This is a genomic window from Klebsiella sp. GL120222-02, assembly GCF_003097195.1.
Lineage (GTDB): Bacteria > Pseudomonadota > Gammaproteobacteria > Enterobacterales > Enterobacteriaceae > Klebsiella > Klebsiella variicola.
Genome location: NZ_QEQO01000002.1, coordinates 315,639 through 372,938, shown reverse-complemented (window position 1 = coordinate 372,938; position 57,300 = coordinate 315,639). Strand labels below are relative to the sequence as shown.

General features: G+C 57.8%; 55 protein-coding genes (1 of these 55 cut by a window edge). 28 read left to right on the top strand and 27 right to left on the bottom strand.

The window, feature by feature from the left end:
* The 3 genes from cydC to infA form a co-directional block, all read left to right on the top strand.
* On the top strand, nt 1-1,159 hold the 3' portion of the coding sequence (gene cydC / locus N438_RS07090) for a cysteine/glutathione ABC transporter ATP-binding protein/permease CydC (RefSeq protein WP_116696197.1). 563 nt of this gene lie to the left of the window's left edge; only the last 1,159 of its 1,722 coding nucleotides appear in the window; the start codon falls outside the window, past its left edge; it ends in the stop codon at nt 1,157-1,159.
* Between the two features lie 39 nt (nt 1,160-1,198).
* A complete protein-coding gene (gene aat, locus N438_RS07085) occupies nt 1,199-1,903 on the top strand; it encodes a leucyl/phenylalanyl-tRNA--protein transferase (RefSeq protein ID WP_008805841.1) in 705 nt (234 codons plus the stop codon).
* Between the two features lie 351 nt (nt 1,904-2,254).
* A complete protein-coding gene (gene infA / locus N438_RS07080) occupies nt 2,255-2,473 on the top strand; it encodes a translation initiation factor IF-1 (protein WP_001040187.1) in 219 nt (72 codons plus the stop codon).
* A 118-nt stretch (nt 2,474-2,591) separates the two neighbouring features.
* Here infA and clpA read toward each other — a convergent pair whose 3' ends face one another.
* Both clpA and clpS read right to left on the bottom strand, forming a co-directional pair.
* On the bottom strand, nt 2,592-4,871 hold the full coding sequence (gene clpA / locus N438_RS07075; RefSeq protein WP_012542332.1) for an ATP-dependent Clp protease ATP-binding subunit ClpA: 2,280 nt from the start codon (nt 4,869-4,871) through the stop codon (nt 2,592-2,594).
* Between the two features lie 30 nt (nt 4,872-4,901).
* Nucleotides 4,902-5,219 carry an ATP-dependent Clp protease adapter ClpS gene (gene clpS / locus N438_RS07070; protein WP_002896520.1) on the bottom strand — a complete coding sequence of 106 codons (318 nt, stop codon included), beginning with the start codon at nt 5,217-5,219 and terminating at the stop codon, nt 4,902-4,904.
* Nucleotides 5,220-5,544: 325 nt separating this feature from the next.
* Between clpS and cspD the strand changes: the two genes are divergently transcribed.
* A complete protein-coding gene (gene cspD / locus N438_RS07065; RefSeq protein WP_002896516.1) occupies nt 5,545-5,766 on the top strand; it encodes a cold shock-like protein CspD in 222 nt (73 codons plus the stop codon).
* Nucleotides 5,767-5,832: 66 nt separating this feature from the next.
* Here the strand turns inward: cspD and macB are convergent, their stop codons facing one another.
* From macB to N438_RS07050, 3 genes are all read right to left on the bottom strand, one after another.
* Nucleotides 5,833-7,773, bottom strand: coding sequence for a macrolide ABC transporter ATP-binding protein/permease MacB (gene macB, locus N438_RS07060; RefSeq protein ID WP_008805839.1), 1,941 nt, complete (start codon nt 7,771-7,773; stop codon nt 5,833-5,835).
* Nucleotides 7,770-8,885 (bottom strand): macrolide transporter subunit MacA, encoded by a 1,116-nt coding sequence (gene macA, locus N438_RS07055; protein ID WP_008805838.1) that lies wholly within the window; start codon nt 8,883-8,885, stop codon nt 7,770-7,772. Before macA ends, macB begins: the two co-directional genes overlap by 4 nt.
* Before the next feature lie 137 nt (nt 8,886-9,022).
* Entirely contained in the window at nt 9,023-10,681 is a 1,659-nt protein-coding gene (locus tag N438_RS07050; RefSeq protein WP_008805837.1) for an ATP-dependent endonuclease, read from the bottom strand.
* A gap of 420 nt (nt 10,682-11,101) precedes the next feature.
* Here N438_RS07050 and aqpZ point away from each other — a divergent pair, with 420 nt between their 5' ends.
* The 4 genes from aqpZ (at nt 11,102) to hcr (ending at nt 15,587) form a co-directional block, all read left to right on the top strand.
* Nucleotides 11,102-11,797 carry an aquaporin Z gene (aqpZ, locus tag N438_RS07045; protein ID WP_002896434.1) on the top strand — a complete coding sequence of 232 codons (696 nt, stop codon included), beginning with the start codon at nt 11,102-11,104 and terminating at the stop codon, nt 11,795-11,797.
* 115 nt (nt 11,798-11,912) lie between these two features.
* A complete protein-coding gene (locus N438_RS07040; RefSeq protein WP_064180408.1) occupies nt 11,913-12,812 on the top strand; it encodes a lysine exporter LysO family protein in 900 nt (299 codons plus the stop codon).
* A 143-nt stretch (nt 12,813-12,955) separates the two neighbouring features.
* Entirely contained in the window at nt 12,956-14,608 is a 1,653-nt protein-coding gene (gene hcp, locus N438_RS07035; protein WP_012542336.1) for a hydroxylamine reductase, read from the top strand.
* 10 nt (nt 14,609-14,618) lie between these two features.
* Nucleotides 14,619-15,587: an NADH oxidoreductase gene (gene hcr / locus N438_RS07030; RefSeq protein WP_032739415.1), complete on the top strand. Its 969-nt coding sequence runs from the start codon at nt 14,619-14,621 to the stop codon at nt 15,585-15,587.
* 207 nt (nt 15,588-15,794) lie between these two features.
* Here the strand turns inward: hcr and N438_RS07020 are convergent, their stop codons facing one another.
* A complete protein-coding gene (locus N438_RS07020; protein ID WP_008805832.1) occupies nt 15,795-16,229 on the bottom strand; it encodes a DoxX family protein in 435 nt (144 codons plus the stop codon).
* Nucleotides 16,230-16,380: 151 nt separating this feature from the next.
* Between N438_RS07020 and poxB the strand changes: the two genes are divergently transcribed.
* The 4 genes from poxB (at nt 16,381) to N438_RS07000 (ending at nt 21,693) form a co-directional block, all read left to right on the top strand.
* Complete coding sequence (gene poxB, locus N438_RS07015; RefSeq protein WP_008805831.1) at nt 16,381-18,099, top strand: ubiquinone-dependent pyruvate dehydrogenase; 1,719 nt, start codon at nt 16,381-16,383, stop codon at nt 18,097-18,099.
* Between the two features lie 38 nt (nt 18,100-18,137).
* On the top strand, nt 18,138-19,139 hold the full coding sequence (gene ltaE, locus N438_RS07010; RefSeq protein ID WP_012542339.1) for a low-specificity L-threonine aldolase: 1,002 nt from the start codon (nt 18,138-18,140) through the stop codon (nt 19,137-19,139).
* Between the two features lie 10 nt (nt 19,140-19,149).
* On the top strand, nt 19,150-20,592 hold the full coding sequence (locus tag N438_RS07005) for an SDR family oxidoreductase (protein ID WP_043875572.1): 1,443 nt from the start codon (nt 19,150-19,152) through the stop codon (nt 20,590-20,592).
* A gap of 87 nt (nt 20,593-20,679) precedes the next feature.
* Complete coding sequence (locus N438_RS07000; protein WP_060619924.1) at nt 20,680-21,693, top strand: NAD(P)-dependent oxidoreductase; 1,014 nt, start codon at nt 20,680-20,682, stop codon at nt 21,691-21,693.
* Here N438_RS07000 and N438_RS06995 read toward each other — a convergent pair.
* Together N438_RS06995 and N438_RS06990 are read right to left on the bottom strand one after the other, a co-directional pair.
* Entirely contained in the window at nt 21,690-22,520 is an 831-nt protein-coding gene (locus N438_RS06995; RefSeq protein WP_008805827.1) for an N-acetylmuramoyl-L-alanine amidase, read from the bottom strand. The two genes, N438_RS07000 and N438_RS06995, sit on opposite strands and share 4 nt — an antisense overlap.
* Nucleotides 22,521-22,551: 31 nt before the next feature.
* Entirely contained in the window at nt 22,552-23,691 is a 1,140-nt protein-coding gene (locus tag N438_RS06990) for a GGDEF domain-containing protein (protein ID WP_012968628.1), read from the bottom strand.
* 361 nt (nt 23,692-24,052) lie between these two features.
* Here N438_RS06990 and yahO point away from each other — a divergent pair, with 361 nt between their 5' ends.
* From yahO to artJ, 7 genes are all read left to right on the top strand, one after another.
* Entirely contained in the window at nt 24,053-24,325 is a 273-nt protein-coding gene (gene yahO / locus N438_RS06985; RefSeq protein WP_008805825.1) for a DUF1471 family periplasmic protein YahO, read from the top strand.
* Nucleotides 24,326-24,579: 254 nt separating this feature from the next.
* Nucleotides 24,580-25,095, top strand: coding sequence for a lipoprotein (locus N438_RS06980; RefSeq protein ID WP_012968629.1), 516 nt, complete (start codon nt 24,580-24,582; stop codon nt 25,093-25,095).
* 226 nt (nt 25,096-25,321) lie between these two features.
* Nucleotides 25,322-26,050 (top strand): arginine ABC transporter ATP-binding protein ArtP, encoded by a 729-nt coding sequence (artP, locus tag N438_RS06975; protein WP_012968630.1) that lies wholly within the window; start codon nt 25,322-25,324, stop codon nt 26,048-26,050.
* Between the two features lie 20 nt (nt 26,051-26,070).
* Nucleotides 26,071-26,802 carry an arginine ABC transporter substrate-binding protein ArtI gene (gene artI, locus N438_RS06970; protein WP_002896390.1) on the top strand — a complete coding sequence of 244 codons (732 nt, stop codon included), beginning with the start codon at nt 26,071-26,073 and terminating at the stop codon, nt 26,800-26,802.
* A gap of 6 nt (nt 26,803-26,808) precedes the next feature.
* Nucleotides 26,809-27,525 (top strand): arginine ABC transporter permease ArtQ, encoded by a 717-nt coding sequence (gene artQ, locus N438_RS06965; protein ID WP_002896386.1) that lies wholly within the window; start codon nt 26,809-26,811, stop codon nt 27,523-27,525.
* Nucleotides 27,525-28,193 (top strand): arginine ABC transporter permease ArtM, encoded by a 669-nt coding sequence (gene artM / locus N438_RS06960; RefSeq protein WP_008805822.1) that lies wholly within the window; start codon nt 27,525-27,527, stop codon nt 28,191-28,193. The genes artQ and artM overlap by 1 nt, the downstream gene beginning before the upstream one ends.
* A 184-nt stretch (nt 28,194-28,377) precedes the next feature.
* Complete coding sequence (gene artJ, locus N438_RS06955; RefSeq protein ID WP_008805821.1) at nt 28,378-29,109, top strand: arginine ABC transporter substrate-binding protein ArtJ; 732 nt, start codon at nt 28,378-28,380, stop codon at nt 29,107-29,109.
* Nucleotides 29,110-29,192: 83 nt separating this feature from the next.
* On the opposite strand, the gene N438_RS06950 is transcribed toward artJ, so the two are convergent.
* From N438_RS06950 to N438_RS06895, 12 genes are all read right to left on the bottom strand, one after another.
* The gene (locus tag N438_RS06950) at nt 29,193-30,665 is read right to left on the bottom strand and encodes an ATP-binding protein (RefSeq protein ID WP_023339837.1); all 1,473 of its coding nucleotides are present in this window, start codon (nt 30,663-30,665) and stop codon (nt 29,193-29,195) included.
* Nucleotides 30,662-31,378: a response regulator transcription factor gene (locus N438_RS06945; protein ID WP_012542345.1), complete on the bottom strand. Its 717-nt coding sequence runs from the start codon at nt 31,376-31,378 to the stop codon at nt 30,662-30,664. The genes N438_RS06950 and N438_RS06945 overlap by 4 nt, the downstream gene beginning before the upstream one ends.
* 78 nt (nt 31,379-31,456) lie before the next feature.
* On the bottom strand, nt 31,457-32,584 hold the full coding sequence (gene rlmC / locus N438_RS06940; protein ID WP_016160549.1) for a 23S rRNA (uracil(747)-C(5))-methyltransferase RlmC: 1,128 nt from the start codon (nt 32,582-32,584) through the stop codon (nt 31,457-31,459).
* A gap of 41 nt (nt 32,585-32,625) precedes the next feature.
* The gene (locus N438_RS06935; protein ID WP_008805817.1) at nt 32,626-33,114 is read right to left on the bottom strand and encodes a YbjO family protein; all 489 of its coding nucleotides are present in this window, start codon (nt 33,112-33,114) and stop codon (nt 32,626-32,628) included.
* 57 nt (nt 33,115-33,171) lie between these two features.
* Nucleotides 33,172-34,017 (bottom strand): putrescine ABC transporter permease PotI, encoded by an 846-nt coding sequence (gene potI / locus N438_RS06930; protein WP_002896372.1) that lies wholly within the window; start codon nt 34,015-34,017, stop codon nt 33,172-33,174.
* Nucleotides 34,014-34,967 carry a putrescine ABC transporter permease PotH gene (potH, locus tag N438_RS06925; protein ID WP_008805816.1) on the bottom strand — a complete coding sequence of 318 codons (954 nt, stop codon included), beginning with the start codon at nt 34,965-34,967 and terminating at the stop codon, nt 34,014-34,016. Before potH ends, potI begins: the two co-directional genes overlap by 4 nt.
* A gap of 10 nt (nt 34,968-34,977) precedes the next feature.
* Nucleotides 34,978-36,111, bottom strand: a complete 1,134-nt coding sequence (gene potG / locus N438_RS06920) for a putrescine ABC transporter ATP-binding subunit PotG (RefSeq protein ID WP_012542348.1) — start codon at nt 36,109-36,111, stop codon at nt 34,978-34,980.
* Nucleotides 36,112-36,274: 163 nt separating this feature from the next.
* Nucleotides 36,275-37,387: a spermidine/putrescine ABC transporter substrate-binding protein PotF gene (gene potF, locus N438_RS06915; protein ID WP_002896368.1), complete on the bottom strand. Its 1,113-nt coding sequence runs from the start codon at nt 37,385-37,387 to the stop codon at nt 36,275-36,277.
* Nucleotides 37,388-37,735: 348 nt separating this feature from the next.
* Nucleotides 37,736-38,215, bottom strand: a complete 480-nt coding sequence (locus tag N438_RS06910) for a YbjN domain-containing protein (protein WP_002896365.1) — start codon at nt 38,213-38,215, stop codon at nt 37,736-37,738.
* An 88-nt stretch (nt 38,216-38,303) separates the two neighbouring features.
* Complete coding sequence (gene rimK, locus N438_RS06905; RefSeq protein WP_012542349.1) at nt 38,304-39,206, bottom strand: 30S ribosomal protein S6--L-glutamate ligase; 903 nt, start codon at nt 39,204-39,206, stop codon at nt 38,304-38,306.
* Between the two features lie 114 nt (nt 39,207-39,320).
* Entirely contained in the window at nt 39,321-40,043 is a 723-nt protein-coding gene (gene nfsA, locus N438_RS06900) for a nitroreductase NfsA (RefSeq protein WP_016160548.1), read from the bottom strand.
* Nucleotides 40,027-40,314, bottom strand: a complete 288-nt coding sequence (locus N438_RS06895; protein ID WP_008805812.1) for a YbjC family protein — start codon at nt 40,312-40,314, stop codon at nt 40,027-40,029. The genes nfsA and N438_RS06895 overlap by 17 nt, the downstream gene beginning before the upstream one ends.
* A gap of 202 nt (nt 40,315-40,516) precedes the next feature.
* Here N438_RS06895 and N438_RS06890 point away from each other — a divergent pair, with 202 nt between their 5' ends.
* Entirely contained in the window at nt 40,517-40,780 is a 264-nt protein-coding gene (locus N438_RS06890; protein WP_002896352.1) for a GrxA family glutaredoxin, read from the top strand.
* A gap of 6 nt (nt 40,781-40,786) precedes the next feature.
* On the opposite strand, the gene ybjM is transcribed toward N438_RS06890, so the two are convergent.
* A complete protein-coding gene (gene ybjM / locus N438_RS06885; RefSeq protein ID WP_008805811.1) occupies nt 40,787-41,170 on the bottom strand; it encodes an inner membrane protein YbjM in 384 nt (127 codons plus the stop codon).
* 267 nt (nt 41,171-41,437) lie between these two features.
* Here ybjM and N438_RS06880 point away from each other — a divergent pair, with 267 nt between their 5' ends.
* Nucleotides 41,438-43,123 (top strand): aspartate:alanine antiporter, encoded by a 1,686-nt coding sequence (locus N438_RS06880; protein ID WP_008805810.1) that lies wholly within the window; start codon nt 41,438-41,440, stop codon nt 43,121-43,123.
* Between the two features lie 179 nt (nt 43,124-43,302).
* Here the strand turns inward: N438_RS06880 and N438_RS06875 are convergent, their stop codons facing one another.
* Nucleotides 43,303-43,866 carry a TetR family transcriptional regulator gene (locus tag N438_RS06875; RefSeq protein ID WP_012542353.1) on the bottom strand — a complete coding sequence of 188 codons (564 nt, stop codon included), beginning with the start codon at nt 43,864-43,866 and terminating at the stop codon, nt 43,303-43,305.
* 82 nt (nt 43,867-43,948) lie between these two features.
* Here N438_RS06875 and N438_RS06870 point away from each other — a divergent pair, with 82 nt between their 5' ends.
* A complete protein-coding gene (locus tag N438_RS06870; protein WP_116696196.1) occupies nt 43,949-45,151 on the top strand; it encodes an MFS transporter in 1,203 nt (400 codons plus the stop codon).
* Nucleotides 45,151-45,963, top strand: a complete 813-nt coding sequence (locus N438_RS06865) for a Cof-type HAD-IIB family hydrolase (RefSeq protein ID WP_012968637.1) — start codon at nt 45,151-45,153, stop codon at nt 45,961-45,963. Before N438_RS06870 ends, N438_RS06865 begins: the two co-directional genes overlap by 1 nt.
* 41 nt (nt 45,964-46,004) lie before the next feature.
* On the opposite strand, the gene kdeA is transcribed toward N438_RS06865, so the two are convergent.
* Nucleotides 46,005-47,237, bottom strand: a complete 1,233-nt coding sequence (kdeA, locus tag N438_RS06860; RefSeq protein WP_032732730.1) for a multidrug efflux MFS transporter KdeA — start codon at nt 47,235-47,237, stop codon at nt 46,005-46,007.
* A gap of 326 nt (nt 47,238-47,563) precedes the next feature.
* Here kdeA and ybjG point away from each other — a divergent pair, with 326 nt between their 5' ends.
* Both ybjG and deoR read left to right on the top strand, forming a co-directional pair.
* On the top strand, nt 47,564-48,157 hold the full coding sequence (gene ybjG / locus N438_RS06850) for an undecaprenyl-diphosphate phosphatase (RefSeq protein ID WP_012542354.1): 594 nt from the start codon (nt 47,564-47,566) through the stop codon (nt 48,155-48,157).
* Nucleotides 48,158-48,259: 102 nt separating this feature from the next.
* Entirely contained in the window at nt 48,260-49,018 is a 759-nt protein-coding gene (deoR, locus tag N438_RS06845) for a DNA-binding transcriptional repressor DeoR (RefSeq protein WP_004151717.1), read from the top strand.
* A gap of 39 nt (nt 49,019-49,057) precedes the next feature.
* On the opposite strand, the gene dacC is transcribed toward deoR, so the two are convergent.
* Nucleotides 49,058-50,260, bottom strand: a complete 1,203-nt coding sequence (dacC, locus tag N438_RS06840; RefSeq protein ID WP_004201290.1) for a serine-type D-Ala-D-Ala carboxypeptidase — start codon at nt 50,258-50,260, stop codon at nt 49,058-49,060.
* A 255-nt stretch (nt 50,261-50,515) separates the two neighbouring features.
* On the opposite strand from dacC, the gene N438_RS06835 reads away from it, so the two are divergent.
* Nucleotides 50,516-51,142, top strand: coding sequence for a glutathione S-transferase family protein (locus N438_RS06835; RefSeq protein ID WP_008805804.1), 627 nt, complete (start codon nt 50,516-50,518; stop codon nt 51,140-51,142).
* 2 nt (nt 51,143-51,144) lie between these two features.
* Here N438_RS06835 and N438_RS06830 read toward each other — a convergent pair whose 3' ends face one another.
* Together N438_RS06830 and bssR are read right to left on the bottom strand one after the other, a co-directional pair.
* Entirely contained in the window at nt 51,145-52,254 is a 1,110-nt protein-coding gene (locus N438_RS06830; RefSeq protein ID WP_012542355.1) for a PQQ-dependent sugar dehydrogenase, read from the bottom strand.
* A gap of 115 nt (nt 52,255-52,369) precedes the next feature.
* Nucleotides 52,370-52,753 carry a biofilm formation regulator BssR gene (gene bssR, locus N438_RS06825; protein ID WP_012968643.1) on the bottom strand — a complete coding sequence of 128 codons (384 nt, stop codon included), beginning with the start codon at nt 52,751-52,753 and terminating at the stop codon, nt 52,370-52,372.
* Nucleotides 52,754-53,131: 378 nt separating this feature from the next.
* On the opposite strand from bssR, the gene N438_RS06820 reads away from it, so the two are divergent.
* Nucleotides 53,132-54,373, top strand: coding sequence for an oligosaccharide MFS transporter (locus N438_RS06820; RefSeq protein WP_012968644.1), 1,242 nt, complete (start codon nt 53,132-53,134; stop codon nt 54,371-54,373).
* 27 nt (nt 54,374-54,400) lie between these two features.
* Here N438_RS06820 and N438_RS06815 read toward each other — a convergent pair whose 3' ends face one another.
* Nucleotides 54,401-55,303, bottom strand: a complete 903-nt coding sequence (locus tag N438_RS06815) for a Kdo hydroxylase family protein (protein ID WP_116696195.1) — start codon at nt 55,301-55,303, stop codon at nt 54,401-54,403.
* 245 nt (nt 55,304-55,548) lie between these two features.
* Here N438_RS06815 and rimO point away from each other — a divergent pair, with 245 nt between their 5' ends.
* Entirely contained in the window at nt 55,549-56,874 is a 1,326-nt protein-coding gene (gene rimO, locus N438_RS06810) for a 30S ribosomal protein S12 methylthiotransferase RimO (RefSeq protein WP_008805799.1), read from the top strand.
* Nucleotides 56,875-57,300: the final 426 nt, after the last annotated feature.

Genomic DNA, 57,300 nt, shown 5'->3' with positions numbered 1-57,300 from the left:
CGGCGAAAGTATGACGCAGTTGCGCGGCCAGTATCGCCAACAGCTCACTGCCTGGCTGCAGGGCCAGGCAGAGCTGATGGTGTTTAACGCCAGCGACCGCTACCGCGCGCAAATGGAAAAGACCGAGCTCAGCTGGCAGGACGCACAGCGCCGTCAGGCCGAGCTGACCGCGCTTTCGCAGGCAGTAATGCTATTAATCGGCGGCATCGCCGTGGTGGCCATGCTCTGGCTGGCGTCCGCCGGCATCGGGGGTAACAGCCAGCCAGGGGCGCTGATCGCGCTGTTTGTTTTCTGCGCCCTGGCGGCCTTCGAAGCCCTGGCGCCAGTCACTGGCGCTTTCCAGCATTTAGGTCAGGTGATCGCCTCCGCACGGCGGATCTCGCAGATCACCGACCAGCAGCCGGGGGTCACTTTCGTCGAGGGTGAAGCCAGCGTGCCTGCGCAGGTGGCCTTAACCTTCACCCAGGTTACCTTCCGCTACCCGCACCAACCCTCCCCCGCCCTGGAGAATATCTCCCTGCAGATTGCCGCCGGAGAGCACATCGCCATTCTTGGCCGGACCGGCTGCGGAAAGTCGACGCTGTTGCAACTCCTCACCCGGGCCTGGGATCCAACGCAGGGAGAGATTTTGCTCAACGACCAGCCGCTGTCCCAGCTCAGCGAAGCCACCCTGCGTCAGGCGATGAGCGTGGTGCCGCAGCGCGTGCACCTGTTCAGCGCTACGCTGCGCGACAACCTGCTGCTGGCGGCGCCAGACGCTGACGATACCGCGCTCTGCGCGACCCTCGAGAAAGTGGGGCTGGAAAAACTGCTGGAAGATGGCGGACTGAACAGCTGGCTGGGGGAAGGCGGGCGCCAGCTATCCGGCGGCGAACTGCGCCGGCTGGCGATTGCCCGCGCACTGCTCCACGATGCGCCGCTGATGCTGCTCGATGAGCCGACAGAAGGCCTGGATGCGGCCACCGAAAGCCAGATCCTGCATCTTCTGGCGGAAGTGATGCGCGAGAAAACCGTGCTGATGGTGACTCACCGCCTGCGGGGCCTGGCGCGTTTTAATCAGATAATAGTCATGGACAACGGCCAGATAATTGAGCAAGGTAGTCACGCGGATCTGCTCGCTAAACAGGGCCGGTACTTCCAGTTTAAACAGCGTCTGTAGGCTATTATCTAATTTTTGCTGATGCGTATTGAGGTTAAAATGCGTCTGGTTCAGCTCTCCCGGCATTCTATCGCCTTCCCTTCCCCGGAAGGCGCCCTGCGTGAACCTAACGGCCTGCTGGCGCTCGGCGGCGATCTGAGCCCGGCACGTCTGCTGATGGCCTATCAGCGCGGTATTTTTCCATGGTTTTCTCCTGGCGACCCGATCCTCTGGTGGTCGCCCGATCCCCGGGCGGTGCTCTGGCCGGAACAGTTTCATCTCAGCCGCAGCATGAAGCGTTTTCATCAGCGTTCGCCTTATCGCGTCACGCTGAATCATGCCTTTGGTGAGGTCATTGAAGGCTGCGCCAGCGATCGTGACGAAGGCACCTGGATAACCAGCAGTATCGTTCGCGCCTATCACCAACTCCATGAGCTGGGCCATGCCCATTCCATTGAAGTCTGGCAAGAGAATACGCTGGTAGGTGGAATGTACGGCGTGGCGCAGGGGGCGCTGTTTTGCGGCGAATCGATGTTCAGCCGGGCAGAAAATGCCTCCAAAACCGCGCTGCTGGTATTCTGTCAGGCTTTTACGCAGAGTGGTGGTAAATTAATCGACTGCCAGGTACTGAACAACCATACCGCCTCATTAGGCGCGGTGGATATTCCCCGCCGCGATTATCTTGACTACCTGTCAGTATTACGCGGCTACCGCCTGCCCGAGCTATTTTGGGTGCCGCGGGTGCTATTTCCGGGCGCGCAATAAAAATGTTTTCAGCACATTTTGCGTCAGGATGGTATAATTGCGCGGTAGAGTAGCTTCTGCCTGTTGCCCCGCCGCCGTTTGGGAATAATAAGAGTCAGATAACGCCCATCGTTCTGTCACTCCCCTTTACGTTTGCGCCTGTCACGCGGCATAGCCGTGTGTGTTCCGGGCAATGCGCCAAAACTACTTCGGCGATTCATACCCGTCATATATCCGTTGCCGGTGTGCTGACTGCGCACCTTGCGGCAAGGCGAATGATTCAGGGTAGATACGTAAAACTTTACTTACATGATGAACTTCGGCATTATCTTGCCGGTTCAAAACTACGGTAGTGATACCCCAGAGGACTAGATGGCCAAAGAAGACAATATTGAAATGCAGGGCACCGTACTTGAAACGTTGCCTAACACTATGTTCCGCGTAGAACTGGAAAACGGTCACGTGGTAACTGCGCATATTTCCGGTAAAATGCGTAAAAACTACATCCGCATTCTGACGGGCGACAAAGTGACTGTTGAGCTGACCCCGTACGACCTGAGCAAAGGCCGCATTGTCTTCCGTAGTCGCTGATTGTTTTCGCCCTTAAGGCGTCAGATGCTGAAGGCCGGGATAATTCCCGGTCTTTTCATATCTGCCGCCGGCAAAAAAAAACCGGCCCAGGGCCGGTTTTTACGTTGAAGACATCGCTTTAGTGGGCGGCTTCCGGTTTGTGCTTCTGCGCGCTCTGGAAATCGTAGGTCAGCGCATTCTTCGCGCTGTCCAGAGACACTGTCACCTGGCCACCATCGACCAGCGAGCCGAACAGCAGCTCGTTCGCCAGCGGCTTTTTCAGGTTGTCCTGAATGACGCGTCCCATTGGACGTGCCCCCATCGCCCGGTCGTAACCTTTCTCCGCCAGCCAGTCGCGCGCTTCCTGACTGACTTCCAGGGAGACGCCTTTCTGGTCCAGCTGGACCTGCAGCTCGACGATAAACTTGTCGACAACCTGATGGATCACCGTGGTAGAGAGATGATCGAACCAGATAATGTTGTCGAGGCGGTTACGGAACTCCGGCGTAAAGATCTTCTTAATCTCATCCATTGCATCCGGACTGTTGTCCTGCTGAATAAGGCCAATCGATTTACGCTCAGTTTCCCGCACCCCGGCGTTAGTGGTCATCACCAGCACCACGTTGCGGAAGTCCGCTTTACGCCCGTTGTTATCGGTCAGCGTACCGTTATCCATCACCTGCAGCAGCAGGTTAAACACATCTGGATGCGCTTTTTCGATCTCATCAAGCAGCAGCACTGCGTGCGGATGTTTAATCACCGCATCGGTCAGCAGCCCGCCCTGATCGAAGCCAACGTAGCCCGGAGGCGCCCCGATTAAACGGCTGACGGTATGACGTTCCATATATTCGGACATGTCAAAACGCAGCAGCTCAATACCCAGCGCCTTCGCCAGTTGCACGGTCACTTCGGTTTTCCCGACCCCGGTAGGCCCGGCGAACAGGAATGACCCAACCGGCTTGTGCTCATGGCCCAGCCCGGCGCGCGCCATTTTGATGGCTTCGGTCAGCGCCTCAATGGCTTTATCCTGACCGAAGACCAGCATTTTCAGACGGTCGCCAAGGTTTTTCAGCGTATCGCGATCGCTCTGGGAGACGCTCTTCTCAGGGATCCGCGCAATGCGCGCCACCACTGACTCGATATCCGCCACATTGACCGTTTTCTTACGCTTGCTGACCGGCATTAAGCGCGCCCGCGCGCCCGCTTCGTCAATGACGTCAATTGCCTTATCCGGCAGATGACGATCGTTAATGTATTTTACCGCCAGCTCAACCGCCGCACGCACCGCCTTAGCGGTATAACGCACGTCATGGTGCGCTTCGTACTTCGGCTTCAGGCCGTTGATAATCTGCACCGTCTCTTCCACCGACGGTTCGGTGATATCGATCTTCTGGAAACGACGGGCCAGCGCACGATCTTTCTCAAAGATGTTGCTGAACTCCTGGTAGGTGGTAGAGCCGATCACCCGGATCTTGCCGCTGGAAAGCAGCGGTTTAATCAGGTTAGCCGCATCGACCTGGCCGCCAGAAGCCGCCCCCGCACCGATAATGGTGTGGATTTCATCAATAAACAGGATGCTGTTGGTATCCTGCTCCAGCTGTTTGAGCAACGCTTTGAAGCGTTTTTCAAAATCGCCACGATATTTGGTCCCTGCCAGCAAAGAGCCAATGTCGAGCGAGTAGATGGTGCAGTCGGCCATCACTTCCGGCACATCGCCCTGCACAATGCGCCAGGCAAGGCCTTCGGCGATCGCAGTTTTACCGACGCCGGATTCACCCACCAGCAATGGGTTATTTTTACGGCGACGGCACAGGACCTGAATCGCACGCTCCAGCTCTTTTTCACGGCCGATCAGGGGATCAATGCCGCCGACGCGAGCAAGCTGATTGAGGTTGGTGGTGAAGTTTTCCATACGTTCCTCCCCGCCGGCTTGCTCTTCATTGCCAGGCTGGCTTCCGCTGTTATCGGAAGACTGGCTCGGCTCGTCTTTGCGTGTACCATGAGAAATGAAGTTCACCACATCGAGTCGGCTGACTTCATGTTTACGCAGCAGGTAAGCGGCCTGCGACTCCTGCTCGCTGAAAATGGCCACCAGTACGTTGGCGCCGGTCACTTCGCTGCGGCCAGAAGATTGCACGTGGAAGACGGCGCGCTGCAGCACACGCTGGAAGCTCAGCGTCGGCTGGGTGTCGCGCTCTTCTTCCGTGGCTGGCAGGACGGGTGTGGTTTGTTCGATGAAGGCTTCAAGTTCCTGACGCAATGCCACCAGGTCCACTGAACACGCTTCCAGGGCCTCACGGGCCGAGGGGTTGCTTAGCAGAGCCAGCAGCAAGTGCTCGACGGTCATAAACTCATGACGGTGCTCGCGCGCTCTGGCGAAAGCCATATTTAAACTGAGTTCCAGTTCTTGATTGAGCATAGGCACCTCCCCCAATTTTCATGCCTGTATTCAGGCTTTTTCCAGCGTACACAGCAATGGATGCTCGTTCTCCCTCGCGTACTGATTCACCATAGCGACTTTGGTCTCCGCCACTTCCGCGGTAAACACGCCACAAATCGCCTTACCTTCATAGTGAACCGTGAGCATCAGTTGCGTTGCACGTTCAACATCATAAGAAAAGAATTTTTGTAACACGTCAATAACAAACTCCATTGGAGTGTAGTCATCATTGACCAATATCACTTTATACATAGATGGCGGTTTAATCGCATCACGAACTTCGTCGTCAACCAGGTGCTCGAAGTCCAGCCAATCTCTCTTACTCATCGTCAGTGTTCATCATCGGTTGCTGTTGCCAACAGGCGGAGGCCTGTCGATGACCAGAGGTTATGCTCATCACAAATCTACAACAGATCATAGATAACTATCATCTATCGCTTCTATCCGCGACGGCTGTCACATTCCCCGGCAATAGCGTTAACTGCTTCAAATTTTGACGCATTTTTCGCCGTTCCCCCTCCTCAATCGCTTGACGCGTTTTCGTATTTCTCTAAATTGTAGTGGCGAGAGTTGGCGAGCAATTGAACAACTCGTCACTCCACCACCGGTTCATTCCATCTTACTTATAAAGATTTACGAAGGATGTCGAAGTATGGAAATGGGTACTGTTAAGTGGTTCAACAATGCCAAAGGGTTCGGTTTTATCTGCCCTGAGGGCGGCGGCGAAGACATTTTCGCCCATTACTCCACCATCCAGATGGATGGTTACAGAACGCTAAAAGCCGGACAAGCCGTTCGGTTTGATGTTCACCAGGGGCCAAAAGGCAACCACGCCAGCGTGATCGTCCCTGTGGAAGCGGAAACGGCTGCATAACTCTTTTGCTTCATTGTGTACATCCTGCTAATAAAATGCCAGTCCTTCTGACTGGCATTTTTATTTCTATTCGCGTGCCAGCGCATCCACCGGATCGAGCCGTGCCGCGTTGCGCGCTGGCAGCCAACCAAACAGCACCCCGGTCAACGTCGAACAGAGAAAAGCCGTTAGCAGAGCCAGCGGGGAAAAACCGATCTCCCAGCCGGGCAGAAACAGCTGCAGAATAAATGCGATCATCAGCGATAACGTGACCCCCAGCGCGCCACCGACCAGGCAAACCAGCACCGCTTCGATGAGAAACTGCTGCAGTACATCGCTGGCCCGCGCGCCAACCGCCATGCGGATGCCGATTTCGCGCGTCCGTTCGGTCACCGACACCAGCATAATATTCATTACACCAATACCGCCAACCACCAGGGCAATCACCGCCACCAATGTCAGGAACAGCTGTAAGGTATGTGTGGTCCTTTCTGCGGTTTTCAAGATGCTGTCCATATTCCAGGTGAATACATCTTTTTTACCATGCCGCAGCTCCAGTAGACGCAGCAGCTGTTTCTCCGCGGTTTCACTGTCATAACCTTCATGAACGCGTACCGTAATGGAGTTCAGCCACGACTGGCCCATCACTCTTCCCGCCATGGTGGTGTAAGGCAACCAGACGCGGAGAATTTTACTGCTGCCAAACATTGACTGTTTTTCATCCGCGACGCCGATCACCGTGGCCGGCATATTGCCCACCAGAATCACCTCGCCCACCACTTTCGCTTTATTGGGAAACAGCTGGCGACGGGTATTGCTGTCGAGCACTACCACCTGCGCCCGACTGTTGAGCTGCAGTTCATTAAAGGTATTGCCTTCGCTGAAGGTCATGCCGTAAACATTAAAGTACTGCGGCCCGACCCCCTCCGCGCTGGCGGCAACGTCAATATTGTTGGCGCGCAGGCGCAGGCTTTTCGATACCGCCGGCGTGGCGGAACGCACCCATGGCTGTTTCTGGATCGCCAGCAAATCGTCATACTTCAGCGCCTGCTGATAACGCGGGTCGTCATCGCCAAAATCCTTTCCGGGATAGACATCGATGGTATTGGTGCCGATGGCGCGAATATCCGCCAGCACCATCTGTTTGGCGGCATCACCGACCACCACGATCGATACCACCGACGCAATGCCGATAATAATGCCGAGCATAGTCAGCAGGGTACGCATTTTATTCGCCGCCATCGCCCGCCACGCCATAACCAGCGCTTCGCGAAAGCCACTGGTAAACTGACGCCACGCCGAGGGTTCCGGCTGCTGACGGGCGCGCAGCCCACCGCCCTGGCGGCTGCCGGGCGGATTGCGGACGATCTCGCCATCGCGGATCTCAATGATCCGTTCCGCCTGGGCCGCGACCTGCGGATCGTGGGTGACAATGATGACCGTATGGCCCTGAGCTTTGAGCTGATGCAGGATCGCCATCACCTCTTCGCCGGAATGGCTGTCCAGCGCGCCGGTCGGTTCATCCGCCAGAATCACTTCCCCGCCGTTCATCAGCGCACGGGCGATACTCACCCGCTGCTGCTGGCCGCCGGACAGTTGCGACGGCTGATAGTCAGCCCGATCGCCAAGCCCCAGACGCACCAGCAGATCATGGGCGCGCGCCAGGCGTGCCCGTCGCTCGCTGCCGGCATACACCGCAGGCACTTCAACGTTCTGCGCGGCGGTAAGATGTGACAGCAAGTGGTAGCGTTGAAAGATAAAACCAAAGTGTTCCCGCCGCAGCCGAGCCAGCGCATCGCCATTCAACTGCGCGATATCGGTTCCCGCCACCCGGTAGGTGCCGCTGGTCGGTTTGTCGAGACAGCCGAGAATATTCATCAGCGTCGATTTGCCCGAGCCGGAGGCACCCACGATCGCCACCATCTCCCCCGCATTGATGCTGAGGGTGATCCCCTTCAGTACCTCAACGCTGCCGTCGCCGGAAGGGTAGCTGCGACGAATATCACGCAGCTCAAGCAGCGCCGTCATTTTGCCGCCCCGCTCGCGCTCTCGCCGACGATCACTTCATCTCCCTCATCCAGCCCCTGCACCACCGCGACGTCGGTATCGTTGCGGGCGCCAATGGCAACCTCACGCTCTTTTACCTCGCCGGTGCGCAACAACCGGACGTGATAGCGGTTATCACCCACCGCGTCACCCAGGGCGCTCAGCGGGATGGTAATCACGTTTTTCACCTCGGCCAGCTGGATATGCACCTGCGCGGTCATGTCGAGACGCAGGATGCCCTGCGGATTCGGCACCTCGAAGCGGGCATAGTAGAAGATGGCGTCATTGACTTTTTCCGGCGTCGGCAAAATGTCTTTCAGCGTGCCTTCATAGCGAGTCAGCGGATCCCCCAGCACGGTAAACCACGCCTTTTGCCCCGGTCTGAGGTGGATGACATCCGCTTCAGAGACCTGCGCTTTGACCAGCATAGTGCTGAGATCCGCCAGCGTCAGAATGTTCGGCGCCTGCTGGGCGGCGATCACCGTCTGTCCCTGCAGGGTGGTAATTTGCGTCACTTCGCCAGCCATCGGCGCCAGGATCCGCGTGTAGTCGAGGTTGGTCTTCGCGGTGTCGAGCGTCGCCTGGTTACGCTTAATTTGCGCTTCAATAGTGCCGATCTGCGCTTGTTTCACCGCCAGATCGGTGGCCGCGGTATCAAGGTCCTGTCGCGAGACCAGCTGGCGCTGCGCCAGCTGCTGCTGACGGGCCAGAGTCACCTGCGCCAGTTTGCTCTCCGCGCGCGCCTGATTGAGCTGGGCACGCAGTTCCATCAGCGTCGCTTCAACCTCTTTAATTTGGTTTTGCGCCTGCTCCGGATCGATAACCCCCAGCAACTGGTCCTTTTTGACCTTATCGCCGATATTGACGTGCAGCGTTTTCAGCTGTCCGCTGACCTGGGCGCCGACGTCAACTTTCCGCAGGGCATCCAGCTTACCGGTGGCCAGCACGCTCTGCTGGAGGTCACCTTTGCGCACCACCAGCGTCTGGTAGTTCGGCAGCGGCGCATTCAGGATCCGCCATCCCCAGACGGCCAGACCCAGCACAACGATCGCTAACAACCACCAGATTGTCCTGCGTTTTCCCTTCACTTTCATTATCCGATTCCTGCTGTTTCCCTGCCGCTCCAGACGGTGATTCTATCCAAACCCGTCGACAACAGAACACCCATTTTTAACGTTGCTTACGTTTTGTTTAGCTACCGGAGAGCTTTGCGCCAGCCCTACGGCGCAGGTTAATCTGCACGACCACGAGCCAGCCACAGTACCCGCGAGAACATTTTCTTTAACAGCGTCGGCACCGCGTCCACCCCGCGTCGGCCGGCCTCCATCGCCACCTCAATCGCCAGGTCGGGCTTGGATGAACGATGGATGGCCTTGGTGATCACCCGCCGCATATTCATAGGGACATTATCCGGGATCTGCGCCACCCGGTGATAAACGTCATCAAATCCCTGGCGATACATAAAGTGCTCCATATCCATCGCGGGCAGGCTCGTCAAATGGTCACGCTCCAGCTCGCGATCGTTATTCAGCAGGCCGAGCACGGTGGCGGCATATTTTTTCCCCGCCTCATCGCCATCCACCAGCACGTGCCACTGGATCCCCATCCGGCGGGCAAATTTGATCAGTGGTTTAAGGCCTGACTGGGCGAACTCGATCACCTTCACGCCCTCGGCATCAAAATGATGGCCACACTGGCGGGCCAGTTCGTTGATAACCCAGGTCTCCGTCTCCCCTTCCACCAGCAGCCAACAGCGGGCGAAGAGCGATGAGGCGCGATTGAAGCGAATATGGAAGGCGATACGCCGGCTGTCTTCGGCATTCATTCCGCCGGGTCCCAGCCGCCATGCCGACACCCTCGACGACTCACGAACCAGTCGACAGACCTGCTCCACCGGCGTCAGGGACAACAGCTCCCCGGAGTTGGTGGTGGTCACGCGCTGCAGCGGCAATAAATTCAGCAGGTGCCAGGCGACAGAGAGCATAATCGGATGCAAACGCGTCTCCGGATCTTCAATCAGCAACAGCGGCCGCGCGTCGCGATCGAGGCGCACCGTCCCTTTTGCCTGCAGGAGGGTGGAAAACAGCCCCAGCAGAATCACCCGATGGCTGCGCCCGCCGGGTTTATCGATCATCCGGTTGATAATATCCAGATAGCGCCAGCTGCGCTGCTCATCATGGGAGCGCCGCCGCATCAGACGATGCCGCGTCTGGGCGCTGCTTTGCTCGGCAAAGTAATGCTCCAGCAGCTGCACCATGGCCGACAACCCCTCGCGGATCTGACCGTCCGATAAATTTTGCGGATGGCTGACCAGCTCCCGGGAGAGAAAATCGAGCTGGCGGGCGGTGATCTCTATCTGCGGCGAATGCGGTACCGTCCCGTTATGGATACGCCGCATAAAGCGCGCGTCGCGCAGGCGCAGCACCGGCATCAGACGCACCAGGTGTCTGGCCAGATCATCAATATCCTCAACCGCCAGCGCTTCGCCTTCGCCATCGATAAAGCTCCGCAGGGTCATCACGCTGTCGTCATCGGCGAGCTCGCCTTCCAGACGGTAGAACACCCGATGATAACCATCGTCACAAGGTACCCAGCAGCGCTGAAGCGGACGAAAACGCCGGACCCGATGGCGGCCCGGTTCGGTTTCGCGGAAGGTCAGGATAATATGCAAATGGTGCTCGCGCCCCTGGATGTCGCCCGGGGGAAACCAGAAGTCATCGCGTACAAAGTGATAAAGATCGAACTCAGGGGACAAAAGCAGGGTCAGCGCATCAAGCAGACTGGACTTCCCCCACGCGTTCTCCCCGATCAGGACGTTATTTTGCTCCAGCATCAACGACAAACGATTGATACCGCGAAAACCGACGATTTCTACGCGCTCAAGAAGCATATCCCCTCCGCTAAACCACCACTCTCCTTCAGTAATCAACAGTATAGCGAGGGCAGCGGCAAGATGACACTCTGCTTAATCGCATCGGCGCATCATATTCAGCAGATTAAATATATTCATAAAATTACTCACTTATCGCCTATTACCGGCTGTTGATTATTCATCAAACAAAATAGTTTTATTTCAGGCGTTATGATCTACACTATTGATAATCTTCCACGGATATAAGGAAAGACTACACTGGCAAACGGAATCCCTTCACCTTGCCCTAAATCAAATAATATCAATATATTTAACTGGCTCTGGGATGGCGATTATCTCTAGAATAACGCCGCTTTATTTTTATCGTCATCCCTTATCACGATAAATAAAGACCGGCACGGTCCGCTCGTGCGCGTATACATTTTAATTGAGGTGGTTATGTTCAGAAAATTAGCAGCAGAATGCTTCGGCACTTTCTGGCTTGTATTTGGTGGCTGCGGTAGCGCCGTGCTTGCCGCAGCCTTCCCTGAGCTCGGTATTGGTTTTGCCGGCGTCGCGCTGGCATTTGGCTTAACGGTATTAACCATGGCATTTGCGGTCGGCCATATTTCCGGGGGGCATTTCAACCCGGCGGTGACCTTGGGCCTGTGGGCCGGCGGCCGTTTCCCGGCGAAAGAAGTCATTGGCTATATTATCGCTCAGGTGGTCGGCGGCATTATTGCCGCGGCGGTGCTGTACGTGGTGGCCAGCGGTAAAGCCGGCTTTGATGCCGCCGCCAGCGGATTTGCCTCCAATGGCTATGGCGAACACTCCCCGGGCGGCTTCTCCATGCTGTCGGCTATCGTCATTGAAATTGTCCTGACCTGTGGCTTCCTGCTGGTTATCCATGGCGCGACCGATAAACACGCACCGGCGGGCTTTGCGCCGATCGCTATCGGCCTGGCGCTGACCCTCATCCATTTGATCAGCATTCCGGTTACCAACACCTCGGTCAACCCGGCGCGCAGCACCGCGGTAGCGATTTTCCAGGGCGGCTGGGCTCTGCAGCAGCTGTGGCTGTTCTGGGTCATGCCGATCGTCGGCGGGATCCTCGGCGGCGTGCTGTATCGCACCCTGCTGGAAAAACGCGATTAATCCTTTGTAAAGCCCGGGTTTCCGGGCTTTTTCTTTCTGGTGGCAGCTTTACTCGGCCCGGTGATTTGGGTAGTGTCATGGGCGCTATTCTCATTATGCAAGGGCTGCATCGTTCATGTTATCGGGACTCTTCATCATTCTGTTGCCGCTGGTTGTCGGCTATCTGGTGCCACTTCGTCAACCCTCCGCGCTAAAACTGATTAACCGGATGCTCAGCTGGATTGTCTATGTCATCCTTTTTTTTATGGGGATCAGCCTGGCATTCCTCGACAATCTGGCCATCAACCTGCTGGCCATATTGCATTACGCTGCAGTGAGCGTGGTCATCATTTTACTGTGTAATATTGCCGCCCTGTTGTGGCTGGAAAGTAAAATGCCATGGCGCAGTCAGCATCGGCAGGAGAAATTACCTTCGCGCCTGGCCATGGCCCTGGAATCGCTGCAGCTGTGCGGCGTGGTGGTGCTCGGTTTTCTGCTCGGCCTGACCGGCCTGTCTTTTTTACAGCACGCGACCGAAGCCAGCGAATATACGCTGATCTTTCTCCTGTTCCTCGTCGGTATTCAATTACGCAATAATGGAATGAGTCTGCGACAAATAGTCCTTAACCGTCGGGGAATGATCGTCGCCATGGTGGTTATGGCCAGTTCATTACTTGGCGGGATACTTAACGCCTTTATTCTCGGTCTGCCGTTAAAGACCGGTCTGGCGATGGCGAGCGGTTTCGGCTGGTATTCGCTCTCCGGTATTTTACTCACTGAATCCTTTGGCCCGGTGATCGGCAGTGCGGCGTTCTTTAACGATCTGTGTCGCGAGCTGCTGGCTATCATGTTAATTCCGGGCCTTGTTCGCCGCAGCCGCTCCACAGCGCTGGGGCTGTGCGGCGCCACTTCGATGGACTTCACCTTACCGGTACTCCAGCGTTCCGGCGGCGTCGAGATTGTTCCTGCCGCTATCGTGCACGGTTTTCTGCTTAGCCTGCTGGTCCCGATCCTGATCGCCTTTTTTACCGCCTGAATACCCGCTGGCGGCAGACTTACTGCCGCCAAATTTGCGCTAAATCAATCTCCCTTTAAGTTGTATCAGAAATGCCTTTTCACCTTGTGCCATGCGGCATAACCTTAAACATGTATATTAAATATAACTTTAAAGGTGTGACCATGTTTTGTGTGCAATGTGAACAAACCATTCGTACCCCAGCCGGCAACGGCTGCTCTTACGCGCAGGGGATGTGCGGTAAAACAGCGGAAACCTCCGATCTGCAGGATCTGCTGATTGCATCACTGCAAGGCCTGTCCGCCTGGGCGCTCAAGGCCCGCGAATATGGCATTATCGATCATGAGGTCGACAGCTTTGCCCCCCGCGCCTTCTTCTCCACCCTGACCAACGTCAACTTCGATTCTCCGCGTATCGTCGGCTACGCCCGCCAGGCGATTGCCCTGCGTGAAGCGCTGAAAGCGCAGTGCCAGAACCTCGACGCCAGCGCCGCGGTTGATAACCCGGTAGCCGATTTACACTTGGTCAGCGACGATCTGGGTGACCTGCAGCGTCAGGCGGCAGACTATGCCCCAAATAAAGATAAAGCCGCCATCGGCGAGAATATTCTCGGTCTGCGTCTGCTGTGCCTGTACGGCCTGAAAGGCGCGGCGGCCTATATGGAGCACGCCCACGTACTCGGCCAGTACGACAACGCGATTTATGCCCAGTACCATAAAATCATGGCATGGCTGGGAACCTGGCCGGCGGATATGAACGCGCTGCTGGAATGTTCGATGGAAATCGGCCAGATGAACTTCCAGGTGATGAGCATCCTTGACGCTGGTGAAACCACTAAATATGGCCACCCGACGCCGACTCAGGTGAACGTTAAAGCCACCGAAGGGAAGTGCATCCTGATCTCCGGCCATGATCTGAAAGATCTGTATAACCTGCTTGAGCAGACGGAAGGCACCGGCGTTAACGTCTATACCCACGGCGAAATGCTGCCGGCGCACGGCTATCCGGAGCTGCGTAAATTCAAACATCTGATCGGCAACTACGGCAGCGGCTGGCAAAACCAGCAAGTGGAATTCGCCCGCTTCCCGGGCCCTATCGTGATGACCTCGAACTGCATCATCGACCCCACCGTCGGCGCCTACGACGACCGCATCTGGACCCGCAGCATCGTCGGCTGGCCGGGCGTGAACCATCTGGAAGGTGAAGACTTCGCCCCGGTTATCACCCAGGCGCAGCAGATGGCGGGCTTCCCGTACAGCGAAATCCCGCATCTGATCACCGTCGGCTTTGGCCGTCAGACCCTGCTTGGCGCGGCGGATACGCTGATCGATCTGGTCAGCCGTGAAAAACTGCGCCATATCTTCCTCGTCGGCGGCTGCGACGGCGCCCGCGGGGAGCGTAACTACTTCACCGATTTCGCCACCAGCGTGCCGGATGACTGTCTGATCCTGACCCTGGCCTGCGGTAAATACCGCTTCAACAAGCTGGACTTCGGCGATATCGAAGGTCTGCCGCGTCTGGTCGACGCCGGGCAGTGCAACGATGCCTACTCGGCAATTATTCTCGCGGTTACGCTGGCGGAAAAACTGGGCTGCGGTGTTAACGACCTACCGCTGTCGCTGGTGCTCTCCTGGTTCGAACAGAAAGCGATCGTCATTCTGCTGACGCTGCTGTCGCTGGGGGTGAAAAACATCGTCACCGGCCCGACGGCGCCTGGCTTCTTCACCCCGGATCTGCTGGCGGTCCTCAATGAGAAGTTTGGTCTGCGGTCCGTGACCACCGTGGAACAAGATATGCAGCAGCTGCTGAGCGCTTAAGGAGTCCCTGATGACCATGCCAACCTCCCAGTGCCCGTGGCGGATGCAGGTTCACCACATTCACCAGGAAACCCCGGACGTGTGGACCCTTTCGCTGCTGTGCCACGATTACTATCCGTACCGCGCCGGCCAGTATGCCCTGGTCAGCGTGCGTCACTCGGCGGAAACGCTGCGCGCCTATACCCTTTCCTCCACGCCGGGGGTCAGCGAGTACATTACGCTGACCGTTCGCCGTATTGACGAGGGCGCGGGTTCGCAGTGGTTGACCCGCGAGGTCAAACGCGGCGATTACCTTTGGCTGTCCGATGCGATGGGCGAGTTTACCTGCGACGATAAAGCGGAAGATAAATTCCTGCTGCTGGCCGCCGGCTGCGGCGTAACGCCGATAATGTCGATGCGTCGCTGGCTGGCGAAGTATCGACCGCAGGCCGACGTGCAGGTGATCTATAGCGTGCGTTCGCCGGAGGATGTGATCTTTGCCGAGGAGTGGCGCCAGTATCCGGTCACCCTGGTGGCAGAGCACCATGCCACTCATGGCTTTGTCGCCGGCCGTCTGACCCGGGAGCTGCTGCAGAGCGTGCCGGATTTAGCCAGCCGCACCGTGATGACCTGCGGCCCGGCGCCTTATATGGAGAAGGTCGAGCAGGATGTTGCCGCCCTGGGCGTCACCCGCTTCTTTAAGGAGAAGTTCTTCACCCCGGTGGCGGAAGCCGCGACCAGTGGACTGAAATTTACCAAACTGCAGCCGGCGCGCGAGTTTTACGCGCCGGTGGGCACCACACTGCTTGATGCGCTAGAGAGCAATAAAGTGCCGGTGACCGTCGCCTGCCGCGCCGGCGTCTGCGGCTGCTGTAAAACAAAAGTGGTTTCCGGGAAGTACAGCGTCACCAGCACCATGACGTTAACCGACGCCGAAATCGCCGACGGCTATGTGCTGGCCTGCTCCTGCCATCCGCAGAGCGATCTGGTTCTCGCCTGAGGTCAAAATCCCCGGTGGCGCTACCGCTTACCGGGGCTACAGCGCTGTGCGATTGGGTAGCCCGGAGAAGGCGCAATGCGCCGACTCCGGGAAAATCCCGGGCGACAATAAACGCTCAGGCGACATGAGATAAACATTTTCTCAGACTGAAAAAGTTGCAAACCGGCAACAGTATCGACTTTACGCCCCAGGACAAATGAGGCATTTTTACCGCCAGGCCGACTGGCCGGCCAGCGAATAACGCCCTGCGCCGAGTAGCGCAATCGCCAGCGCGCCAACAAAGAAATAGACCAGGTTCTCAATGGCCCACGCCCCCACTGCATCAAGCGCAAACGTCTTGCCGAGACCGACCATCAGCCACGCCACCACCATGGTGAACGCCAGCACCAGCGCCGCCGGGCGGGTCAGGACGCCGAGAATTAACAAGCAGGGAGCGACCACTTCCCCCACCAGCACACCGTAGGCTATAAACCCCGGCAACCCCTTCGCCACCAGCATGCCGCTGATCCCGCCCACGCCGTCCAGCAGCTTGTGCAGACCGTGAAACAGCATTAACCCGCCGACGGCGAGTCGTAACAAGAGTTTACCGGCGTCGTCATGCGACAGCGTTTTATTTACTACGTTTAACATTCCCTTAACCATCTGATGTGCTTCCTGTTTTACATCCTGTGAGGTCCCAGAGTATGCACAATTTTTCAGCAATAAAACCAGCAAAAAATAAGGGACAATCAGCAACGTAACCTGCAGTTTCATCTAAGCTTGAAGGCGTTATCACAAAAAGGAGATGGAGATCATGAAACAAACCGTGGCCGCATACATTGCCAAAACGCTGGAACAGGCCGGCGTGAAACGTATCTGGGGCGTCACCGGAGATTCCCTCAATGGATTGAGCGATAGTCTGAACCGCATGGGCACCATCGACTGGATGCCCACCCGGCACGAAGAGGTGGCTGCTTTCGCCGCTGGCGCCGAGGCGCAGCTGACCGGCGAACTGGCGGTCTGCGCCGGCTCCTGCGGGCCGGGCAACCTGCATCTGATTAACGGTCTGTTTGACTGTCATCGTAACCATGTGCCGGTGCTGGCCATTGCCGCCCACATCCCCTCCAGCGAAATCGGCAGCGGCTATTTTCAGGAGACCCATCCCCAGGAGCTGTTCCGCGAATGCAGCCACTACTGCGAGCTGGTCTCCACCCCGGAACAGATTCCGCAGGTGCTGGCCATCGCCATGCGTAAAGCGGTGATTAACCGCGGCGTCTCGGTAGTGGTGCTGCCCGGCGACGTGGCGCTGAAGGCTGCCCCGGAGAGCGCCAGCAGCCACTGGTATCATGCGCCGTTGCCGACGGTCACTCCGGCGGAAGAAGAACTGCGCAAGCTGGCGCAGCTTATTCGCTACTCCAGCAATATCGCGCTCATGTGCGGCAGCGGCTGCGCCGGCGCTCATCAGGAGCTGGTGGAGTTCGCGGCCAAAATTAAAGCCCCCATCGTCCACGCCCTGCGCGGCAAAGAGCACGTGGAGTACGACAATCCGTACGATGTCGGCATGACCGGGCTGATTGGCTTCTCCTCTGGCTTCCACACCATGATGAACGCCGATACCCTGATCCTGCTGGGCACCCAGTTCCCCTATCGCGCCTTCTATCCAACCGACGCCAAAATTATTCAGATCGACATTAACCCCGGCAGCATCGGCGCCCACAGTAAGGTTGATATGGCGCTGGTGGGCGATATTAAATCGACGCTAAAAGCGCTGCTGCCGCTCCTGGAAGAGAAAACCGATCGCCACTTCCTCGATAAGGCGCTGGAGCACTATCGCGACGCGCGAAAAGGGCTCGACGATCTGGCAAAACCCAGCGATAAGGCAATCCACCCGCAATATCTGGCACAGCAGATCAGTCATTTTGCCGATGAAGACGCCATTTTCACCTGCGATGTCGGCACCCCCACCGTCTGGGCGGCACGCTATCTCAAAATGAACGGCAAACGCCGCCTGCTGGGCTCGTTCAACCACGGCTCAATGGCCAACGCCATGCCGCAGGCCATCGGCGCCCAGGCCACCGCTCCGGAACGGCAGGTAGTGGCCATGTGCGGCGACGGCGGGTTCAGCATGCTGATGGGCGATTTTCTGTCGCTGGCGCAGATGAAGCTGCCGGTGAAAATTGTCATCTTTAACAACAGCGTGCTGGGCTTCGTGGCGATGGAGATGAAGGCCGGGGGCTATCTCACCGACGGTACGGAGCTCCACGATACCAACTTCGCCCGCATCGCCGAGGCCTGCGGTATCAAAGGTATACGCGTTGAAAAAGCCTCCGAGGTGGATGAAGCGCTGCAGACCGCCTTCCGCACCGACGGTCCGGTGCTGGTCGACGTCGTGGTCGCCAAAGAGGAGCTGGCTATCCCGCCGCAGATTAAGCTGGAGCAGGCCAAAGGCTTTAGCCTGTATATGCTGCGGGCGATCATCAGCGGGCGCGGCGATGAGGTCATCGAACTGGCGAAAACCAACTGGCTCAGGTAAAACAGAAGCAATACGTTGAACCAGACCAAGGAAAAGCCGTGATCGATTTACGCAGTGATACCGTTACCCGTCCCGGGCGCGCCATGCTGGAGGCCATGATGGCCGCCCCGGTCGGGGACGATGTGTATGGCGACGACCCTACCGTCAATGAACTGCAGCGCTATGCCGCCGACCTCGCCGGCAAAGAGGCGGCGCTATTTCTGCCCACCGGCACCCAGGCCAACCTCGTTGGCCTGCTCAGCCACTGCCAGCGCGGCGAAGAGTATATCGTCGGCCAGGGGGCGCATAACTATCTGTACGAAGCCGGCGGTGCGGCAGTACTCGGCAGTATTCAGCCACAGCCGATTGACGCCGCGGCGGATGGTTCGCTGCCGCTGGATAAAGTGGCGGCGAAAATCAAACCCGACGATATCCATTTTGCCCCGACTCGCCTGCTGAGCCTGGAAAACACCCACAACGGTAAGGTGCTGCCGCGCGACTATCTGCAGGAAGCCTGGGCGTTTACCCGCCAGCGCGACCTGGCGCTGCACGTCGACGGCGCGCGTATCTTTAACGCCGTAGTGGCCTACGGCTGCGAACTGCGTGATATTGCCCAATACTGCGACTCCTTCACCATCTGCCTGTCAAAGGGGCTTGGCGCCCCGGTAGGCTCGCTATTGCTGGGCAGCGAGGCATACATTCGCCGTGCTATCCGCTGGCGGAAAATGGTTGGCGGCGGCATGCGCCAGGCGGGCATACTGGCCGCTGCCGGGCTGTACGCGCTGAAAAATAACGTACAGCGCCTGCAGGAGGATCATGACAACGCCGCGTGGATGGCGGAGCAGCTTCGCGCCATCGGCGCCGACGTCACCCGCCATGATACCAACATGCTGTTTGTGCGCGTTGGCGAAGCGCAGGCCCCGGCGCTCGGCGAGTTTATGCAGGCGCGCGGCGTGTTGATTAACGCCTCGCCTGTTGTCCGTCTGGTCACTCACCTGGATGTCAACCGTCAGCAGCTGAGCGAGGTGGTCGCTCACTGGCAGGCTTTTTTACAGCGCTAAGGAGTCAGGCGTGTCGCAATCGGTTCTGGTGCTCGGCGCCAGCGGCTATATTGGCCAGCATTTGGTGCGCGAGTTAAGCGCGCGGGGTTATCCAGTGCTGGCGGCGGCACGCCACATCGACCGACTGCAAAAGCTCGATTTGCCCGGCGTCACCTGCCGGTCAGTCGATCTTAATCAGCCGCAGGCTCTGCCTGCACTGCTCGCCGGCATCGATACCCTTTATTATCTGGTCCACGGCATGGGCGAAGGCGGCGATTTTATCGCCCATGAGCGCCGGGTAGCCACGCATGTGCGCGATGCTCTGCGTCAGTCGTCAGTGCGCCAGGTGATATTTCTCAGTTCGCTACAGGCCCCGGCGCAGGAGCAATCTGACCATTTGCGCGCCCGCCAGGTGACCGGTGAGGTCCTGCGTGAGTCGGGCGTGCCGGTGACCGAACTGCGGGCCGGGATTATCGTCGGCGCCGGTTCCGCCGCCTTCGAGGTGATGCGCGATATGGTTTATAACCTGCCAGTGCTCACTCCCCCGCGCTGGGTTCGCTCGCGTACCACCCCTGTCGCCCTGGAAAATCTGCTCGTTGACCTGGTTGAGCTGCTGAATCATCCGTCCAACGCGCATCGCGTCTTCGAAGCCGCCGGTCCGGAGGTGTTAAGCTATCAGCAGCAGTTTATCCACTTTATGGCCGTCAGCGGTAAACATCGCCCGCTCATTCCCATTCCCCTGCCGACGCGCTGGATCTCAGTGTGGTTTCTTAACGTTATCACCTCGGTGCCGCCTACCATCGCCAGGGCGCTGATTCAGGGGCTGAAGCACGATCTGATCGCCAACGACCGGGCGCTGCGAGCGCTGATCCCGCAAACGCTGATCCCCTTCGATCAGGCGGTTCGCCGCACGCTGAAAGAAGAAGAGCAGCTGGTAAACTCCAGCGACTGGGGCTACGACGCCCAGGCTTTCGCCCGCTGGCGACCGGAGTACGGCTACTTTCCGAAACAGGCTGGCTGCACCGTCACCACCCAGGCGAGCCGCCAGGCCCTGTGGCAGGTCGTTAACCAAATCGGTGGTAAAGAGGGGTATTTTTTCGGCAATCTGCTGTGGAAAACCCGTGGTGCGATGGACCTGCTGGTCGGCCATCGGTTAGCCAAAGGACGGCCGCAGCGCGACTATCTGCAAACCGGCGATACGGTCGACAGCTGGAAGGTAATTATCGTGGAGGAAGAAAAACAGCTCACCCTGCTGTTCGGTATGAAAGCGCCGGGGCTGGGCCGGTTAAGCTTTACGATAAACGATAAAGGCGACCATCGCGAACTGGACGTGCGCGCCTGGTGGCACCCGCACGGTATGCCCGGACTGATCTACTGGCTGCTGATGATCCCGGCGCACCTGTTTATTTTCCGCGGTATGGCGCAACGCATCGCCCGGCTGGCCGAACAAATCTCAGGCAGAGACCAAGGATAAGCATTATTCTTTCATGATTCTCATTGCATAGTCGGGAGAATCACGGAAAAATGCGCACGAAATTCTTTTCTGGGACAGTAGAGTGATATGAAGGTACTGGTTACCGGTGCGACCAGCGGATTAGGCCGCAACGCAGTGGAATATCTGCGCAATAAGGGCATCAGCGTGAGAGCCACCGGGCGCAACGAAGCGATGGGTAAGCTTCTGAGCAAAATGGGGGCAGAATTCATCCCGGCCGATTTAACCGAGCTGGTCTCTTCGCAGGCTAAAGTGATGCTCGCCGGTATCGATACCCTGTGGCACTGCTCCAGCTTTACCTCGCCCTGGGGCACCCAGCAGGCTTTCGATCTCGCTAACGTCCGCGCCACCCGCCGTCTGGGCGAATGGTCTGTGGCATGGGGGGTGCGCAATTTCGTCCATATCTCTTCGCCATCGCTCTATTTCGATTATCACCACCATCGCGATATCCAGGAAGATTTCCGCCCGCACCGCTTCGCCAACGAGTTTGCCCACAGCAAGGCGGCCAGCGAGGAGGTGATCAACCTGCTGGCGCAGGCCAACCCGCACACCCGTTTTACCATTCTGCGTCCGCAGAGCTTGTTCGGGCCGCACGATAAAGTCTTTATTCCCCGGCTGGCGCAAATGATGCAGCATTATGGCAGCGTCCTGTTGCCGCGGGGCGGCAGCGCGCTGGTCGACATGACCTATTATGAAAACGCCGTGCATGCGATGTGGCTGGCGAGCCAGTCGGCCTGCGATCATCTTCCTTCCGCCCGCGCGTGGAATATCAGCAACGGCGAACCGCGCACCTTGCGAAGCATCGTGCAGAAACTGATCGACGAGCTGGGCATCAAGTGCCGAATCCGCTCAGTTCCCTACCCGATGCTGGATATTATTGCCCGCAGCATGGAACGTTTTGGCGATAAAACAGCCAAAGAGCCCGCCTTTACCCACTACGGCGTTTCCAAACTTAACTTTGATTTTACGCTCGACATCACCCGCGCGCAGGATGAACTGGGCTATCAGCCGGTGGTGACGCTTGACGACGGCATTGTGCGTACCGCCGCCTGGCTACGCGACCACGGCAAACTTCACCGCTAACCCTGGCCATATTTTTCTAACAGCGCCTCGGCTATCGCTTCAGTTTGCGCATCCGCTACGCCATCCCAGCGCTGCGGACGGAAGTGCATCTGGAAGGCGATAATCACCCGCTTCTTCTGCGCGGGGGTCATCTCCGGCGTCACCTGATAGCCGTAGCGCGCCAGTAAATCCAGCACCACCTCTGGGTCAACGGGATCGCTGGCCGGCCGTCCGTTCAGATAAAAGGCCACTCGCTGCTCGTCAGGCCAGGCGCCAATCCCCTGCTGCGCCAGCTGTTGCCAGGGAAACAGCGGCCCCGGATCGTCTTTACGCTGCGGCGCGATATCGGCATGGGCCACCACGTTCTGCGGCGCGATGTGGTAGCGGGTGATAATATCGCGCGCCAGCGGGATCAGGGCCGCTATCTGTTCCGGATGGAAGGGGGTAAAGCTTTTGACGCCCGCCGTCTTCTGCCAGCCGCGGTTCTCCAGCTCAATGCCGATGGACGTATCATTGATACGCGTACTGCCGCGCCAGTAGCTCACCCCGGCGTGCCAGGCTAAATCCTCTTCCGGCACCAGCTGCCAGATCCGCGGTTTATGCTGATAACGCGGCGGCTGCTCGGGGATTAAATAGTGGGAGCTGACCTCTTTATCGGTCAACGTCGCCAGAGAAACATCAAAATTGTCTGCCGTATAGTGGATCACCAGCACTTTTATTCGCGGATAGGCCGCCTGCGCCGGATGGCGAGTGTCCAGCTGGTATCCATCGCGATCGATAATTCCCTTTTCCCCGGCACAGCCGGTTAACAGCAGCGCCAGCAGGGCGACCTGCGCAATCCGTTTCATCCCCTTTCCCTCGCCCGGCAGTGGAGCCGGGTTAATAAGACCATTGATTACGTCCTTTATTTTTAGCCTGGTACAACGCACTGTCCGCCCGGGCGATCAGCGTCTCCATCGGGACCGTGCCGTCGGAAGCCACCACGCCCATGCTGACGGTCACTACCGCCGCCACCGCAGAGGCTTCATGCGGCAAGGCCGCGTCGTGGATTTTCTGCTGAATGCGCTCGGCAATGACGGTGGCGTGCGCTAAGGAAACCCCCGGCAGCGACACGACAAACTCCTCGCCGCCGTAGCGGGCCACCAAATCGTCCTCAGCCCGCACCGCCATTTTAAGCACCTGCGCGACAGACGATAAGCAGTCATCGCCGGCCTGATGGCCGTAATGGTCGTTATAACGCTTAAAGTAATCGACATCGATCATGATCAGCGCTAACGGCGCTTTTTGCTCCCAGAGCTGCGCCAGAAAAGCATTCAGTGCCCGGCGATTGGCCGTTCCGGTTAAGGCATCCCGGTTAGCGATACTTTCCAGCCGCTGGATAAGCTGCATATTTTCCTGATGCGTATCCCAGGCTTCATCATACCAGCGCTGCAGAATACGCCGTCCATAAAGCAAAATCGCGGTGAAAATAGCCCATAAGGTCAAAAAACGAAATTCACCGTCATAGTGAATCTGCACCCCTGCCAGCAAGGCGGTCACCCACATTGGGAGCATAAAGGCGATAATGCCGGGCCAGTGGTGATAGAGCGCGGTGAGGCCGGTGGTCATTAAAATCACCAGCAGCGGCCAGGCGAAGGGCAAGGTCCAGAAAAAGATAAAACAGTAATTACTCAGGGACCAGCACAGGCTGAGCGCCAGCAGCAGCCCGGTGATGATATTCAGCGTATATCGCCCCTGCGCCAGCCGCGGCGTGACGGCAATAATCACTAAAATGGCCGAAATAATAATAACCGCGATCAGCGCCACTTCGATATAAGGAATAACCGCCCGGTGCGTCAGTAACTTCTTATCAAAATAGGTAAAGATAAAATTGCGGAAGAAAATCATTAACGCAAAAGCGATATTGACAAAGGCCAGCCAGGGCATACTCATGGACAGCGCATGGCGCTGAACATTATCTTTAGTGGCCCACAACGCGGCTCGCTGCTGCCGGGCCCGCTCTCGCTTATTTGTTAACATCTTATCTCCCTGGTGACCTGCATGACCATGGGTGCAGCCCCTGCTGTTCTATATGATAAACCATGTTACCGGGAATGTCTGTCAGCGTCCCGGTCCCTTCTCCTGCGTGCGCCTCAGCTAATTTTCAGCTAACCACAGTAAAAAAAGGTCTTGCGTCGCCTCAATGTTCATCCCGCAAAAAAAAGCAAGCATTATCAATGAGAACCTCGTCATCTTTTCTTTAAAAAAGCGTTAACTAATCGTCATAAAATTGCAGTATTTTGCTTGAAAAAAAAGCGGCGTTAGTACAATCTGAAATCGCTCATTGGTGAGTTAAAACAAGAGCATGATGATAGCAAAATAAACAATGGAGTCTAAAAATATGAAATATGCAGCTTTAGTGGCAGGTGCAGCATTGTTTTTAACGGCGAACGCCTTCTCCGCTGAGATTTTAACGAAAGAAGCCTTTAATAAGGTCCATACGCAATATACCAAAATCGGCACCATTTCCTCTACCGGCCAGACTGCGCCGAGCGATGCCCGTGAAGAGCTGATTAAAAAGGCCGATGAAAAAGGCGCGGACGTTATCGTGCTCTCTTCCGGTAATACCGATAAAAAACTGCACGTCTCCGCTAACATCTATAAGAAGAAGTAATTAATCTTATATCTCAAGAAACATTATCCTATTGTCCGGGTAATGTTTCTTGTTTGCCCAAAAAGTCTGTTTATTTTTAAACGGCGCCTGGTTTTTCCTGCCTGAATATCATTCGGTGATGCGCATTGTCGACTTCCTGCCTTAAGGCCGTTGTCACATCAAGGTCTTAGCTCTTTGCGTCAAGTACAATCCGCACGCTATACGCTATGCTTTAACGGAAACTGAAAACGTAGTTCGCTTATAAGGAAATCATCATGCGCTACAAACTTCTTGCTGTACTTCTCCCTTGCGCGCTGGCGCTCAGCGCCTGTACGACCGTCACCCCGGCCTATAAAGATAATGGTACCCGCAGCGGCCCCTGTGTCGAAGGCGGCCCTGACGACGTAGCGCAAAAATTCTATGACACTCAGATCCAGAACCGCACTCAGGATCCGGCGGCGCTGCGCCCCTATCTGAGCGACGGGCTGGCGCAGTTACTCAATGACGCCCGCCAGGATCCGGCCAACAGCAAACTGCTGCAGGCTAACCCGTTCTCCAGCAGCAGCACCCCAGCAGACAGCGCCGTGGTCGCCAGCGCCTCCACCATCCCGAACCGTGATGCGCGCAATATTCCGCTGCGCGTCGAACTAAAACAGGGCACCCAGAGCTGGAAAGATGAAGTGCTGATGATCCAGGAAGGCCAGTGCTGGGCTGTCGATGACGTCCGCTATCTCGGCAACAACAGCCATGCGCCAGCCGGGACGCTGCGACAGAGTCTGGAGAAACGCTGATTCCGGAGTTGAAGCCACCCCGCTGAAACGATAACCCCGGTAAAATGTCGGTATTCGCCCCAGGAATGCCGACATTTGCGCCCCCCTCACCCACCAGGCCATATTTTGTGCTAACTTTAAAGCTAAACGTGGTTTAGATTTAACTTTTAACGCATAAATATTGCATAACTATTCTGCCAAAGGTAGTATTTGCGGCCTCAATAGCTATTCGTATCAGACTGCCCAGATGAGTATTAAACTAAACGGCATTAATTGCTTCTACGGCGCACACCAGGCGCTGTTCGACATCACGCTGGATTGCCCGCAGGGGGAAACGCTGGTGCTGCTCGGCCCCAGCGGTGCCGGGAAGAGCTCGCTGCTGCGCGTACTCAACCTGCTGGAGATGCCGCGGTCCGGTTCGTTATCCATCGCCGGCAACCAATTCGACTTCACCAAAGCGCCGTCCGATAAAGCGATTCGCGAGCTGCGTCAGAACGTCGGCATGGTCTTCCAGCAATACAACCTGTGGCCGCACCTGACGGTACAGCAGAACCTGATCGAAGCCCCCTGCCGCGTACTGGGGTTAAGCAAGGATCAGGCGCTGGCTCGCGCAGAGAAACTGCTGGAGCGTCTGCGTCTGAAGCCTTACAGCGATCGCTACCCGCTGCATTTATCCGGCGGCCAGCAGCAGCGTGTGGCTATCGCCCGCGCGCTGATGATGGAGCCGCAGGTCCTGCTGTTCGATGAGCCTACCGCGGCGCTTGACCCGGAAATCACGGCTCAGATCGTCAGCATCATTCGCGAGCTGGCTGAAACCGGCATCACCCAGGTTATCGTCACCCACGAAGTTGAAGTGGCGCGCAAGACGGCCAGCCGGGTGGTGTATATGGAAAATGGCCATATCGTCGAGCAAGGGGATGCCTCCTGCTTCACGCATCCGCAAACTGACGCGTTTAAAAACTATCTTTCACATTGATGTTCTTCGGGGAAATGACGATGAAAAAAGTACTGATAGCCGCCCTGCTCGCAGGCATGAGCCTCTCCGCTTCCGCCGCGCAGACCATTCGTTTCGCCACCGAGGCCTCCTACCCTCCGTTTGAGCTGGTGGACGCCAACAACCAGATCGTCGGTTTCGATGTCGATCTGGCGAACGCGCTGTGTAAAGAGATCGATGCCACTTGTACCTTTACCAACCAGGCCTTTGACAGCCTGATCCCGGGACTGAAATTCCGCCGTTTCGACGCGGTCATGGCCGGGATGGACATCACGCCGGAGCGTGAAAAGCAGGTGCTGTTCTCTACCCCGTATTATGACAACTCGGCGCTGTTCGTCGGTCAGCAGGGTAAGTTCACCAGCATTGACCAGCTGAAGGGCAAAAAAGTGGGCGTGCAGAATGGCACCACCCACCAGAAATTCATCACCGATAAACATCCGGAAATTACTACCGTTCCTTACGACAGCTACCAGAATGCGAAGCTGGACCTGCAGAACGGTCGTATTGACGCGGTCTTTGGCGATACCGCCGTGGTCACCGAATGGCTGAAGAGCAATCCGAAGCTGGCGGCCGTGGGCGACAAAGTGACCGACAAAGCCTATTTCGGCACCGGGCTGGGCATTGCCGTGCGTCAGGGCAACACCGATCTGCAGCAGAAATTTAACGCTGCGCTGGAAAAAGTGAAGAAAGACGGCACTTACCAGACCATCTATAACAAATGGTTCCAGAAGTAAGACTGAATGAACGAAATTTTTCCATTAGCAAGCGCCGCCGGGATGACCGTCGGCCTTGCCGTTTGCGCGCTCGTCATCGGCCTGGTCCTGGCGATGCTCTTTGCGGTACTGGAGTCAGTGAAATGGCGCCCGGTAGCCTGGCTTGCAACCGGCATTGTGACCATCCTGCGCGGACTACCGGAAATTCTGGTGGTGCTGTTTATCTATTTCGGCTCTTCCCAGCTGCTGCTGACGCTCTCTGACGGTTTCACCATCCCGCTCGGGTTCACGCAGATCCCGGTGCAGATGCAGATTGAGAACTTTGACGTCAGTCCGTTCCTCTGCGGGGCGATCGCCCTGTCGCTGCTGTATGCCGCCTACGCCTCGCAAACGCTGCGCGGCGCGCTGAAAGCCGTTCCGCAGGGCCAGTGGGAGTCCGGCCAGGCGCTGGGGCTGTCGAAAGCGGCCATATTCTTCCGTCTGGTGATGCCGCAGATGTGGCGCCATGCTCTGCCTGGCCTCGGTAACCAGTGGCTGGTGCTGCTGAAGGACACCGCGCTGGTGAGCCTGATCAGCGTCAACGATCTGATGTTGCAGACCAAAAGCATCGCCACCCGCACTCAGGAACCCTTTAACTGGTATATCATTGCGGCGGCAATCTATCTCGTCATCACCCTGTTGAGTCAATACATCCTTAAGCGGATTGACCAGCGTGCGACGCGCTTCGAACGGAGACCAGGCTGATGCTCGACTACTTACCCGAACTGCTGAAAGGGCTTCATACCAGCCTGACGCTGACCGTGGCGTCGATTATCGTGGCGCTGATCCTGTCGCTAATTTTTACCATTATCCTGACGCTGAAGACGCCGGGGCTGGTGTGGATAGTCCGCGGCTATATCACCCTGTTTACCGGTACGCCGCTGCTGGTGCAGATCTTCCTGATTTACTACGGCCCCGGACAGTTTCCTTCGCTGCAGGATTATCCGTGGCTGTGGCATCTTATCTCTGAACCGTGGCTGTGCGCTCTGATCGCCCTGTCGCTCAACAGCGCCGCCTACACCACTCAGTTGTTTTATGGCGCCATCCGGGCGATCCCCGACGGGCAATGGCAGTCGTGCAGCGCGCTGGGGATGAGTAAAAAGGATACCCTGGCGATCCTGCTGCCGTATGCCTTTAAGCGTGCGCTGTCGTCCTATTCCAACGAAGTGGTGCTGGTTTTCAAGAGTACCTCTCTGGCCTACACCATCACCCTGATGGAAGTAATGGGCCACGGCCAGCTGCTGTACGGACGCACCTACGACGTGATGGTGTTCGGCGCCGCCGGGATTATCTATCTCATCGTCAACGGACTGCTGACGCTGCTGATGCGCCTGGTGGAACGTAAAGCGCTGGCCTTCGAGCGACGTAACTAGCGCCGGAGCCTTATTGCATAAAAAGCAGACAACAAGACGGACAAGTCTAACACCTGTCCGTCTTTTTTTATGCCATTAAAAATATTTAATCATATTTATTGCATATAAATTCATTTAATGGCATTGTCACTCTATGCCGCAGACACGGCGAATAATCATAAGATTGACAGACGGGAGTTCCACGATGAAAAAGTTAGTTCTGGCTGCACTGCTCACCACGTTCACCTTCGGCGCTGCCGCCGCAGAGAAAATCAGCTTCGGCGTGTCCGCAACCTATCCGCCGTTTGAATCGATGGATGCCAATAATCAGATTGTTGGTTTCGATCTCGACCTGGCCAAAGCGCTGTGCAAACAAATGCAGGCAGAATGTACCTTTACCAACCACGCTTTTGACAGCCTGATCCCGGCACTGAAGTTCAAGAAATATGATGCGGTGATTTCCGGAATGGATATTACGCCGGAACGCAGCAAGCAGGTCGCCTTCACCGACCCGTACTACGCCAACTCGGCGCTGGTGATCGCCAAAAAAGACGCGTTCCATTCCTTCGATGACCTGAAAGGCAAACGGATCGGCATGGAAAACGGCACCACCCACCAGAAATATCTGCAGGATAAACATCCTGAGGTGAAGACCGTCGCCTATGACAGCTACCAGAATGCGATTATCGATCTGAAAAATGGCCGTATCGACGGCGTGTTCGGCGATACCGCAGTGGTCAACGAGTGGCTGAAAACCAACCCGCAGTTGGGCGCAGCCACGCCGAAAGTGACGGATCCGCAATACTTCGGCACCGGACTCGGCATTGCCGTGCGCCCGGATAACAAGGCGCTGCTGGAGAAACTGAACGCCGCGCTGAAAGCGATTAAGGCCGACGGTACCTACCAGAAAATCAGCAACCAATGGTTCCCGGAGTAAATTTTTTGCCGGGTGGCACTGCGCTTACCCGGCCTACTCTTCCCCCGTAGCCGGGTAAGGCGTATCCGCCATCCGGCAATGTCTTAAAGTGGCACGAAGAACCTGAACCGCGCCCCGCTTACCGACTCCACCAGTCTGATACCGCCCCCGTGCAACTCCAGCATTCGTTTCACAATCAGTAGCCCTAACCCGCCGCGATCCTCCCGCGATGCCTGGGTAGACAACGCCGACGGCCGCTGGAACAGATCGTCGCGCAGCGCGGCATCGACGCCCGTTCCGTTGTCGGCCACTTCCACCTGGAGCTGTTGATCCTCCTGCCAGACCGCCAGACGGATCTCCCCGCCGACGGGTGTATGCCGCATCGCGTTATCGAGCAGGTTGGTCACCACCCTCTCAATCATCGACACATCGGCGTTAATCAGCGGCAGCGGTCCCGGCACATCAATACGCAGGTTCACCTCGCGCGTGCGGGCAGTTAATTCAAACTTCTGCGCGACATCGGAGATCAGCTCCCCCATCGCAAAACGCTCACGCTGCGGCTTAATGCTCCCGTGCTCCAGTCGCGCCAGCTCAAACAGCTGCTGCGAGAGATGGCGCACTTTGTTGCCCTGACGCAGGGCGATGGTGAGATATTGCTTGCGCTCCTCGGCACTCAGCCGTTCATCCTTCAGCGTCAGCGTTTCCAGATACCCCAGCAGCGAGGTGAGCGGCGTACGCAAATCATGGGAGATATTGGCCACAAATTCGCGGCGCTGGCGGTCGCTGTCGGCCAGCCGATCCCACTGGCCGGCGATCTGCTGCGCAAGGTCAATAAAGCGATTCTCGAGCACCGCCACCTCGTTACCAGGCAGGGGCTCCGGCGTGCGGGCCGCCAGGGTTTTGATGGCGCTGATGCTGTCCTGGCCGCTCGCCGCGACCTGGGCGGTGAGCTGGCGGACCGGCCGGGTGACCCAGAACCATGCCAGCCCCCCTGTCAGAAGGCCAAACAGGGCCACCAGCAGCAGCGTCCACAGAACAATGCTCCACAGCGTTTTTTGCCAGGCGTCGGCCGCCAGCTGATTAAAGGTCTCTCCCTGCAAAATGATATACAGGTAGCCGCGCAGCTGCCCGTCGACGCGCAGCGGAGCGGCGCTGAAGACTTTTCGTCCGTCGAGACTACGTGGATCGTCGCCATACACCGGCGACGCACTGCCGGTGAGAAAAGCCTGCACTGGCGCCATATCGATACGCTGGCGCTGGATATGTCCCGGCGGCGCCGCATCGGCCAGCAGGTCGCCATCCGGCGACAGCAGATAGAGCTCCACGCTGGGGTTAAAGGTCATCAGGCGGTCGAACAACGACTTCAGGGTTTGCCGGTTGACCCCGCCGTGGGCGTCCAGCAGCGGCTCGCGGGCGACAATCTGCTGAGCCAGCCCGGCGGAGAGGCGCTGCACCATGGCGTTGCCATACTGCGCGCTGCTGTGTAACTGAACAGCGCATACCGCCGCCGCGCACAGCATCAGCAGGGAGACCACCACCAGCGCCAACCGCTGGCTGAGGCTCAGGCGGCGGATCACGGGGCGACCTCTTGCGACATCGGGGCGAATTTATAGCCTTTACCCCAGACGGTAAGAATAATGTCCGGCTCCGCCGGGTCACGTTCGATTTTGCTGCGCAGGCGGTTGATATGGGTATTAACCGTGTGCTCATAGCCCTCGTGCTGATATCCCCAGACCTGCTCCAGCAGCGCCAGCCGCGAAAACACCTCACCGGGATGGCGGGCGAAGTAATAGAGCAGATCGAATTCGCGCGGCGTCAGGTCCACCACCTCGCCGCGCAGCTTCACTTCGCGCGACAGCGGATCGATGCTCAGGCCATGGCAGGACAGGCGCCCGGCGTCCATCAGCAGGTTCTGCCCCATCGCCTCCTGGCGACGAAACAGCGCTTTGACGCGGGCGATAAGCTCCAGCAGTGAAAAGGGCTTCGCCAGATAATCATCGGCGCCCATCTCCAGGCCCAGCACGCGGTGCATTTCGCTGGTGCGAGCGCTGATGATAATTACTGGCAGGTAACGGGTCATCTGACGGATACGCCGGCAGATCTCCAGGCCATCGACGCCAGGCAGCATCAAATCAAGGATCACCGCATCCCAGACCTGCTTTTCCAGCTGGACAAGGGCCTGGTCGCCGTCGGCTTCATGCACAATCTGATAGCCCTCATCCTGAAGATTGAGCCGCAGCAGCGTGGCAATATCCTCGTCATCTTCCACCAGCAGAATGGTTTTGGCCATTAGATTCCCCCCACCAATAACAAAACATGCAGCGCCAAGCTTACCTGATTTCAGCGGCGCAAAGCCTTCACATTTTGTTTAAACTTCGCGGACCAGCAGGGTCAGCACTTCGTAGTGCGCGGTGTGAGGGAACATATCAAACAGCTGGACCCGCTCGACGCGATAGCCGCGAAGACGGGCAATATCGGTCGCCATGGTGCGAGCGTTACAGCTGGAATAGATGATATAGGGCGGTGCCATGCGGCTTAAATAGTCGCACAGTTCGGCGCCAATGCCGCGGCGCGGCGGGTTGACCAACACCAGCTGCGGGATATCCGCTTCATGAGTGGCGAACTGCGTCGAGTCCAGCGCCTGAAAATGCAGATTGCTGAGCCCCAGCTGCGCGGCTGACTGTCTGGCGCAGGCGATCGCTTCCGGGGCAATCTCGATACCGGTCAGGCGCATCGCCGGCGTCGCGCAGTGCAGGCCAAATCCCCCGACGCCGCAAAACAGATCCCACATATGCTGGACCGGCAGCGCGCGCACCCAGTCGCGGGCGGTGGCATACAGCCGACTGGCTACCGCCGGGTTGGTCTGAAAGAAACTTTGCGGGCGGATCCACAGCGGCACCTCGTTAAAGACCTCCCCCAGCGCCTGCTGTTCGGTGAAGAAGATCTCCTGCTCGCCTTCCATGATTGCCATATGCACCGGCTGGATATTCGCCGTGATCACCTTGAGCTGCGGGAGCTGCGCCTGCAGCCACGGCAGCGCGGCGCGCAGCTGAGCCAGCTTGGCCTCTGAGCGCAGTACGAAGCGCAGCATCATCTCCCCCTGCTGGCTGGCGGTTAGCAGCAGATATTTCAGCTCCCCGCGCTTGCGCGCGACGTTATAGGGGGTTAACCCGGCGCGGGCGATAAAGGGCTTCAGGACGGCAAACACCGGCGCAAACGATGAAGGATAGAGCGGGCAGTCGGTGAGATCCACCGGGGTGCCATCGCGATGCAGCATCCCCAGCAGCGGACGCTCAACGCTGCCGCTGACCACCATCTTGGCCTTGTTACGAAAGGCCGTCTCTGGCCCGCTGACCGGCTCGCCCCAGGCAGCGACCGGGATCGCCGCCAGCAGCGTGCGCAGATCGGCCATTTTATCGGCGAGCTGTTGCGGGACCGGCCGCTCCAGCCATTGACAGGAGCGGCAGCGGCCGGCGTCGTAGAGTGCGCAATGCATAATTGACCTTCAAAAATCCAGGGGCGGGGATTGTATCACCGTTATTGCAGGCGGAAAAACCGACGGCAGTTCGCCGGCACAAACAGCAGCGTCAGAACCAGCAGATCCGGCAGTTTTTGCATCACCAGCGAGTGGAAGATCTCCCGTTTGGATTCGCCGGGAATGCTGAACAGTTCCGGATACCCGTAGCCCAGCGACGCCGCCCACAGGTAGCCGGCGGCGATAATCTGCGTCAGCAGATAGACCCAGCGCGCCCAGTTGCGCCCTTTCACCAGCGAGAAGGCGCACCAGATTTCGACAAATACCAGCGCCAGGCTGCCGAGGAAGACCAGCGTCAGGTTCCAGGTCTGGACGCTGCGGTGTATGAATTCGTTCAGCCCCTGCAGACCCAACAGATTGAGGATCATCAGCAGGTCCAGAGCGCGGATCAAAATAATAGCAAAGGCCGCCACCTGCACCAGCGCAGGGACGTTAAGGCGGGCATGCGATGAGCGAGTTTTCGTAAACAATCCCAACGTAATGTCTTCCATGAAAACGGCGCCACAGGGTGGCGCCGACCGGAGGCTGCTGTACCGATTTTAGGTGGTTCAGCCTTGTCTTGCACGCTGGATATCGCGCACTCGCTGCTTTTCTGCGCGGGCCATCAAATACCAGGCGATAAAACCAACAATACCGACCACGCCAAGGATGAGCGTCGCCAGGGCGTTAATCTCCGGGTTGACCCCCATACGCACGCTGGAGAAGACCAGCATCGGTAACGTCGTGGCCCCGGGACCGGAGACAAAGCTGGCGATCACCAGGTCATCCAGCGACAGCGTGAACGCCAGCAGCCAGCCGGAGATCACCGCTGGCATAATCATCGGCAGCGTGATGACGAAAAAGACCTTCAGCGGCGCGGCGCCCAGATCCATCGCCGCCTCTTCGATCGAGTGGTCCAGTTCACGCAGCCGCGAGGAGATCACCACCGCCACATAGGCGGTACAGAAGGTGACGTGCGCCAGCCAGATGGTCAACATCCCGCGATCCGACGGCCAGCCAATGGCATGTCCCAGCGCCACGAAAAGCAGCAGCAGCGAGAGACCGGTGATCACGTCCGGCATAACCAGCGGCGCGGTGATCATAAATGCGAAGCCATTAGACCCGCGAAAGCGTCCAAAGCGCACCATCACCACCGCGGCGATGGTACCGAGGATCGCCGCCGCCGTCGCCGCGCAGGCGGCGATGGTCAGGCTCAGCCCTACCGCGCTCATCATCGCATCATCGTGGAACAGTTCGCTATACCAGCGCGTCGACCACCCGGCCCAGACCGTTACCAGCTTCGAGCTGTTGAACGAGTAGATCACCAGCATCAGCATCGGGGCATAGAGGAAGGTGAACCCAAGCACGAGGATCAGAATGCGCCACGGCGAGCGTACTACCGGCAAGTCGTTCATCCCTGCTCTCCCATCTGTTTTTGCTGGTGCTTGTGGAACCACATGATCGGCACGATCAGCAGCAGCAGCATGACAATCGCCACCGCCGAGGCGACCGGCCAGTCGCGGTTGTTAAAGAACTCCTGCCACAGCACGCGGCCAATCATAATGCTGTCCGGCCCGCCCAGCAGTTCCGGGATCACGAACTCCCCCACCGCCGGGATAAACACCAGCATCGAACCGGCGATAATGCCGCCTTTGGTGAGCGGGACGATCACCTGGAAGAAGGTCTTCAGCGGCCGGGCGCCGAGATCCAGCGAGGCCTCCACCAGCGAATAGTCGATGCGGGTCAGCGCGGTGTAGATCGGCAGCACCATAAACGGCAGATAGGCATACACAATACCGATATACACCGCCAGGTTGGTGTGCAGGATCTCCAGCGGTTGATCGATAACCCCTAACCACAGCAGGAAGTTATTCAACACGCCGTTGCTTTTCAGCAGCCCCATCCAGGCATAAACGCGGATTAAGAATGACGTCCACGACGGCAGGATCACCAGCAGCAGAAGAATATTGCGCGTCGACGGCTTGCTGTGCGCCACCGCCCAGGCCAGCGGATAGCCCAGCAGCAGGCAGCAGATCGTCGATATGCCCGCCACCTGCAGCGACTGGAGATAAGCTTCGAAATAGAGCGGATCGTCAGTCAACTGCAGGAAGTTGGCAAAGTTGAGGGTCAGCGTCAGCTGGCCATCCGCCCACTCCATCAGCTCGGTGTAGGGAGGGATCGCCCGCGCCATCTCGGCAAGACTTATCTTGAACACGATCAGGAACGGCAGCATGAACAACAGGATCAGCCACAGATAGGGCAGCGCAATCACCAGCTTGCGGCCATGCGCCATCTGCAGGCGCGCCGCCCACAGCCCGAAGCCGCCCGGTTTTTTCGCCCCTGACGGGGATTCAACGGTACTCATCGCCCTCTCCTTACACCGTCAGCACTACGCAGCTATCCGCATCCCAGCATAAACGCACCTCGTCACCCCAGGTGGGCGTTCCTTTCCGATGGCGGTGTTCATTCTGCAACTGGGCGCTGATCATCTGCCCGCTTTGCAGGCGCACATGATAAATAGAGAGATCCCCGAGATAGGCGATATGAATCACCTCGCCGACGGCAAAATTGTAGCCGTCCGCCGGTGGTTCATCGCACAGCATGATCTTCTCCGGGCGCAGCGCCACCCAGACCGGCACGTTGTCCACCACCGACGCGTCGGGGTCGACCTTCAGCGGGTGCACCAGTCCTGGCGAACTCAACACCAGGCCATCCTCCAGACGCTCCTTCACCAGCCCTTCAAAGACGTTCACCGAGCCGATGAACTCGGCGCTATAGCGGGTGGTCGGGTGCTCGTAAATCTCTTCCGGTTCGCCAATCTGCACAAACTTGCCGCGGTTCATGATGGCGATACGGCCCGCCATGGTCATCGCCTCTTCCTGGTCGTGAGTCACCATCACGCAGGTCACGCCAACGCGTTCGAGAATATCCACTACCTCCAGCTGCATGCGATCGCGCAGCTTTTTGTCCAGCGCGCCCATCGGCTCATCGAGTAGCAGCAGCTTCGGCCGTTTCGCCAGGCTACGCGCCAGCGCGACGCGCTGGCGCTGGCCGCCAGAGAGCTGGTGCGGCTTGCGTTTGGCATATTCCTGCATATGCACCAGAGCCAGCATCTCCTGCACCCGGGCGGTGATTTCCGCCTTAGGCAGACGATCCTGCTTCAGACCGAAGGCGATATTCTGCTCAACGGTCATATGGGGAAACAGGGCGTAGGACTGGAACATCATATTGATAGGCCGCTGATAGGGCGGCACGCGCGCCAGATCCACGCCGTCGAGCATAATCTGCCCGGCGGTCGGTTGTTCAAAGCCCGCCAGCATACGCAGCAGGGTCGATTTCCCGCAGCCTGATGCGCCCAGCAGAGCAAAAATTTCGCCTTTATAGATAGTGAGACTGACGTCGTCGACCGCGTGCTGGCCATCGAACGACTTGGTTAAGTTACGGATTTCCAGTAGCGGGGTCAGCGCTTTGGGGGCTTTCGCCTGTGGGCGGGGCATTACGTCGTTCAATCGGGTGCTCTCCGGCAAAAAAACGATCACCATATGGTCCGGTGCCATACTTCGTGCTTAACAGTGCAATTGCACCATCCTGGTGCTTCTGCTCGCCGGGCGCGCTGCCATTTCCCGGCGAGTGCAGATCTGATTCGGCCCGTGTTCGACGGGCCGTCAGAGATTATTTGCCGCTCTTCACTTTGGTCCACGCGCGAGTGCGCACGCGGTCAATCTTCGGATCCTGCACCTTCAGCGTGAACAGTTTGGCGAACACATCCGCTGGCGGATAAATCGCCGGGTTGTTACGGATCGTCTCGCTGACCAGCGGTGTGGAGGCCTTGTTGCCGTTGGCGTAGAACACCTGGTCGCTGATTTTAGCGATCACATCCGGGCGCATCAGATAGTTAAGGAACTGATAGGCTTCATCTTTATTCTTGGCGTCGGCCGGCATGGCAAAGACATCAAAGAACGCCAGCGCGCCTTCTTTCGGAATAAAGTAGGAGACGTTAACGCCGTTCTTCGCCTCTTTCGCGCGGTTGGCCGCCTGCCAGACATCCCCTGCCCAGCCGATCGCCACGCAGATGTCGCCGTTGGCAAGGTCATTAATATATTGCGAAGAGTGGAAGTAGCGAATGTTCGGCCGCAGCTTCAGCAGCAGATCGGTCGCCGGGCCGGTGTAATCATCCGCTTTGCTGCTGTTCGGATCCTTGCCGAGGTAGTTCAGCACGGTGGCGAAAATCTCTTCCGGCGCGTCGAGGAAGGAGACGCCGCAGCTTTTCAGTTTTTCAAGGTTCTCCGGCTTCAGCACCAGATCCCAGCTGTCCACCGGCGCATCTTTACCGAGGACGGCTTTCACCTTATCCACGTTGTAGCCAATGCCCGTCGTCGCCCACAGGTAAGGCATGGCGTATTTATTCTCAGGGTCATGCTTGGCGACCAGCTTCAACACTTCGGGATCAAGGTTCTTCCAGTTGGGCAGCTTGCTCTTGTCCAGCGGCTGGAACACGCCCGCCGCCAGCTGGCGCTCAAGGAAGCTTGCCGACGGTACCACCAGGTCGAAACCGGTGCTGCCGGCCATTAATTTGCCTTCCAGTACTTCGTTGGAATCAAAAACGTCATACACGACTTTAATCCCGGTCTCTTTTTCAAAATTCGCTACCGTGTCCGGCGCAATATAATCAGACCAGTTATAAACATGCAGGGTTTTTTGTTCGGCGGCGAGCGAACCGGCAGAGACGGCCATCAGCGCACCCGTAACCAGACCTGTTAACCATTTTTTACCAAAGGCGGTCATATCTCTTATCCTTCTCAACGCCCGTTAATTTACGGGCTCAAATATACGCATTTCAACGCATGCAAGAATCATGCATATTTTTTCATTGCCTGAGAAAAGGAGAGCGGATCTCTCCCGGAGTGGTTGCTCGCAACTGGAAGCATCGCCAGAATAACTGTAGCCAGAATAAGAGGCTATAGCCCAGGTAAAAAAACGCCTTTTATCAAATTTTTATGCAATAACGGTCTACGTGATAAGCCAAAACGGCCTGAATGGCGGTGAATAATGCTTTAAGAAAAGGGTAAACGCAGAATAAAAGCGGGTAATACGCAGCCGCTGCGGTAGTGGCTGCGCTAATTTTAGGCAGGTTTAGTGAAGAAAATGGTATTGCACGTTTTCCGCCGCGGGCTCTTCTTCTTCGCCTTTGTACAGCAGCTGGTTGGCGCCGGCTTCGAGGATCACCATTGAGATCTGCTCTTCGCTTTGGCGGAAGAACCAGGCGAACTGCTCCATGGTCACCCCCGGGCCGATAGACAACGACTGACAGACCACCAGCTTGGGCAAGTTATCGTCCTGAATGTCGATAAACGCCTTCACAGTTAACGAACTGGCGTTGATAGCCGAGAGATCCGCCGACAGCGCCAGCAGAGCGGACGGCTTCACCTCCGCGAGGGCGGAAAAGAGCACCACGTTGTCTACCAGGTCAATTTTGGCATCAAAAATACCGTCGAAATTCTGCATATGCGGCAGATGCAATGCCTGGCAGGAATCGCACTCAAAAAAGCTGATGCCGATCTCATCCAGCCAGCGGCGTAGCGTATCCAGACCTGGAACGACCAGTGAATCCATAGTGCCTGTGACCCCTTACAATGAAAAAACGACGCCATAGCTTACGCAAAAAAAGCGCCGCATACCATGACAGACTTGCATCCAGCGGCTAGCCGCCTATTTTCAAACAGAATTCCGGCGTCGCCTGGCGCTCGATCCAGGCGATCATCCGGCTGGCGATGTCCACGCCGGTGGTGGTTTCCACCCCTTCCAGCCCCGGCGAGGCATTCACCTCCATCACCAGCGGCCCGCGGGTGGCGCGTAAAATATCGACACCGGCGACATCGAGCCCAAGGGTTTGCGTCGCCTTGATGGCAATCGCCCGCTCCTCGTCGCTAATCTGCGCCACCGTGGCCATGCCGCCGCGGTGCAGGTTAGAACGAAAGTCGCCCTCTTTAGCCCGCCGTTCGATCGCCGCCACCACCTCATTGCCGACCACCAGGCAGCGAATATCGCAGCCTTTCGCCTCGGCAATATATTCCTGCACCAGAATATGCGCATTCAGCCCGCGAAAGGCGTCGATCACGCTCTCCGCCGCCTGACGGGTCTCCGCCAGCACCACGCCGATCCCCTGGGTGCCTTCCACCAGCTTCACCACCAGCGGCGCCCCGCCCACCATGGCGATCAGGTCGCTGGTGTCATCGGGGGAGTGAGCGATGCCGGTCAGCGGTAAATCGATACCCTGGCGCGCCAGCAGCTGCAGCGAGCGCAGCTTATCGCGAGCGCGGGTGATGGCGACCGACTCATTCAGCGGATAGCTTCCCAATAGTTCAAACTGACGCAAAGCCGCGGTGCCATAGTAGGTGATCGCCGAGCCAATCCGCGGGATCACCGCATCAAAATGCGGTAGCTGACGCCCTTTGTAGTGGATGGACGATGCCACCGGACTGACATTCATATAACAGGAAAGCGGATCGAGGATCTCGACCTGATGCCCGCGCTGTTGCGCCGCTTCGCGCAGGCGTCGACATGAATAAAGCGTTCCATCCCGGGATAATATGGCAATTTTCATCCTGCACCTCTGCAAAAAGACCCGCTCTGGCGGGCCTCAGCTATCGAACACACTTTCACCTTTCCTGCGGCCGGCGGCGGAGATCACCTGGCCGGAGCAGCAGTGTACACGTAATCAGCGTGTTGCCCACCCCTGCTTATGCAGATAGTCGAGAATAAACGGACGACTCTCTTTCACGATAGTGCGACGGATATGATCGCTCCAGGTATCGCGGCGGGCGTTGCTGCCGCGCGACAGATAATAGTGCGCCAGCTGGTCGTCATAGTCCGCCAGCAGCGCGTTATCCAGCGGCTGATAGCGGTTCTCATGCACCAGCATGGCGGCCGGCATCCGCGGCTTGATGTCCGGGTTATCCGCCGGCCAGCCAAGGCAAAGACCGAACAGCGGCAGGACGTGCTGCGGCAGCGCCAGCAGCTCAGTCACCGCCTCGATGCTATTACGCAACCCGCCGATATAGACGCCGCCCAGCCCGAGGGACTCGGCGGCAATCAGCGCGTTTTGCGCCAGCAGCGCCGTATCGACGACGCCGATCAGCAGCTGTTCAGCCAGCCCCAGCTGCGCCTGTGGGCAAATCTGCAGGTGGCGGTTAAAGTCGGCGCAGAAAACCCAAAACTCCGCCGCCTGGGCGACGTGCTGCTGGCCGCCGGTCAGCGGGACCAGTTGCTCACGCAGCGCGGGGTCGGTAATACGGATGATGGAGGTGCACTGTAAAAAACTCGAGGTAGATGCCGCTTGCGCGCTGGCGATAATCTCTGCGCGCTGTTCGTCGCTCACGGGGGCATCGGTGAAGTGGCGGATGGAACGATGGCTGCGCAGCAGCTCAATGGTCGGCGTCATTACGTTTTTCTCTGTCAGACAAGGATTCAGGCTTTGGAGAGTGCGTTAACTGCGGGGCCACGATCTGCGCCATCCGCCACATAACGACGATGGCGGCGGGGATCATCAGCACGATCCCGGCAAAGAGCATCACCAGCGCCGCGGTCGGGCTGGCAATGGGCGCAGGCAGCTGGACATACTGGTTAAGCGAGAGCCAGGCGAGGGTTAACAGCCCCATCCCGAGGATCTCAACCAGCAGAATGCTTTTCGGCAACGGGGCAAATTTTCGCATCACACCTCTCCGGTTGATAAGCGCGGCGCATCAGACAATCTCACTACGCCGCCGGGTCAGTATACGGGTTTTGATAGTACGACATTTATCAAACATAGCCGTAAACCATCGAAGCAAAAGGCAGAACCTTCTTTCCCTCACCGGTCAATGCAGGCATCATAAGCGCCATTCGCCATCCGGCTGAGGTTTAAGGAGAGAAGCAATGTTTACCGTTATTTTTGGTCGTCCAGGCTGCCCTTACTGCGTTCGCGCCAAAGAGCTGGCAGAAAAACTGACCAACGAGCGTGATGACTTTAACTACCGTTACGTGGATATTCACGCCGAAGGCATCAGCAAAGCTGACCTGGAAAAGACCGTCGGCAAACCGGTTGAAACCGTGCCGCAGATCTTCGTCGACCAGAAACACATCGGCGGTTGCACCGATTTCGAAGCCTGGGCGAAAGAGAACCTTGGCCTGTTTGCCTGAGTCAATTTATTTGCTCGATGAGTGACTGCGCCAGGTATCAAGCCAGGCGCAGATAAACAAAAAGCACAACGCCCCGAGTGCGCACCAGAACACCGCGCTCAGTACCCACGCCATCTCCTGCCAGAACGTTCTGTGCGTCACGAAGAACAGCCGCATCGTCACCATACAGACCGGCGCCGCCAGCATCGCACCCAGCAAAGGACGCAGTACCCGCTGTCCGGGAGAGAGGCAGCTCGCCGCCGCCCCTGGCAGCAAAAAGAAGAGCAGGCCCAGCTCCGGGTTGCCGCTGGCGCGAAAGGCCCCTTTCATATGTAATAGCAGCGATAAGCACACCACAATGAACAGAACGAAGCCGCAGATAATACCGGCCCAACTACGCTCAGACTTCACCGTATCCTCCTGATGTTGCCTCTAACTCACGTCCACGTCGCCCAGTCAGATAAAGCATTTCGGCAATCCATGCCAATAACTCCCCAACCAGCCTAAAAACGATTGTCACTAGCCGCCGCATCCAGGAAGGATTAAACTAGCGGGTATATTTTTGCTGGTTATAACAGGGTGCCAGAATAGGTTCGCCACAACGCGAACGCCTGAGCAACCTTAGACCAAATAACCATTTCCTTCAACAACTTACTAGTAAATGAGAAGTTGGCTTTCGTGAATATAAACGTCGCAGATTTGTTAAACGGGAATTACATCCTGTTATTATTCGTTGTACTTGCATTAGGACTATGCCTGGGAAAACTGCGTCTCGGCTCAGTACAACTTGGTAATTCCATTGGCGTTTTAGTCGTTTCTCTCTTATTAGGTCAGCAGCATTTCGCGATTAACACTGATGCCCTTAATCTCGGCTTTATGCTGTTTATTTTTTGCGTCGGCGTGGAAGCCGGACCCAACTTTTTTTCCATTTTTTTCCGCGACGGCAAAAACTACCTGATGCTGGCGCTGGTGATGGTCGGCAGCGCGATGCTGATCGCCACCGTGCTGGGCAAAGTGTTCGGCTGGGATATTGGTCTTACCGCCGGTATGCTGGCGGGCGCCATGACCTCCACCCCGGTGCTGGTGGGCGCGGGCGACACCCTGCGCCATTTCGGCCTGCCCAGCGATCAGCTGGCGCAGTCGCTTGACCATCTGAGCCTCGGCTATGCCCTGACCTACCTGGTCGGCCTGGTGAGTCTGATCGTCGGCGCCCGCTATATGCCCAAGCTGCAGCATCAGGATCTGCAGACCAGCGCCCAGCAAATCGCCCGCGAGCGCGGCCTCGATACCGATTCAAAACGTAAAGTTTACCTGCCGGTGATCCGCGCCTATCGCGTCGGCCCGGAGCTGGTGGCCTGGGCGGATGGCAAAAATCTGCGCGAGCTGGGTATTTATCGCCAGACCGGCTGCTATATCGAACGCATCCGCCGCAACGGCATTCTGGCCAACCCGGACGGCGACGCGGTGCTGCAGATGGGCGACGATATTGCGCTGGTGGGTTATCCGGACGCGCACGCTCGCCTCGACCCGAGCTTCCGTAACGGCAAGGAGGTATTCGACCGCGATCTGCTCGACATGCGCATCGTCACCGAAGAGATTGTGGTCAAAAACCACAACGCCGTCGGCCGCCGCCTGGCGCAGCTGAAGCTCACCGACCACGGCTGCTTCTTAAACCGGGTTATTCGCAGCCAGATTGAAATGCCTATCGACGACAACGTGGTACTGAACAAAGGCGACGTACTGCAGGTCAGCGGCGACGCCCGCCGTGTGAAAACCGTGGCCGACCGCATCGGCTTCATCTCCATTCACAGCCAGGTGACCGACCTGCTGGCCTTCTGCGCCTTCTTTATCGTCGGCCTGATGATCGGCATGATCACCTTCCAGTTCAGCTCTTTTAGCTTCGGCATCGGCAACGCCGCCGGCCTGCTGTTCGCCGGCATTATGCTTGGCTTCCTGCGCGCCAACCACCCAACCTTCGGCTATATCCCGCAGGGGGCGCTGAACATGGTGAAAGAGTTTGGCCTGATGGTGTTTATGGCCGGGGTCGGACTCAGCGCCGGGGCCGGGATCAATAACGGTCTGGGCGCCGTCGGCGGTCAGATGCTGGCGGCAGGGCTTATTGTCAGCCTGTTGCCGGTGGTGATCTGCTTCCTGTTCGGCGCCTATGTGCTGCGCATGAACCGGGCAATGCTGTTTGGCGCCATGATGGGCGCCCGCACCTGCGCCCCGGCAATGGAGATCATCAGCGATACCGCGCGCAGCAACATTCCGGCGCTCGGCTACGCAGGCACCTACGCCATCGCCAACGTGCTGCTTACCCTTGCCGGGACGCTCATCGTGATCATCTGGCCAGGGCTACAATAAATTTTTGAGAAAAAAGCCGTCACAGGCAGAACTTTTTCTCAGGGCATCAGTCATAAGTAATGCCACTGCTTTTCTTTGATGTCCCCATTTTGTGGAGCCCATCAACCCCGCCACTTCGGTTCAAGGTTGATGGGTTTTTTGTTGCCTGAATTTATCCCTCACGCATGTCTCGCACCGCCTCAGCGCCCCTCTTCCTGCGCCCTCTCCCCCGCCAGCTGCCCAACCAGCAGCCGGATTGCCGCCTTCGACAGCGGCGCGCGGTCGGTGACAAAGTGCAAAGTCATTCCTTCAATAAAGGCGTCGAGGCCGCGGGCGGTATCGGGGGCGAACCATTGCTCCAGCGTCTGCTGGCTGCGCCGCATCCAGTTCTGCATCACCCCCTTTAGCGCCGGCTGGCTGCTGCAGAACGCGTACAGCTGATACATCAGCTCCATATTGCGCGCCGTGGTCACCTGGGCGCTGAAGATCAGCTCCGCGATGGCATCGCAGGCTTGTTCCCGGTTCGTTACCCCGGCAAAGCATTGCTGATACTGCGCCGACATCTCGGCGGTAAACAGGCTGAACGCCTCCTCGACCAGCGCCTCGATGCCGCTGAAATAATAGGTCAACGACCCCAGCGGCACATTCGCGCAGAGGGCGATTTTGCGGTGCGTCACTGCCTGGACGCCGTGCGCCGCGATGGTGTCCAGCGTCGCTTGCAGGATGCGCTCACGGCGCTGCGGATCGTTCGGTCTACGGGCCATAATTTTCCTCTTCCGGTTTATGTACAAATGTACACATGCTTGCTACTGTTGTCTTCACTCTTCTCCTTTAAGGCGTTTACGGATGACGACGCAAACCTCGCGCAGAGCGCTCCAGCTTCGGCTGTGGGCGCTGTTTATGTTCTTTTTCATCCCCGGCTTATTAATGGCCTCCTGGGCTACCCGCACGCCGGCGATCCGCGATCAGCTGATGCTTTCTACGGCAGAAATGGGCGTGGTGCTGTTTGGTCTGTCGGTGGGGTCGATGAGCGGTATTCTCTGCTCGGCGTGGCTGGTGAAGCGCTTTGGTACCCGCAAGGTCATCCGCGCCACCATGTCCTTCGCCGTACTCGGCATGCTGGTGCTCAGCCTGGCCCTTTGGGTCTCTTCCGCCCCGCTGTTCGCCTTCGGCCTGGCCATCTTTGGCGCCAGCTTTGGCTCCGCCGAAGTCGCTATTAACGTCGAAGGCGCGGCCATCGAGCGAGAGATGAATAAAACGGTGCTGCCGATGATGCATGGCTTTTACAGCTTTGGCACCCTGTTCGGCGCCGGGGTGGGCATGGCAGTGACCGGATTCGGCCTGCCTGCCGCCCCGCATATCCTGGCGGCCGCGCTGGTGGCTATTCTGCCCATCGCCATTGCCATCCGCGCCATTCCCGATGGCACCGGTAAAAACGCCGCCGAAGCCGCCCACGGTGAGGCGAAAGGTCTGCCGGTATGGCGCGACGCGCAGTTGCTGCTGATCGGGGTCATCGTCCTGGCGATGGCCTTTGCCGAAGGCTCGGCCAACGACTGGCTGCCGCTGCTGATGGTGGACGGCCACGGCTTTAGCCCCACCTCCGGCTCGCTGATCTATGCCGGCTTCACCCTCGGCATGACGCTGGGCCGCTTTACCGGCGGCTGGTTTATCGATCGCTACAGCCGGGTGACGGTGGTCCGCGGCAGCGCGGTGATGGGCACCCTGGGTATTGGCCTGATCATCTTCGTCGATAACCCCTGGGTGGCGGGCATCTCGGTACTGCTGTGGGGCATCGGCGCCTCGCTCGGCTTCCCGCTGACCATCTCCGCCGCCAGCGATACCGGGCCGGACGCGCCCAAGCGTGTCAGCGTGGTGGCGATCACCGGTTATCTTGCTTTCCTCGTCGGGCCGCCGCTGCTGGGCTTCCTCGGCGAACACTTCGGCCTGCGCAGCGCCATGATGGTGGTGCTGGGTCTGGTCATGGTGGCGGCACTGGTCGCCCGCGCGGTGGCTAAGCCACAATCTGAACCCGTTATGGAGAACAGCTAATGAGCATCAAACTGATTGCGGTGGATATGGACGGCACCTTTTTAAGCGATGCCAAAACTTACAACCGGCCGCGCTTCCTCGCCCAGTACCAGCGAATGCGTGAACAGAATATTCGCTTCGTGGTCGCCAGCGGCAACCAGTATTATCAGTTGATCTCCTTTTTCCCGGAGATCGCCCATCAGATCGCCTTTGTGGCGGAAAACGGCGGCTGGGTGGTGAGCGGCAATGAAGACGTCTTCAACTGCCAGCTGCCGCTCCACCATTTCAACGCCGTGGTCGATCATCTGCAGACCCTGCCGAATATCGAAATCATCGCCTGCGGGAAGCGCAGCGCCTACACTCTCAACCGCTATAACGACGCGCTGAAGAATGTGGCGGCGAAGTATTATCACCGCCTCGAACTGGTGGATGATTTTAACCACCTTGATGACGCGATCCTCAAATTTGGTCTCAACGTACCGGACAGCCTGATCCCGGAAATTCAGCCGAAGCTGCACGCGGCGCTGGGGGATATGGTCACCGCGGTGGCCACCGGCTACGGCAGTATTGACTTAATTATGCCTGGGGTGCACAAAGCCAACGGCTTGCGCATTTTGCAGCAGCGCTGGGGCATTGAGGATCATGAGGTGGTGGCGTTCGGCGATAGCGGCAATGATATCGAGATGCTGCAGCACGCCGGATTTGGCTTTGCCATGGCCAACGCCCGGGAAGACGTCAAAGCCGTCGCCAGCCATCACGCGCCGCACAACAACGAAGAAGGCGTGCTGCAGATTATTGATAAGGTGTTAAATCGCGAAGCGCCGTTCGCCTGATAAGACCCCGGATGCCTTTGTGCATCCGGGTTTGCCACCGGTTACGCCTGCTGCGAATTGCCGACGCTTTTATCTTTCAGGAAGTAGATCATCAGCCCCAGCCACAGTACTCCGCCCAGCAGGTTAAACAGGCTGAACAAGCCGTTGCCCCCCAGCTCATAAGCATGTTTGCTGAGCTCAATGCCGACGGTGAAGATCAGCATCTGCAGCATTCCCATCGCCGCCGAGACCGTGCCTTTGCTCATCTCGCTGGCGAACAGCGTTAAGCGCACGAGCCCGGCATTCGCGAGGCCAATTCCGAAGGCGTAAAAGCTCAGGCCGGCGGTCATCCACAGATAAGCGTGGGAAGAGACCACGGTCGCCGCCGCGGAGAGGATCAGACCAAACATGATCGGCCAGCCGCCCATGATAATCAGCGAGCGCACGGTACGGCGCGAAGTCAGGCGCGCCAGCACCAGGTTACCGGCAATCAGCGCGCCGAAAATCGGCACCTGCAGCATGCCATACTCATAGCTGGTGGCCTGTTCGCCGCTGATAATAATCACCGGCGACTGGGCAATCCACGCCAGCAACGGCAGGCTGACAAAGCCTGTCGCCAGCGCGCCGGCGACGAAGCGCAGGTTTTTCAGCACCAGACGATAGTCACGACCCAGCTCTTTGACCGACAGCTTTTCGCCCAACCGCGTCGCGGTTTCCGGCATCGCCCGCTGCAGCCCGACGAACGAGATGCCCGCCAGCACGGCGAACAGGACGAACATCATCTCCCACGGCAGCACGTGCACCCAGGCGGCGCCCACCAGCGGCCCCAGCAGCGGAGCAATCAGCGCCACGTTGGCCATCAGGGCGGTGATTTTGATACACACCGCCTCCTCAAAAGACTCCTGGATCGCCGCATAGCCTACCGCGCCGATAAAGCACAGGCTGATCCCCTGCAGGAAGCGCAGCAGGGTAAACTGCTCAATGGTCTGCGCCAGCAGCGTCGCCAGACAGGTGACGATAAACCACACCACCCCGGTCAACATCACCGGGCGGCGGCCAATACGGTCCGACAGCGGCCCCAGCAGCCACTGTAAAAACATGCCGCCGGCCAGATAGGCGGTCATCGAGGTAGGTACCCATTCGTTGCCCACCTGAAACTCCTGAACCACGGCCAGCATACCCGGCTGGATCATATCGTTGCCGATATAGGTGGAAAACTCGTACAGCACCAGACATAGCGGGAACAGCAACGCCTGCCTTCCGAGGCGGCGGCCTGAAAGCGAATAATTTTGCATGAAATCTCTTATCTATCAAAAATCGCGCAAAGTGTAATGAAACTCCCGGCGCGGAGATAGTGAATTGTGGGTGACACCGCACAATATTGCGAATTGCGCGCGCCCCTCCAGACTCTCCCCCTGCTATTCAGCCTGCGTATATATTCCGTTTATGTTTCAGCAATGTGACAAACGATATACTGGCGCTTTTCAGGCGGTTAGCATTGAAATCCATTTGCAAGATTTCTTAACAACCTGATCTTTAAGACAATGCTGCTTTATCTCCACACCGCTTTTTTTTAGGGTAGGCGGCTTATTTGCTATCGGACCAACGAGCCTGGAAGTCTATGCTGGAAAATATTAACTACGCGCTGTTCGCCCTGATCAACGCGACGCCGGCCTCGCCGCAGTGGGCCATTGAGGTGGCGATCCTGATCGCCAAAGATCTGATTCTGATCGTGCCCTTGCTGGTAGTGACATTATGGCTGTGGGGGCCTGCCCAGCGGCAGATGGTGTTTAAGCTGATGCTGGCGCTGATGATTAGCCTGACCGTGTCGTGGGCGATCGGCCACCTCTATCCGCACGATCGGCCGTTTGTCGCCGGCGTAGGCTATAACTTCCTGCATCACGCGGCGGACGACTCCTTCCCCAGCGATCATGGCACCGTCAGCTTTACCTTTGCCCTGGCTTTTCTGTTCTGGCACCGCCTGTGGTCCGGCGCGCTGCTGATGGCCATCGCCGCCGCCATCGCCTGGTCCCGCGTCTATCTCGGCGTGCACTGGCCGCTGGATATGGTCGGTGGTCTGCTGGCCGGAATGTGCGGCTGCCTCGGTGCGGCGCTGATCTGGCATACGTTCGGACCGGCGCTGTATCGCCAGCTGCAGCGACTGTATCGTCTCTGCTTCTCCCTGCCGATCCGCAAAGGCTGGGTACGCGGCTAAACGCCAGCCGTCGCTGCGGCCACCGCGTGACTAACCCGTAAGCGACAGGTAAAATCCCGCTAACGCCCTGCCCCCGCAGGGCGATTTTAGCGCAGAGGGAATATGGAAACTCGCCGTGACGAACGTATCAGTCAGCTCATTCAGGCACTCAAACGCAGCGATAAGCTACATCTGAAAGAAGCCGCCTCCCTGCTTGGGGTGTCGGAAATGACCATTCGTCGCGACCTCAATGGCCACAGCGGCCCGGTTGTGCTGCTCGGCGGATACATTGTGCTGGAGCCGCGCAGCGCCACCCATTACCTGCTAAGCGATCAAAAAACCCGGCTGGTCGAGGAAAAGCGCCGCGCCGCTCGCCATGCGGCCGCGCTGCTGGAGGCCCATCAGATGGCTTTCTTCGACTGCGGGACCACCACGCCGTGGATCATTGACGCCATCGATGATGCCCTGCCCTTCACCGGCGTCTGTTACTCCCTGAATACCTTCCTGGCTCTGCAGGAGAAACCACAGTGCCGGGCGGTCCTGTGCGGTGGGGAATTTCACGCCAGCAACGCGATTTTTATGCCGCTGAGCCTTGAGGATACCCTCAGCCATCTGAGCCCCGACATCGCCTTTTACTCGGCGGCAGGCATTGACTGCGAGCAGGGGGCGACCTGCTATAACCTGGAGGAGCTGCCGGTCAAGCACTGGGCGATGCGTCACGCGCGCTACCATGTGCTGGTGGTCGACCACAGTAAGTTTGGCAAAGTGCGTCCGGCGCGCATGGGGGCGTTAGCGAAATTTGACGTGATCGCCAGCGATATCTGCCCGGATGATGAGCTGGTCGCGCTGGCGAAGGCGCAGCAGATCTCCCTGCTGTATTGAGGCGTCACTGACCGCGCCCCGCCGGGCGCGGTCATGGCATCAGGAGAACCAGCTGCCGAACCAGCCGTGGAGTTTCATCAGTACGAAGTCGATCATCCGGCTGAAGAAACCGCCCTCTTTCACCGGCTCCATGACGATCAGCGGGCGCTGCTCGATGGTTTTATCATTCAGCTTAAAGTCGATAGTCCCGACCACCTGCCCCTTCTCCAGCGGTGCGGTAAGCTGCGGCTGATTTAAGGTGTAGCTGGCTTTCAGGTTTTTCAGCTGGCCCTTCGGCAGGGTGATAGAGCCCGCCTCGCCGGCTCCCAGTTTCGCTTCGCTGCTGTCGCCAAACCATACGCGCTGGGTAACGAAGGTGGCATCCGGTTTAATCGGCGTCACGGTTTCATAGAAGCGGAAGCCCCAGGTCAGCAGTTTTTCTGACTCGTTAAAGCGAATGCGGTCAGTTTTGGTCCCCAGTACCACGGCGATCAGACGCATATCACCCTGGGTGGCCGAGGAGACCAGGTTATAGCCGGCCCCGGCGGTGGTCCCGGTTTTCACACCATCGGCGTTGAGGTTGGTGCTCCACAGCAGACGGTTGCGGTTCGGCTGGCGAATTTTATTGAAGGTGAACTCTTTCTCTTTATGTACCGCGTACTCTTCCGGCACATCGTGGATCATCGCTTTGGTCAGCAGCGCCATATCGCGGGCGGTACTGAACTGACCCGGCGCATCAAGGCCGTGGACGGTCATAAAGGTGGTGTTGGTCAGCCCCATTTTTTTGGCATAGCCGTTCATCAGGCTGACGAATGCGTCCTGGCTGCCCGCCACGTAGTCGGCAATGGCAATGCTGGCGTCGTTACCGGACTGAATAATGACCCCTTTGTTCAGATCTTCCACCGAGACCTGCATGCCGGGCTTGAGGAACATCACCGATGAGCCGCGCAGCGCCGGGTTGCCGGTCGCCCAGGCATCACGTCCGACGGTCACCATATCGGTGAGCTTGATTTTTCCCGCTTTTATCGCCTGCCCCACCACGTAGCTGGTCATGATCTTCGTCAGACTGGCCGGGTCGAGTTTTTCATCGGCATTGCCTTCGCTGAGCACCTTCCCGCTGGCGTAGTCCATCAGGATCCAGGCGCGAGCGTCAATCGAAGGGGCGTCGGGGAGTTGTTCTGCAGCCTGCACCGCAGGTGCGACAAGAAATAACAGCGCGCAACCTGCAGCGAGGCCGCGAAGGGAAAAAGCGTCATGCATCATAAGAGCCACCCAAGTATCCTTTCCAAACAAAATATGCCGCACCACTCTGACCGCGCCGCAGCAACCGGTGAGTAAAGCGTACAAATGACCTTAAAGAAACAGCGAGTTGGTAAAGTTTTTAAAGTTTACGCAATAACGTGCCGCTGTGCTTTAATCAGAACAACTTTTTTGATCGTGATTGCCTAAATATTAACTTTATCCCAACATGATCGCCGATCGCGCTGCAACGGCAGTGAAACAAACTCAGGAGCGAAAATGATTACACTGTGGGGACGTAATAACTCGACCAACGTGAAGAAAGTACGCTGGGTGCTGGAGGAGTTGGATCTTCCTTATGAGCAGATCCTCGCCGGGCTGGAGTTTGGTCTCAATCATGACCCGGAATATCTGGCGATGAACCCGAACGGGCTGGTGCCGCTGTTAAAAGACGATGCTACCGGGGTGGTGTTGTGGGAATCAAATACCATTATTCGCTACCTTGCCGCCCAGTACGGCGTCGATCGCCTGTGGCTGGCCGCACCGGCGCAGCGCGCGCAAGGGGAAAAGTGGATGGACTGGTCCAACGGCACGCTCTCTCCCGCCCATCGCCCGGTGTTAATGGGCCTGGTCAGGACGCCGCCGGAGCAGCGCGATCCGGCGGTCATCGCCGCGGGGATCGGCGCCTGTGAATCGCTGTTTGCCATGCTTGATGACGAACTGGCGAAAACGCCATGGCTCTCTGGCGAGCACTTCGGCCTCGGCGATATTGCCGTTGCCCCCTTCGTCTACAATCTGCTGACGATCCTCGATACCTGGCAACCGCGACCCCATCTGCAGCGCTGGTATCAGCAGATTAGCCAGCGCCCCGCCTGGCACGCGGTCGTGAAGATCCCGGTCACCTGAGGTTAACCCTCCGGACTCAAGCGCAACAGTTCGCCGTTAGACTCGTCGGTTAATACGTACAGATAGCCGTCGGGTCCCACGCGGACGTCGCGGATACGCTTCCCGCGCGCCTCCAGTAACCTCCCCTCCTCGCGGACCTGATTACCGTCCACCGATAAGACGATAAGCGACGTCTCCTTCAGCGCGCCGATAAACAGCTTATGCTGCCACTGGGGAAAAGTCTGCGCCGCGTAAAAGGCCATCCCGCTCACCCCGGGGGAGACCGGCCAGACATACAGGGGAGGCTCGGTACCCGGGGCCGTCTTGCCCTTGGCCTCCGGGATCGGCAGGCCGCTGTAGTTAATGCCATGCGTCGCCAGCGGCCAGCCGTAGTTTTTCCCCGCCTGCGGGATGTTAATTTCATCCCCGCCGCGCGGGCCGTGCTCATTGAGCCACAGCGCGTCGCTCCATGGGTTCATCGCCATGCCCTGCGGATTGCGAATACCGTAGGCCCAGATCTCTGGCCTGGCGTCAGCCCGGCCGACAAAGGGATTATCCGGTGGAACGTCCCCGCTCTCCGTCAGGCGGACCACTTTCCCCTGCAGCTTGCTGAGCTCCTGGGCGGTGGCGCGCTGATTGTTCTCTCCCAGACCGATAAACAGATACCCTTTGCCGTCGAACACCAGCCGGCCACCGAAATGATTGCCCACGGAGAGCTTCGGCTGCTGGCGAAACACCACGGTAAAGTTCGACAGCTGCGTGGCATCCTCACTTAACCGCCCGTAGCCTACCGCGGTGCCCGCTTTGCCGCTGGCGTCGCTTTCCGCATAGCTCAGCCAAACCCGCCGCGACTGCGCAAAATCCGGCGCCAGCGCTACATCCAGTAAGCCGCCCTGGCCGTTGGCCCACACCTGCGGCACGCCGGATATCGGCGCCGACAGGCCTTTACCTGGCTGCCAGCGCTTGAGCTCGCCGCCGCGCAAAGTAATCAACATGCCCTGATCGTCAGGGAGAAACGCCAGGCCCCACGGATGGGCCAGCCGGTTTTGCAATACCTCCACCCGCACCGCGGCCTGGCTCAGGGCTGGCAGCGCTAAGGCGCTCAATATCAACAGCAGCGGGATCGGACGCATGGCATTCTCCTTTAGTCAGCTCTGCGCTAAAGGGTAGCCAGCGGGGAAATTTGCGCGGGGATTTTTACATAACCTTTAACAGGGGAAGCGTCCACTTCCCCTGAGTTTCAGCCGATCAGGCATGAGTGATTGGCGACAATTTATTCAATTTATGAATATTTGAAGTCAATCCTGTCAGACAGCGTTCTAGCTTCTCTACGTTAACAGCGATGTACAGCGGACAATCATGATGCCCGCTCATCAGGCATACTGCAGCGGCGGCGAGGGACTCGCCCGCCAGGCGAAGGGCCTCCTTCTCCTCCGGTGAAACGACATTCTGCAGGCGCGGGGCCTGCGCACGCATTTCACGGCAAAGCTCAAACAAGTTATCACGCAGATGGTCATTTTCGCTGACTGACATGTAGCCTTTAGCCTTTCGCAACTGCAGATAGGCATCAATATCGATATTGGCATTGATGAGCTTCTGCAAAAGGTGGCGATATTGTCTGTCAACGGTCATCACAGTTCCTCCTCTGTCGTCCTTTACCCTTCTCATGATACGGTTATTTTTTGTGCAAAATGATGCGCCAGGTCAATTATTCCCAAGCCTGTAACACCCTTTACAATGTGACAACCTTACCGCTTTGTAGGATATATACCAAAGATAATGGTATACGATCACAATTAATTTCAAAAAGAAATCAACTCGCAATCATTACCATTAAAAGGCGGAAATAGTGCTGCTAAGATCACACTATACCACAAATGCTATTGCGCGATCGCCAGCCAGAATGCCATAACAAATCATTAATGTAATACGTATAACATTTCATAAAAACAGCGAACGCTGCCCGCGGATCGCTGATAATCTCTCTGCCCGTTTGCAAGGAACTGAAACATGACGCCCGGTAAAAGAAACTACCTCCTGTTGAGTCTTTTCGATTTCCTCTACCTGTTCGCCTGGTCGTCGACCATGGCTTTCTTCGTCATCTGGACCACCCAGCATCTTGGCATCAGCGCCACGAAGACTGGCCTGCTGTACTCGGTCAACGCTTTTATCGCCCTGCTGATGCAACCTTTCTTCGGCTTTATCTCCGACAAGTTCGGCCTGAAAAAACGGCTTATCTGGCTGCTGGTCGCCCTGCTCCTGCCGGTGGGCCCCTTCTTTATCTATGTTTACGCGCCGCTGCTGGTGCACAATTTCTGGTTCGGCGCGCTGCTGGGGGGGATCTATCTGGGGATCATCTTTAACTCCGGCTGCGGGGTGATCGACTCTTACATCGATAAGATTTCCCGTCGCTACCAGTTCGAATACGGTCGGGTGCGGATGTGGGGCTCGTTAGGCTGGGCAGCGGCGGCCTGGATTGTGGGTAAATATATCGACAGCAATCCTAATCTGGCTTTCTGGCTCGCCAGCCTCGCCATCGTCATCGCCGCCATCTGCTTTATGCTGACCAAAATTGAATTAACCGACGCCGATGTGGCGCGAAGCGAATCGCTGAAGGTCTCCCATGCCCTCGAGTTGGCGAAGAATGGTCAGTTCTGGATGCTGCTGCTCTTTACCCTGTTCGTCACGCAAATTTATGACACCTACGATCAGCAGTTTGCCCAGTATTTCTCGCTGCAGTTCCCGACGCCGGAGGAAGGCAACCGCTGGTATGGGATCCTCGCCTCCATTCAGGTGTGCGGCGAAACGCTGTTCTTATGCCTGATGCCGTGGTTTGTTAACCGGACCGGCGCCAAATGGGCGCTGATCATCGCCGGGTTGATCATGTCGGTACGTATTGTCGGGTCAGCCGTGCCCCTCGGTCCGGTGTGGATTGGCGCGGTGAAAATGATGCATGCCCTGGAGAAACCGTTAATTCTGGTATCGGTCTTTAAATTCATCGCTGCCAACTTCGACCACAAGCTCTCTTCGACGGTCTATTTGCTGGTGCTGTTTGTCGCCTCGATCGCCACCGCCATCTACTCTCCGCTGGCAGGCTATCTGTACGATACCATTGGCTTCGCCGATACCTATCTGATCCTCGGCGGTATCGCCGGGCTCTTTACGCTGATCTCCATTTTCACCCTGAAGGATAAGCGCGAGCCGAAAAAGCCCAGCGCCAGGCCTTCCGGGGCCGTTACGCCGGCGCAATAATCCTCTGCCCGGTAGCCACGCCGGGCGCTACACGTTGCGCGCGACTAACGGCTTTTGCAGGAGCGTTTCCAGCACCCGCAGCGGCGAGAGCTGCGGGTGACTCATCGCTTTCACCGGCAACAGAAAGGTCTGCTCAAGCAGATACTGGCCGCGCATCGCGGCGTGCGGGGTCTGATCGGAAAAGCAGATCCAGGTGCTGCCGGCGGCAAAGTCGATCTCCTGCTGCACCCCCTGTCGCTGGTACTCAGGTGTGCTTTTCATCGCATCGTGCAGGGCCAGCATCAGATGATCGTAATGGCTACGCCGACTTTTGGTGATCCCCAGCGCTGCCAGCAGCCAGGCGCCTGACGGCGACCAGGGTTTCAGCCGCGGCAGAAAGCATGCCGCGAGGGTATCGAAATGCTCCCCTGTCCGCCAGGTTCGCGGTTCGCCGCGGGGATGAATATTGCAAAAGATGCGCAGAATACGATCACCCTTGACCGGGCGCGACGGGAATGCGTCCACATGCAGGCGCGAATCGTCTTTGCGCCAGGAGGTCGTTTCACGCCAGGCGGTAATGGGATGCAGACGCAGACTGGTTTGCGGATGGTGCAGCGCCTCGCCATAGCCTGGCAATAACGCGTCGATCAGCTGCAGCGTCATCTGGTGGTAACGCGCCATCAGCCGGGCGATGGCAGCCGTTTTCTGCTTATCCGCCACGCCTCTGAGCGTGCGGGTGTCGGGTTGATAGCTGATATTCTTGCGCCGCGGCGCGACCAGCTCAGGGGTCAGCAATGCCTGCTCCGTGGCGGTTAATGAAAACGCCAGCTGCGGCAGATAGAGCACATTTCCCTGCTCAAGGGAGTGTTGGATCTGCGGCGGTTGCGGGGGGATCTCCAGATTACTGAATGGCAGGGTGGCTATCGCCACAGGGGAGCCTGTTGGTGTCATTTCCTTGCCTCTTCTCCTCGCGGTCATCGAGGTATTTAGTAAAGAAATTGTTATCATTTTGTAGATTACAACGTAAATGACGGGCGTTTTTATCAGGAATGGCGGTTTTGACCCGGTGCTGAAGCCCACGCGCTCCTCACCCGAGCGCTTTTTCACCATTAACCGTGACGGAGCTATACTCTTTTTCGCAAAGATCTGTAGAATTCCTGCCCTGACCATTCCAATAATTGAACACTTTTTAAGCTATGAGCAATGTCACGCACCAGCCGAAAATCGGCTTCGTCTCCCTGGGCTGCCCGAAAAATCTCGTGGACTCAGAGCGTATCCTGACCGAACTGCGCACCGAAGGTTATGACGTCGTCCCTACCTACGACAACGCCGATATGGTCATCGTTAACACCTGCGGCTTTATCGATAGCGCTGTGCAGGAATCGCTGGAAGCGATTGGCGAAGCGTTAAAAGAGAACGGCAAGGTGATCGTCACCGGCTGCCTCGGCGCGAAAGAGGATCAGATCCGCGAAGTTCACCCGAAGGTGCTGGAGATCACCGGTCCGCACAGCTATGAGCAGGTGCTGGAGCACGTCCACCACTACTCGCCGAAGCCGAAGCACAACCCGTTCCTCAGCCTGGTGCCGGAACAGGGCGTTAAGCTGACCCCGCGTCACTACGCCTACTTAAAAATTTCTGAAGGCTGCAACCATCGCTGCACCTTCTGCATCATCCCGTCCATGCGTGGCGATCTGGTGAGCCGTCCGATTGGCGAAGTGCTGGCGGAAGCCAAACGCCTCGCTGACGCCGGCGTGAAAGAGCTGCTGGTGATTTCTCAGGACACCTCCGCCTACGGCGTCGATGTCAAGCACCGTACCGGTTTCCACAACGGCATGCCGGTGAAGACCAGCATGGTCAGTCTGTGCGAAGAGCTGGCGAAGCTCGGCATCTGGGTGCGCCTGCATTATGTTTACCCGTATCCGCACGTCGACGATGTGATCCCGCTGATGGCGGAAGGCAAAATTCTGCCATACCTCGATATTCCGCTGCAGCACGCCAGCCCGCGTATTCTGAAGCTGATGAAGCGTCCTGGCTCTGCAGACCGCCAGCTGGCGCGCATTAAGCAGTGGCGTGAAATTTGCCCGGATCTGACCCTGCGCTCTACCTTTATCGTGGGCTTCCCGGGCGAAACGGAAGAAGATTTCCAGATGCTGCTCGACTTCCTGAAAGAGGCGCGTCTCGACCGCGTCGGCTGCTTCAAGTACAGCCCGGTTGAAGGCGCCACCGCCAACGAACTGGCGGATCAGGTGCCGGAAGAGGTGAAAGAGGAGCGCTGGAACCGCTTTATGCAGCTACAGCAGCAGATCTCTGCCGAGCGTCTGCAGGAGAAAGTGGGCCGCGAAATCCTGGTGCTGGTGGATGAAGTTGACGAAGAAGGCGCCATTGGCCGCAGCATGGCCGACGCCCCGGAAATCGACGGCGCGGTCTACCTGAACGGCGAAACCCGCGTTAAGCCGGGCGACGTGGTGCGGGTGAAAGTCGAGCATGCCGACGAATACGACCTGTGGGGTACCCGGGTCTAGTCCAGCTTCCCGGATAGCGGCTTATCGCATTCCCCAGCCTACGGGGTCCTCCCGTAGGCACCCCCCAGGTCCGCGCAAGCGCAGCGCCGCCGGGTAATTTATCAGTCATCAAGCCTTTATATTGCCGGGTGGCGGCTAACGCCTTACCCGGCCTACAGTTCGTGCGACCTGTCGCTAATTTATTCACCAGTCTTGCTGAAACTGCCGGTGCTGGCGGCCTCAACATCGCTGAGACGTTCCCGGAAGGCCGGGGCAGCCCGCATGGATGCGGGCTGAGGGCCGTGTTTTGCACGGATGCTGCCTCGGCCCGACCCGAAGCCTGCAGGGATAAGTCGAAGGCACCACGCAGTGGCGATGTTGCTGGCCGGAGCCCGGGGGTACAGGGGGCGGCGGCGACTGGCCGCCCCCTGTGCGCTCCCTGCGCCA

Bases quoted from the DNA above. Each gene is read 5' to 3' on its own strand.
- aat (WP_008805841.1), top strand. From the start codon at position 1,199: ATGCGTCTGGTTCAGCTCTCCCGGCATTCTATCGCCTTCCCTTCCCCG.
- infA (WP_001040187.1), top strand. From the start codon at position 2,255: ATGGCCAAAGAAGACAATATTGAAATGCAGGGCACCGTACTTGAAACG.
- clpA (WP_012542332.1), bottom strand. From the start codon at position 4,871: ATGCTCAATCAAGAACTGGAACTCAGTTTAAATATGGCTTTCGCCAGA.
- clpS (WP_002896520.1), bottom strand. From the start codon at position 5,219: ATGAGTAAGAGAGATTGGCTGGACTTCGAGCACCTGGTTGACGACGAA.
- cspD (WP_002896516.1), top strand. From the start codon at position 5,545: ATGGAAATGGGTACTGTTAAGTGGTTCAACAATGCCAAAGGGTTCGGT.
- macB (WP_008805839.1), bottom strand. From the start codon at position 7,773: ATGACGGCGCTGCTTGAGCTGCGTGATATTCGTCGCAGCTACCCTTCC.
- macA (WP_008805838.1), bottom strand. From the start codon at position 8,885: ATGAAAGTGAAGGGAAAACGCAGGACAATCTGGTGGTTGTTAGCGATC.
- N438_RS07050 (WP_008805837.1), bottom strand. From the start codon at position 10,681: ATGCTTCTTGAGCGCGTAGAAATCGTCGGTTTTCGCGGTATCAATCGT.
- aqpZ (WP_002896434.1), top strand. From the start codon at position 11,102: ATGTTCAGAAAATTAGCAGCAGAATGCTTCGGCACTTTCTGGCTTGTA.
- N438_RS07040 (WP_064180408.1), top strand. From the start codon at position 11,913: ATGTTATCGGGACTCTTCATCATTCTGTTGCCGCTGGTTGTCGGCTAT.
- hcp (WP_012542336.1), top strand. From the start codon at position 12,956: ATGTTTTGTGTGCAATGTGAACAAACCATTCGTACCCCAGCCGGCAAC.
- hcr (WP_032739415.1), top strand. From the start codon at position 14,619: ATGACCATGCCAACCTCCCAGTGCCCGTGGCGGATGCAGGTTCACCAC.
- N438_RS07020 (WP_008805832.1), bottom strand. From the start codon at position 16,229: ATGGTTAAGGGAATGTTAAACGTAGTAAATAAAACGCTGTCGCATGAC.
- poxB (WP_008805831.1), top strand. From the start codon at position 16,381: ATGAAACAAACCGTGGCCGCATACATTGCCAAAACGCTGGAACAGGCC.
- N438_RS07000 (WP_060619924.1), top strand. From the start codon at position 20,680: ATGAAGGTACTGGTTACCGGTGCGACCAGCGGATTAGGCCGCAACGCA.
- N438_RS06995 (WP_008805827.1), bottom strand. From the start codon at position 22,520: ATGAAACGGATTGCGCAGGTCGCCCTGCTGGCGCTGCTGTTAACCGGC.
- N438_RS06990 (WP_012968628.1), bottom strand. From the start codon at position 23,691: ATGTTAACAAATAAGCGAGAGCGGGCCCGGCAGCAGCGAGCCGCGTTG.
- yahO (WP_008805825.1), top strand. From the start codon at position 24,053: ATGAAATATGCAGCTTTAGTGGCAGGTGCAGCATTGTTTTTAACGGCG.
- N438_RS06980 (WP_012968629.1), top strand. From the start codon at position 24,580: ATGCGCTACAAACTTCTTGCTGTACTTCTCCCTTGCGCGCTGGCGCTC.
- artP (WP_012968630.1), top strand. From the start codon at position 25,322: ATGAGTATTAAACTAAACGGCATTAATTGCTTCTACGGCGCACACCAG.
- artI (WP_002896390.1), top strand. From the start codon at position 26,071: ATGAAAAAAGTACTGATAGCCGCCCTGCTCGCAGGCATGAGCCTCTCC.
- artQ (WP_002896386.1), top strand. From the start codon at position 26,809: ATGAACGAAATTTTTCCATTAGCAAGCGCCGCCGGGATGACCGTCGGC.
- artM (WP_008805822.1), top strand. From the start codon at position 27,525: ATGCTCGACTACTTACCCGAACTGCTGAAAGGGCTTCATACCAGCCTG.
- artJ (WP_008805821.1), top strand. From the start codon at position 28,378: ATGAAAAAGTTAGTTCTGGCTGCACTGCTCACCACGTTCACCTTCGGC.
- N438_RS06945 (WP_012542345.1), bottom strand. From the start codon at position 31,378: ATGGCCAAAACCATTCTGCTGGTGGAAGATGACGAGGATATTGCCACG.
- rlmC (WP_016160549.1), bottom strand. From the start codon at position 32,584: ATGCATTGCGCACTCTACGACGCCGGCCGCTGCCGCTCCTGTCAATGG.
- N438_RS06935 (WP_008805817.1), bottom strand. From the start codon at position 33,114: ATGGAAGACATTACGTTGGGATTGTTTACGAAAACTCGCTCATCGCAT.
- potI (WP_002896372.1), bottom strand. From the start codon at position 34,017: ATGAACGACTTGCCGGTAGTACGCTCGCCGTGGCGCATTCTGATCCTC.
- potH (WP_008805816.1), bottom strand. From the start codon at position 34,967: ATGAGTACCGTTGAATCCCCGTCAGGGGCGAAAAAACCGGGCGGCTTC.
- potF (WP_002896368.1), bottom strand. From the start codon at position 37,387: ATGACCGCCTTTGGTAAAAAATGGTTAACAGGTCTGGTTACGGGTGCG.
- N438_RS06910 (WP_002896365.1), bottom strand. From the start codon at position 38,215: ATGGATTCACTGGTCGTTCCAGGTCTGGATACGCTACGCCGCTGGCTG.
- rimK (WP_012542349.1), bottom strand. From the start codon at position 39,206: ATGAAAATTGCCATATTATCCCGGGATGGAACGCTTTATTCATGTCGA.
- nfsA (WP_016160548.1), bottom strand. From the start codon at position 40,043: ATGACGCCGACCATTGAGCTGCTGCGCAGCCATCGTTCCATCCGCCAC.
- N438_RS06895 (WP_008805812.1), bottom strand. From the start codon at position 40,314: ATGCGAAAATTTGCCCCGTTGCCGAAAAGCATTCTGCTGGTTGAGATC.
- N438_RS06890 (WP_002896352.1), top strand. From the start codon at position 40,517: ATGTTTACCGTTATTTTTGGTCGTCCAGGCTGCCCTTACTGCGTTCGC.
- N438_RS06875 (WP_012542353.1), bottom strand. From the start codon at position 43,866: ATGGCCCGTAGACCGAACGATCCGCAGCGCCGTGAGCGCATCCTGCAA.
- N438_RS06870 (WP_116696196.1), top strand. From the start codon at position 43,949: ATGACGACGCAAACCTCGCGCAGAGCGCTCCAGCTTCGGCTGTGGGCG.
- N438_RS06865 (WP_012968637.1), top strand. From the start codon at position 45,151: ATGAGCATCAAACTGATTGCGGTGGATATGGACGGCACCTTTTTAAGC.
- kdeA (WP_032732730.1), bottom strand. From the start codon at position 47,237: ATGCAAAATTATTCGCTTTCAGGCCGCCGCCTCGGAAGGCAGGCGTTG.
- ybjG (WP_012542354.1), top strand. From the start codon at position 47,564: ATGCTGGAAAATATTAACTACGCGCTGTTCGCCCTGATCAACGCGACG.
- deoR (WP_004151717.1), top strand. From the start codon at position 48,260: ATGGAAACTCGCCGTGACGAACGTATCAGTCAGCTCATTCAGGCACTC.
- dacC (WP_004201290.1), bottom strand. From the start codon at position 50,260: ATGATGCATGACGCTTTTTCCCTTCGCGGCCTCGCTGCAGGTTGCGCG.
- N438_RS06835 (WP_008805804.1), top strand. From the start codon at position 50,516: ATGATTACACTGTGGGGACGTAATAACTCGACCAACGTGAAGAAAGTA.
- N438_RS06830 (WP_012542355.1), bottom strand. From the start codon at position 52,254: ATGCGTCCGATCCCGCTGCTGTTGATATTGAGCGCCTTAGCGCTGCCA.
- bssR (WP_012968643.1), bottom strand. From the start codon at position 52,753: ATGACCGTTGACAGACAATATCGCCACCTTTTGCAGAAGCTCATCAAT.
- N438_RS06820 (WP_012968644.1), top strand. From the start codon at position 53,132: ATGACGCCCGGTAAAAGAAACTACCTCCTGTTGAGTCTTTTCGATTTC.
- N438_RS06815 (WP_116696195.1), bottom strand. From the start codon at position 55,303: ATGACACCAACAGGCTCCCCTGTGGCGATAGCCACCCTGCCATTCAGT.
- rimO (WP_008805799.1), top strand. From the start codon at position 55,549: ATGAGCAATGTCACGCACCAGCCGAAAATCGGCTTCGTCTCCCTGGGC.